46 protein-coding genes, 1 tRNA gene, 1 rRNA gene and 2 other annotated features (1 of these 50 running past the window's edge) are annotated in these 57,671 nt (G+C 48.5%); of the genes, 46 read left to right on the top strand and 2 right to left on the bottom strand.

What is annotated here, in order from left to right; translation table 11 throughout:
- A protein-coding gene (locus IEW26_RS30645; RefSeq protein ID WP_188593353.1) for a S8 family serine peptidase crosses the window boundary here: on the top strand, positions 1-3,677 show its 3' portion. 379 nt of this gene lie to the left of the window's left edge; only the last 3,677 of its 4,056 coding nucleotides appear in the window; its start codon lies off the left edge, out of view; it ends in the stop codon at positions 3,675-3,677.
- A 191-nt stretch (positions 3,678-3,868) separates the two neighbouring features.
- On the opposite strand, the gene IEW26_RS18005 is transcribed toward IEW26_RS30645, so the two are convergent.
- Positions 3,869-5,128: a CynX/NimT family MFS transporter gene (locus IEW26_RS18005; protein WP_188593352.1), complete on the bottom strand. Its 1,260-nt coding sequence runs from the start codon at positions 5,126-5,128 to the stop codon at positions 3,869-3,871.
- 1,227 nt (positions 5,129-6,355) lie between these two features.
- Positions 6,356-6,429 (bottom strand) — tRNA-Arg (locus tag IEW26_RS18000).
- Positions 6,430-6,659: 230 nt separating this feature from the next.
- Here IEW26_RS18000 and IEW26_RS17995 point away from each other — a divergent pair.
- The 45 genes from IEW26_RS17995 to IEW26_RS17770 all read left to right on the top strand — a co-directional run.
- Positions 6,660-7,610, top strand: a complete 951-nt coding sequence (locus IEW26_RS17995) for a hypothetical protein (protein WP_186323121.1) — start codon at positions 6,660-6,662, stop codon at positions 7,608-7,610.
- 135 nt (positions 7,611-7,745) lie between these two features.
- Entirely contained in the window at positions 7,746-9,086 is a 1,341-nt protein-coding gene (gene tig, locus IEW26_RS17990) for a trigger factor (protein WP_188593351.1), read from the top strand.
- A gap of 385 nt (positions 9,087-9,471) precedes the next feature.
- A complete protein-coding gene (gene clpP / locus IEW26_RS17985; RefSeq protein WP_090919143.1) occupies positions 9,472-10,062 on the top strand; it encodes an ATP-dependent Clp endopeptidase proteolytic subunit ClpP in 591 nt (196 codons plus the stop codon).
- Positions 10,063-10,074: 12 nt separating this feature from the next.
- Entirely contained in the window at positions 10,075-11,328 is a 1,254-nt protein-coding gene (clpX, locus tag IEW26_RS17980; protein ID WP_111268782.1) for an ATP-dependent protease ATP-binding subunit ClpX, read from the top strand.
- 120 nt (positions 11,329-11,448) lie between these two features.
- The gene (gene ispG / locus IEW26_RS17975) at positions 11,449-12,546 is read left to right on the top strand and encodes a flavodoxin-dependent (E)-4-hydroxy-3-methylbut-2-enyl-diphosphate synthase (RefSeq protein WP_111268781.1); all 1,098 of its coding nucleotides are present in this window, start codon (positions 11,449-11,451) and stop codon (positions 12,544-12,546) included.
- Positions 12,547-12,723: 177 nt separating this feature from the next.
- Entirely contained in the window at positions 12,724-14,481 is a 1,758-nt protein-coding gene (gene lonB, locus IEW26_RS17970; RefSeq protein WP_188593350.1) for an ATP-dependent protease LonB, read from the top strand.
- Between the two features lie 86 nt (positions 14,482-14,567).
- Positions 14,568-16,907, top strand: a complete 2,340-nt coding sequence (gene lon, locus IEW26_RS17965) for an endopeptidase La (RefSeq protein ID WP_188593349.1) — start codon at positions 14,568-14,570, stop codon at positions 16,905-16,907.
- Between the two features lie 272 nt (positions 16,908-17,179).
- The gene (gene yihA / locus IEW26_RS17960) at positions 17,180-17,845 is read left to right on the top strand and encodes a ribosome biogenesis GTP-binding protein YihA/YsxC (protein ID WP_145405279.1); all 666 of its coding nucleotides are present in this window, start codon (positions 17,180-17,182) and stop codon (positions 17,843-17,845) included.
- Between the two features lie 353 nt (positions 17,846-18,198).
- Entirely contained in the window at positions 18,199-19,584 is a 1,386-nt protein-coding gene (gene hemA, locus IEW26_RS17955) for a glutamyl-tRNA reductase (RefSeq protein WP_111268777.1), read from the top strand.
- A gap of 14 nt (positions 19,585-19,598) precedes the next feature.
- Positions 19,599-20,426 (top strand): cytochrome c biogenesis protein CcsA, encoded by an 828-nt coding sequence (gene ccsA, locus IEW26_RS17950; protein ID WP_373288504.1) that lies wholly within the window; start codon positions 19,599-19,601, stop codon positions 20,424-20,426.
- Positions 20,427-20,431: 5 nt separating this feature from the next.
- A complete protein-coding gene (locus IEW26_RS17945; RefSeq protein ID WP_188593348.1) occupies positions 20,432-21,082 on the top strand; it encodes a precorrin-2 dehydrogenase/sirohydrochlorin ferrochelatase family protein in 651 nt (216 codons plus the stop codon).
- A gap of 2 nt (positions 21,083-21,084) precedes the next feature.
- Positions 21,085-22,041: a hydroxymethylbilane synthase gene (gene hemC, locus IEW26_RS17940; RefSeq protein ID WP_184182489.1), complete on the top strand. Its 957-nt coding sequence runs from the start codon at positions 21,085-21,087 to the stop codon at positions 22,039-22,041.
- A 4-nt stretch (positions 22,042-22,045) separates the two neighbouring features.
- Positions 22,046-23,617, top strand: a complete 1,572-nt coding sequence (cobA, locus tag IEW26_RS17935) for a uroporphyrinogen-III C-methyltransferase (protein ID WP_188593347.1) — start codon at positions 22,046-22,048, stop codon at positions 23,615-23,617.
- A gap of 148 nt (positions 23,618-23,765) precedes the next feature.
- Entirely contained in the window at positions 23,766-24,767 is a 1,002-nt protein-coding gene (hemB, locus tag IEW26_RS17930) for a porphobilinogen synthase (RefSeq protein ID WP_111268773.1), read from the top strand.
- 181 nt (positions 24,768-24,948) lie between these two features.
- On the top strand, positions 24,949-26,253 hold the full coding sequence (gene hemL / locus IEW26_RS17925; RefSeq protein ID WP_188593346.1) for a glutamate-1-semialdehyde 2,1-aminomutase: 1,305 nt from the start codon (positions 24,949-24,951) through the stop codon (positions 26,251-26,253).
- The gene (locus IEW26_RS17920; protein ID WP_188593345.1) at positions 26,250-27,170 is read left to right on the top strand and encodes an RluA family pseudouridine synthase; all 921 of its coding nucleotides are present in this window, start codon (positions 26,250-26,252) and stop codon (positions 27,168-27,170) included. The genes hemL and IEW26_RS17920 overlap by 4 nt, the downstream gene beginning before the upstream one ends.
- 200 nt (positions 27,171-27,370) lie before the next feature.
- The gene (locus IEW26_RS17915) at positions 27,371-28,939 is read left to right on the top strand and encodes a LysM peptidoglycan-binding domain-containing protein (protein WP_188593344.1); all 1,569 of its coding nucleotides are present in this window, start codon (positions 27,371-27,373) and stop codon (positions 28,937-28,939) included.
- 163 nt (positions 28,940-29,102) lie between these two features.
- Positions 29,103-29,386, top strand: a binding site (T-box leader).
- A 105-nt stretch (positions 29,387-29,491) separates the two neighbouring features.
- Positions 29,492-32,155, top strand: a complete 2,664-nt coding sequence (locus tag IEW26_RS17910) for a valine--tRNA ligase (RefSeq protein ID WP_188593343.1) — start codon at positions 29,492-29,494, stop codon at positions 32,153-32,155.
- 88 nt (positions 32,156-32,243) lie between these two features.
- Positions 32,244-33,620 (top strand): bifunctional folylpolyglutamate synthase/dihydrofolate synthase, encoded by a 1,377-nt coding sequence (locus IEW26_RS17905; protein ID WP_188593342.1) that lies wholly within the window; start codon positions 32,244-32,246, stop codon positions 33,618-33,620.
- A 5-nt stretch (positions 33,621-33,625) separates the two neighbouring features.
- Complete coding sequence (gene murC, locus IEW26_RS17900) at positions 33,626-34,996, top strand: UDP-N-acetylmuramate--L-alanine ligase (RefSeq protein WP_111268766.1); 1,371 nt, start codon at positions 33,626-33,628, stop codon at positions 34,994-34,996.
- A 173-nt stretch (positions 34,997-35,169) separates the two neighbouring features.
- A complete protein-coding gene (locus tag IEW26_RS17895) occupies positions 35,170-36,369 on the top strand; it encodes an SPOR domain-containing protein (protein ID WP_188593341.1) in 1,200 nt (399 codons plus the stop codon).
- A gap of 147 nt (positions 36,370-36,516) precedes the next feature.
- Complete coding sequence (locus tag IEW26_RS17890) at positions 36,517-36,759, top strand: DUF4321 domain-containing protein (RefSeq protein ID WP_110898900.1); 243 nt, start codon at positions 36,517-36,519, stop codon at positions 36,757-36,759.
- A gap of 91 nt (positions 36,760-36,850) precedes the next feature.
- The gene (locus IEW26_RS17885) at positions 36,851-37,465 is read left to right on the top strand and encodes a Maf family protein (RefSeq protein WP_188593340.1); all 615 of its coding nucleotides are present in this window, start codon (positions 36,851-36,853) and stop codon (positions 37,463-37,465) included.
- A 32-nt stretch (positions 37,466-37,497) separates the two neighbouring features.
- Complete coding sequence (gene radC, locus IEW26_RS17880) at positions 37,498-38,187, top strand: RadC family protein (protein WP_111268762.1); 690 nt, start codon at positions 37,498-37,500, stop codon at positions 38,185-38,187.
- A gap of 190 nt (positions 38,188-38,377) precedes the next feature.
- On the top strand, positions 38,378-39,412 hold the full coding sequence (locus IEW26_RS17875; RefSeq protein ID WP_111268761.1) for a rod shape-determining protein: 1,035 nt from the start codon (positions 38,378-38,380) through the stop codon (positions 39,410-39,412).
- A gap of 181 nt (positions 39,413-39,593) precedes the next feature.
- Positions 39,594-40,466: a rod shape-determining protein MreC gene (gene mreC / locus IEW26_RS17865; protein ID WP_188593339.1), complete on the top strand. Its 873-nt coding sequence runs from the start codon at positions 39,594-39,596 to the stop codon at positions 40,464-40,466.
- The gene (locus IEW26_RS17860; RefSeq protein WP_188593338.1) at positions 40,466-40,999 is read left to right on the top strand and encodes a rod shape-determining protein MreD; all 534 of its coding nucleotides are present in this window, start codon (positions 40,466-40,468) and stop codon (positions 40,997-40,999) included. The genes mreC and IEW26_RS17860 overlap by 1 nt, the downstream gene beginning before the upstream one ends.
- A 74-nt stretch (positions 41,000-41,073) precedes the next feature.
- A complete protein-coding gene (gene minC / locus IEW26_RS17855) occupies positions 41,074-41,736 on the top strand; it encodes a septum site-determining protein MinC (RefSeq protein ID WP_111268758.1) in 663 nt (220 codons plus the stop codon).
- A gap of 3 nt (positions 41,737-41,739) precedes the next feature.
- Positions 41,740-42,534 carry a septum site-determining protein MinD gene (gene minD, locus IEW26_RS17850; protein WP_024633965.1) on the top strand — a complete coding sequence of 265 codons (795 nt, stop codon included), beginning with the start codon at positions 41,740-41,742 and terminating at the stop codon, positions 42,532-42,534.
- 237 nt (positions 42,535-42,771) lie between these two features.
- Positions 42,772-43,623 carry a M23 family metallopeptidase gene (locus tag IEW26_RS17845; protein WP_188593337.1) on the top strand — a complete coding sequence of 284 codons (852 nt, stop codon included), beginning with the start codon at positions 42,772-42,774 and terminating at the stop codon, positions 43,621-43,623.
- On the top strand, positions 43,616-44,476 hold the full coding sequence (locus IEW26_RS17840) for a M50 family metallopeptidase (protein ID WP_188593336.1): 861 nt from the start codon (positions 43,616-43,618) through the stop codon (positions 44,474-44,476). Before IEW26_RS17845 ends, IEW26_RS17840 begins: the two co-directional genes overlap by 8 nt.
- 108 nt (positions 44,477-44,584) lie before the next feature.
- Positions 44,585-45,835, top strand: coding sequence for an Rne/Rng family ribonuclease (locus IEW26_RS17835; RefSeq protein ID WP_188593335.1), 1,251 nt, complete (start codon positions 44,585-44,587; stop codon positions 45,833-45,835).
- A gap of 56 nt (positions 45,836-45,891) precedes the next feature.
- Positions 45,892-45,975 (top strand) — a sequence feature (ribosomal protein L21 leader region).
- Positions 45,976-45,989: 14 nt separating this feature from the next.
- Positions 45,990-46,301, top strand: coding sequence for a 50S ribosomal protein L21 (rplU, locus tag IEW26_RS17830; protein WP_090919085.1), 312 nt, complete (start codon positions 45,990-45,992; stop codon positions 46,299-46,301).
- Between the two features lie 13 nt (positions 46,302-46,314).
- Positions 46,315-46,644 carry a ribosomal-processing cysteine protease Prp gene (locus tag IEW26_RS17825; protein ID WP_145405252.1) on the top strand — a complete coding sequence of 110 codons (330 nt, stop codon included), beginning with the start codon at positions 46,315-46,317 and terminating at the stop codon, positions 46,642-46,644.
- Positions 46,645-46,667: 23 nt separating this feature from the next.
- Entirely contained in the window at positions 46,668-46,979 is a 312-nt protein-coding gene (gene rpmA, locus IEW26_RS17820) for a 50S ribosomal protein L27 (RefSeq protein ID WP_110898889.1), read from the top strand.
- Positions 46,980-47,129: 150 nt separating this feature from the next.
- The gene (locus IEW26_RS17815; RefSeq protein WP_229729918.1) at positions 47,130-47,867 is read left to right on the top strand and encodes a Spo0B domain-containing protein; all 738 of its coding nucleotides are present in this window, start codon (positions 47,130-47,132) and stop codon (positions 47,865-47,867) included.
- 16 nt (positions 47,868-47,883) lie between these two features.
- On the top strand, positions 47,884-49,194 hold the full coding sequence (gene obgE, locus IEW26_RS17810; protein WP_145405248.1) for a GTPase ObgE: 1,311 nt from the start codon (positions 47,884-47,886) through the stop codon (positions 49,192-49,194).
- A gap of 196 nt (positions 49,195-49,390) precedes the next feature.
- The gene (locus IEW26_RS17805; RefSeq protein WP_110898886.1) at positions 49,391-49,828 is read left to right on the top strand and encodes an ACT domain-containing protein; all 438 of its coding nucleotides are present in this window, start codon (positions 49,391-49,393) and stop codon (positions 49,826-49,828) included.
- Between the two features lie 98 nt (positions 49,829-49,926).
- Entirely contained in the window at positions 49,927-51,213 is a 1,287-nt protein-coding gene (locus IEW26_RS17800) for a homoserine dehydrogenase (protein ID WP_188593334.1), read from the top strand.
- 119 nt (positions 51,214-51,332) lie between these two features.
- The gene (thrC, locus tag IEW26_RS17795; protein ID WP_184182454.1) at positions 51,333-52,403 is read left to right on the top strand and encodes a threonine synthase; all 1,071 of its coding nucleotides are present in this window, start codon (positions 51,333-51,335) and stop codon (positions 52,401-52,403) included.
- A complete protein-coding gene (gene thrB, locus IEW26_RS17790; protein ID WP_188593333.1) occupies positions 52,400-53,368 on the top strand; it encodes a homoserine kinase in 969 nt (322 codons plus the stop codon). Before thrC ends, thrB begins: the two co-directional genes overlap by 4 nt.
- Complete coding sequence (gene pheA / locus IEW26_RS17785) at positions 53,365-54,240, top strand: prephenate dehydratase (RefSeq protein WP_188593332.1); 876 nt, start codon at positions 53,365-53,367, stop codon at positions 54,238-54,240. Before thrB ends, pheA begins: the two co-directional genes overlap by 4 nt.
- Before the next feature lie 149 nt (positions 54,241-54,389).
- Positions 54,390-55,271, top strand: coding sequence for a branched-chain-amino-acid transaminase (gene ilvE / locus IEW26_RS17780; RefSeq protein WP_188593331.1), 882 nt, complete (start codon positions 54,390-54,392; stop codon positions 55,269-55,271).
- A 199-nt stretch (positions 55,272-55,470) separates the two neighbouring features.
- Complete coding sequence (locus IEW26_RS17775; protein WP_188593330.1) at positions 55,471-57,090, top strand: LysM peptidoglycan-binding domain-containing protein; 1,620 nt, start codon at positions 55,471-55,473, stop codon at positions 57,088-57,090.
- A gap of 522 nt (positions 57,091-57,612) precedes the next feature.
- Positions 57,613-57,671: ribosomal RNA gene (locus IEW26_RS17770) — 16S ribosomal RNA — on the top strand; the annotation flags it as partial.

Genomic DNA, 57,671 nt, shown 5'->3' with positions numbered 1-57,671 from the left:
AAATCAAACACGAAGTGCTGGACAATTATGCATATGCCCTTAATGGTGTAGCCCTTGAAGTGAAGGGGAATCAATTGGGACAATTGCTTCAAATACCAGGAGTGGTCAGTGTATATCCTGACCTTGAAGTAACCCTGGCACCAGACACAGGTGAAGTCAATCCGCATATGAAAGATACCGCGCCTTTTATCGGAGCGCCTGAAGTATGGGACTTGGGATATAAAGGTAAAGGTGTGAAGGTGGGAGTCATTGATACCGGGATTGACTACGATCACCCGAATCTGCGTGACGCTTATAAAGGCGGATGGGATTTTGTAGATAATGATAATGATCCATATGAAGCGACTTATGAAGAGTGGAAAGCATCAGGCCAGCCGGAGTTTGATGATAGAAACAGCTCTTATTACACTTCTCACGGCACACATGTCTCCGGCACGGTAGCTGCCCGTGAAGCAGGAGATTATGGCATTGTTGGGATTGCTCCTGAAGCGGACATCTATGCTTATCGAGTTCTTGGGCCATACGGAAACGGACAGACATCCTGGGTGCTGGGAGGAATTGACCGCTCAGTATCAGATGGCATGGATGTTATCAATCTGTCGCTTGGTGCTGCGAACAATGATCCAAGCTATGTGACATCAGTTGCACTGAACAACGCCATGCTGTCTGGTGTAACTGCAGTGGTATCGAGCGGTAATAGCGGGCCTAACCGTTATACACTTGGTTCACCGGGTGCATCCGCGATGGCGATTACGGTAGGTAATTCGACAGGTCCTAGCCAGTTGATTACGGCTAATACACATTTCTGGATTGGCGAAGAGGGTCAGGAAGAAACACCTGAGCAGCAGCCGGTTCCAGAGAACGAGCAAACACCTGAACTGGGCAGTGCTCCCGAAACACAATTTCCTGAATCGTCACCGGTAAACGCACCGGAAGGTAAAACTGGAGTGACTGCGCCAGAAGGCGATACAGGAGAAATTGCTGCATCTGCACAAAATGGCGGAAATGCTTCTAATGCTGCAGTCTCCGATGAGGCACAGCAAGCTTCCCAGCCTGATCAGACTGAGCCTGCACAAGCTGCAGACACGGCAACGACTAATGATGAAACATCGGAAGTACCTGCTCCTGCGGCAGAAGGAACAGACGGAGTTTCATCATCTGAGACTCAAGATGGAATTGAGACAACACCTGCACCGGCACAGTCGGAGCAAGCGCCACTGAATGTTACCGAATCGGTCTATCGCTTGGATGTGATGGGCTGGAGTCTTGCGGCTGATCCTGAATCTGTTTTGACAGACAAGTATGCTGTTGAATTTGCAGCTTTGGGTAAACCGGCTGATTTTGAAGGCAAGGATTTTACAGGGAAAGTAGCTTTGATTCAGCGTGGCGAGCTTGCATTTGTAGAGAAAATTGCGAATGCCAAAGCCGCCGGAGCGGTAGGTGTTGTCGTATTTAACAATATTCCTGGGCCAATTGGCGTTAGTCTTGGTGACAGCTTCGATCTGATCCCGACACTGAGCATGTCCAAGGAAGATGGCGAAGTGATCAAGGCTGAGCTGGATGCAGGCCAACCCGTTCAAGTGAGCTTCAGTGATTTTGAGCGCAGTCAGACTCCTGGGGACGAGATGAGTTCATCCAGCTCCCGCGGGCCTGCCAAAGTAACGCTTGATATCAAACCGGATGTCGTTGCACCGGGCTCCAACATTCTTTCAACAGTTCCTGCCTATGGCAAAGATGAACCAGATGCTGATTATTCACAAGCGTATGATCGCAAAAGTGGAACCAGTATGGCTGCTCCTCACGTATCAGGTCTGGCTGCACTGCTGCTAGAAAAGCATCCGGACTGGACGCCTTTTGATGTCAAGGCTGCTCTGATGAATAATGCTAAAATTATTGATACAGCGAAATACGATGTATTTGATCAAGGTGCAGGCCGCATCCAGGCGGTAAAATCCATTGATCCTGCTGCCTTTGTCAAAGTCATGGATGTAACCCGGTATACCGAGAATGGCTCGGTTGTTGAAAAAGAAAACATCACGGGCAGCATCAACTATGGCAACTTTATGAGCACAGATGAAAAAACAGTGACCAAAACGATCAAGGTTCAGGCCTTGAACGGAAATGGTGGCGAGTATACGGTCAATGTGAATCCGACACGAACGGTGCCAGGGGTATCTGTTGCCGTAGATAAAACTTCATTCACTTTGAATGGGGAGGAAGAATTGGCAGTAACCGTTACCGTACCTCGCGGGGTTACAGCGGTAACCGAGGCACAGGGGTACATTGAAATTACGAATGGAACAAATACATTTACAGTGCCTTATGTGGCTCACTTTAATGTGACGTCCAGTGGAGTGAAATACATTGAGACGGTTAAAGGAACTGCGAAAAATCCATTCTACTATCCGTTGAAGGCAGACGGTTCTCTGGATACATTGAACGTTGCAATGGAGTTCCATAATCCGATGACGTTTGCGCTTATCGAAATCTATAACGGCCTTGATCCGGACGGTGGTTATTATCAAGACGGATACATTGGCTCGATTTTCGGCAATTATTATAATTTTAACGCGAATACAAGGTACAACCTGGCCTGGGATGGTCAGTATGCTGATTACACGACAGATGAAGTGGCTGAACTGCCGGATGGCTTGTATACAGTCGATATTACAACCATTGGCGCGGACGGCAAAACCTATAAGGAAGATACACCTCCGTTTCTGGTTAAAAAGACAGCACCAGCGGTAACAGCTCCGCAAAACCTGGAGTTCAAAGCTGATGATGCCGTTGTGATTAACGGTTCGGTAGATGATCTGTATTTCCGAGTGGCTCCTGCACTGGCCAAAGGCTGGAGTATCACGTTTGATCCAACCGCTGCGCTGAAAGCATCCTACGTGGTGAAAAAAGAAGATGGATCAACGCTGAAAGAAGGAACATTTACAGTACAGGCAGATGGCGGCTTCAATTATGCGTTGGAGGGCATTGAGGGCGGCACGTACACTGTAGTAACAACAGTGAAAGACGAGCAGGGTCTTGCAGGTACGACGAGCACCACCATCAAGGTGGAGTCTGCACAGACAGAGCCTGAAACACCAGCGACCAAAGCGCCCGGAACGCCATCTTTGTCCCATAATAACGGCTTTGTAAACGGTCTGTTAGGGGGCGACTATACTGTAACGATGAACATGTGGTGGGGTGAAAATGCGACCAGCTACAAGCTGTATGAGGATGGCGTGCTGGTGGATTCGCAAAAGCTGACTTATAATGCGCCTTGGGCACAGTTTGCTCATACGAAAATTACAGGCAAAACCAATGGCACTTACACTTATGTTGCCGAGCTTGCTAATGACAAAGGAGTTACACGCAGTCAGACACTGACTGTACGGGTAACCGATGCACTGCCTGGCAAAGCGACCCTCTCTCATGACAACTGGGATGTGGACGGCAACTATAAAGTGATGATGAACCTCTGGTGGGGAACCAATGCAACCGAGTATCGTCTTTACGAGAACGATGAGCTGATTGATACGCAGTCGCTCAAAGCTACAACCCCGCTGCCGCAATTCGCCGTGACTTCGGTGAAAGGCAAGGCATCCGGCACGTATACGTACCGGGCCGAGCTGATTAATGCTGCGGGAGCAACAAGCACCAATACCATTCAGGTGAAGGTGAAGTAAACGCGGTAAGAGCATGTTGTCTGGAAAAGTAAAGCGCTCGTCCATCCCGGCATAAAGCTGGTGACCAGGACGACAGCAAGATATGAGAAACGGCCTCCCCTGTTGAGTGTTGTACAGGGTGAGGCCGTTTCTTGTTGTTTGCTTCCAGGGAAGGAGCGAAATCCTGTCCCTGGGGGTATTTTTTTACCAAACTAAGAAATGGTTTGATCTTTGCTTGCCTGAATCCCGGTCATAAGCAGCACAATCGCAACAAAGATCTGAATGAGCAGCGGCAGTGTCCAGCCATGGGTCCAGTCATGCAGCAGGCCAAAGAGCAAGGGTCCGCCCGCCGCAAGCAGATATCCGAAGGATTGAGCCATTCCCGACAAACGTGCAGCCTCCCGCGCATGAGTGGTGCGAAGCACAAAAAACATGGTGACCAGACCAAAGGAAGCTCCAGCACCAACACCGGCTAACGCAACTCCGATAGTAACAAGCACAGGTACACCAGTAAATAACAAGGCATACCCGAAGATAAGCGACATACATGTGATGGTGGTCAGCAGTCGTTGATCTTTTGTTCTTCCAGCAAGGATTGGCACAACGAAAGTTACGGGAACACTCACCAGCTGCATCAATGAAAGCATCCAGCCTGCCGAGGAGGCACTGAAGCCTTGGTCCGTTAGAATTTCGGGAAGCCAGGTGATGGTGGTATAGAAGATTAGCGACTGTAACCCCATAAACAGAGTCACAAACCAGGCCAGGGAAGACGTCCGCAGTCGAGTGGGTGTGCCTTCATTCAGGGAGGTCGCATATAACATCTGTTGTCGGCCCTTCCAAGCTTGGGGCAGCCATAACAAAACGGCGAGTATAGAGAAGATGACCCACATCCCCAATGAGGCTCTCCACCCAAGTGAAGAGGCTTCTGCCACGGGTACACTGATGCCTGACGAGATCGAGGCAAACATATTCATGGAAACCGAGTACAGCCCTGTGACCATACCGACACGTAACGGGAAATCACGTTTAATTAAACTTGGCAAGAGTACGTTGCTGAAGGCAATCCCGCATCCCAGAAGAGCTGTCCCTGCATACAAAGCGGCAACAGAGGGAAGAAGGCGTAAAGTTATACCTCCAGTAACAATAATTACAGCGAGCAGGAGAGCGGTCTCCAGCCCAAAACGTCTGGCAAGGCGCGGGGCAAAAGGTGAGACGGCTGCAAAAGCAATCAAAGGCAGTGATGTCAGCAATCCAGCCATCGTATGGCCGATGCCGGTGTCTGAACGAATCAATTCCACGACGGGACCTGTGGCAGTAATGGGTGAACGCATCGTAGCGGCAAGCACGATAATCCCGGCAAGCAGCAACGCATAATTTCTGGATGTGTGCTGTGTTTGTTCGGTCCCGTGTTGGGACGGTTCTTTTTCCGTCAAAGAAAGGGAGTGCTGATGCTGTTGGGTATGTGATGACATAAGTAATCTCCTGTTTATCATAGGTCTAATTAAACAAGCATAACATTTCATGTCAACATGGGGCAATGTAATGAAAAACTCTACAGCAGACGTGTGCGTGGTTATTACATACATCACTTGGTAGGCTGAGCCGGGTGTCGTGAAAAGGATGGTTAACAATTCTGGTGGTGTTTACGCTGTTTTTTATGGCACGTACCAAGAGCTTGTTTATTTTCAAAAAGTATAAGGGTAGGGAGTTGGAGTGTGAGAGTAAGAGTAAGAGCTGGGCTTCTTTAAAATAAAGCATTGTTTACATGATGACAGGTAGATTGGACAGGGGTACTTGGATACAAGTAAGGGCAAAGGGAAAGGGCTATAAGCGTATGATGATATAGAATATACGATGAGAAAGATTCATTTGTTAAACCCAACTCCATATAGTCAAACTTGATTCCACCTAAACTTTATCCGACAAACTAACCTAACCAACCATCTAACGAACCCAACCCAACCCAACCCAACCCAACCCAACCCAACCCAACCCAAAACCATCCAAACTCCGTCCAATTTCCTACCTATTTAACTCTCCAAGCGCTAACGAATCTGAGGAACCTTATTTAGCGTATATGGGGACTTTTCAAACTCTAACGATCCCCACAAACGCTATTTAGTCAAATTGGCACGAAAAAGTGTATAAATTAAGCGAATGTGAATAAATAAGGTCTGTAGGAATCGTTACGTTTGTGAGATGCCTAAAACAAGCCAAATAGCGTCTCCTGGATTCGTTAGAAATTTTGATGTACGGAGATGTACGGATAAGGGGGGGGCTCTGTGGTATTGCCTTTTCAATTGCCTCGAGCCCCCACTTTTTTAAACGTGGAGGCGAAGCCTAAGCTTCCGAAGCCGATGCTCCGACGAATCCATGGGGTTCTCATCCCGCGAACGCAAAAAAGCTTCCCGAAGGAAGCTTCTTTTTATGACGTCCCAGGAGGGATACTCACCTTGCAGTCGAGACTGTGGAGCGTAAGCTTCCGAAGCCGATGCTCCGACGAACCCGTGGGGTTCTCATCCCGCGAACGCAAAAAAGCTTCCCAAAGGAAGCTTCTTTTTATGACGTCCCAGGAGGGATACTCTCCTTGCAGTCGAGACTGCGAAGCCTAAGCTTCCGAAGCCGATGCTCCGACGAATCCATGGGGTTCTCATCCCGCGAACGCAAGAAAAGCTTCCAAAAGGAAGCTTTTCTTTGAACGTCCCAGGAGGGATTCGAACCCCCGACCGACGGCTTAGAAGGCCGTTGCTCTATCCTGCTGAGCTACTGAGACATGAAATTTTTCAAGCAAATATGATTTTATCATAAATAAAAAATAATATCAAATGTTTTATTTTCGATCCGATTTCGTATATGATATTTGGCGGCCGCAACGTTTTTTTCATTCTAATTAAGGTTATGTTAAAATATCAGAAGAATGCGGGAAATAGATCAATATTCGTTAATATATATCTATTCACGGTTGATTCCAAATGGAGATTCAGGAACAGAGGAGGTGCTCCCATCAAGGAATCTACACCCCCGGAAACCTCGCACAATAACAAGATCGTGCTGTTTCCAAAAACGCTGGACTACTATCAGATACAACTGACGGTAATGCTTGAAAATGAACGATATGGTGAAGCAATGGACTTGCTTCGCTTTTTGCTGCAATGCCAGGGGCAGGAAGAGCGTCATTACGATGAATGGCGTGCCCTGCTGGAGTGGCTCCAGGCAGCTTTCCCTCAATATGAAGCGATGGAAATGCCGTCAAGTCGCACAGTCGAGCCAGAGCAGGATGACGAGGAAGAGGTCAGCGAGGAAGAGATGGCTCGGCAGCATGCCAAGTTAAAGCTTGCACAGGATGACGGTTACGCCGACAAGCTTCTTCGTACAGTTATGGAAGGGCCGTTGTCTGAACAGACGATGCTGGCGCTGGAGCAGCTGGCCTTTCTGGACGTTTCCAAGGTAGATGAGGAGCTTATCCACTGGCTGCAAACGAAGCCGCTTCATCCCCTGTTGCAGTTCAGAGTGCTGCAAACCTTGCGTCGCAGAGGGCTGCAGGAGATCATTCCATTTACCAGGGGCGAAGAACAGGTAGAAATTGATGTGGCAGCCGTACCGCTCAAGCCGGAAGAGTTTCCGCTGCAGATCGTGCAGATTCTGGAACGGGTGGCGGATCAGACGGAGGTTCATGAGCCTACGCTCTTTTATTTTGCCCAGGAACTGTGGATACAATATGTAATGGCGGTCTACGGAACGCGGGATTACCAGTCCATGCTTGAGGATAATGATGCGATGGCAGACATATGGGCCGCTGCACTACATATGACGGTGGCGGACAGTCTCGGCGGTTCGCATGATGAAGAGAATACGCGCTCAATGTACGCTGTGACTGGTGCAATGAGGTTCCGGCTGGAGCAGGCATATCGCTCTATGAAACAGTTTGTTTCTGCCGGTTTGGATAGCAAATAAAGGACGGAAACGTTTACCTTAAACCGTATCAAGGGATTCCCCTTGAAAAAGAATGCAAACTTGTTTATACTAAAATGGTTATTTTGTGCGTGATCGCCTACGTGAACATGTGAATTTTGGAGGGGAAAGTATACAATGAAAGCAACTTGGGAAAAGATAGAGAAGAACCTTGGGGTTCTTGAGGTTGAAGTCAGTGCAGATCGTGTAACTGCAGCACTTGACAAAGCTTTTAATAAAGTAGTTAAACAAGCAAACGTGCCTGGATTCCGTAAAGGTAAAGTGCCACGTTCCATCTTCGAAGCTCGTTTCGGGGTAGAGAGCCTTTATCAAGACGCAATCGACATTTTGCTTCCTGAAGCTTACACAGAAGCGATTGACCAAACGGATATCTTCCCGGTAGATCGTCCTGATGTTGACATCGAGCAATTTGCTAAAGGACAATCTTTCAAATTTAAAGCTAAAGTAACAGTGAAACCTGAAGTTACTCTGGGTGACTACAAAGGAATCGAAGTTGCTGTAGCTAAATCTGAAGTAACGGATGCAGAAGTAGCAGAAGAGCTGGAGCGTCTGCAACAGCGTCATGCTGAACTGGTTGTAGTTGACGAAGGCGCTGCAGCGAACGGCGATGTTGCTGTAATCGACTTCGACGGTTCTGTTGATGGCGTACCTTTCGAAGGTGGTAAAGCAGAGCGTTACTCCCTGGAACTGGGTTCCAACACATTCATTCCTGGCTTTGAAGAGCAAGTCGTGGGTCTGTCCACTGGCGACTTCAAAGACGTGGAAGTAACTTTCCCGGAGAGCTACCATGCAGCTGAACTGGCTGGCAAACAAGCGGTATTCAAAGTGAAAGTTCACGAAATCAAACGCAAACAGCTTCCAGAGCTGGATGATGAGTTTGCTAAAGACGTTAGTGAATTTGATACTCTTGAAGAGTACAAAGCTGACCTCAAAACACAACTGGAATCCCGTAAAGCTGACGAATTCAAAGCTGCACAGGAAAATGCAGTTGTAGAAAAAGTAGCTGAGAATGCTGAAGTGGATATCCCTTCTGCGATGGTTGAGAGCGAAGTACAGAACATGATGCGTGATTTCGACAACCGTCTTCGCAACCAAGGTATGAACCTTGAAATGTTCCTGAGCTTCTCCGGTCAGACTCAAGCTGATCTGAGAGCACAAATGCAAGATGATGCTGCGAAGCGTGTACGCAATAACCTGGTGCTTGAAGCAGTAGGCAAAGCGGAAAACATCGAAGTATCTGACGAAGAAGTGAACCAAGAGCTCGAGAAAATGGCTGAATCCTACAAGCGTCCTGCTGAAGAGATTCGTGGCATCCTCGAAGGCAACGGTTCCCTGGAGAGCCTTCGTGATGAAGTTAAACTGCGCAAAACAATCGACGTTCTTGTAGAGAACAGCAAAGTTGTTGAGCCGGTTGAAGCTCCAGCCGAAGAAGCGGCTGCAGAAGCTGGCGAAAAATAAGACAAGCTGTCTGAGTATGACGGCTTTATAAATGATAAGGCACGTGAGTTCATTACGTGCCTTATTTTTAAATTAGAACATCCATTTTATAGCAATATGAGTGATGATTTGGATGTTATTAACTTTTGTTGCACTGTGCCCGTTCCCCATAAATTTCATTCTTTTGCACTTCAGGTGAAATAAAAAAAGGCAAGGCGGCATAGGATGGTTGTAATTTGCACATACATAGAAAACATGGTTAAATATGATCAGGCTAAATCGTAAACAACCGGAAGATGACATGATTCCTGAAAAATGACATTGTCACAGGAACATGTTAAAATGATTTTGGGTTTGCTTTACAGTCAGCCTATGTCTAATTACATGTAGAAAAGAGGTTGGTCTCATGAGTCTGGTGCCAATGGTTGTTGAACAAACCAATCGAGGCGAGCGTTCTTACGATATATATTCACGTTTGCTGAAGGATCGCATTATTTTTCTAACCAGTGCGATTGATGACGATGTAGCCAATCTTGTCATAGCTCAGCTTTTGTTTTTGGCAGCCGATGATCCGGAGAAGGATATCAGCTTGTACATTAATTCACCTGGTGGTTCTGTTACTGCAGGGATGGGTATATACGATACGATGCAATTTATCAAGCCTGATGTATCGACCATTTGCGTAGGTATGGCAGCAAGCATGGGTTCTTTATTGCTGACCGCAGGTGCTCCTGGCAAAAGATACGCGCTTACGAACAGTGAAGTCATGATTCACCAGCCACTTGGCGGCGTACAGGGACAGGCTGCGGATATTAAAATTCACGCAGAATGGATCATTAAAACTCGTCAGAAACTGAATCAAATATATGTTGATCGTACAGGTCAGCCCCTTGATAAAATTGAGCGGGACACAGACCGTGACTTTTTCATGAGCGCTGAAGAAGCGAAAACGTACGGCATTATTGACCAGGTGCTCAGCAGACCGATCAATTCCTAAAGGGGTGGTTTCATGTTTAAATTTAACGACGAGAAAGGGCAGCTGAAATGCTCTTTTTGCGGTAAATCTCAAGAACAGGTACGTAAGCTGGTTGCAGGACCAGGCGTGTACATCTGTGATGAATGTATTGAACTTTGCACCGAGATTGTAGAGGAAGAGCTTGGTCATGATGAAGAACTGGACCTGAAAGATATTCCGAAACCAAAAGAAATTCGTGATATTCTGGATCAATATGTTATTGGTCAGGAACAAGCGAAAAAATCATTGTCTGTTGCAGTGTACAACCACTACAAGCGGATTAATACACAAAGTAAAATTGAGGATGTCGAGCTGTCCAAAAGTAACATTTTGCTGTTAGGGCCTACGGGTTCTGGTAAAACGTTGCTTGCACAAACGATGGCAAAAATTCTGAACGTTCCTTTTGCTATTGCGGACGCAACTTCATTGACAGAAGCGGGATACGTGGGTGAGGATGTTGAGAACATTCTGCTCAAGTTGATCCAGGCGGCTGACTATGATGTGGAAAAAGCAGAGCGTGGCATTATCTATATTGATGAGATTGATAAAGTGGCACGTAAATCGGAGAATCCGTCCATTACGCGTGACGTATCCGGTGAAGGTGTACAGCAAGCATTGCTGAAAATTCTTGAAGGCACTGTTGCTTCTGTACCGCCACAGGGCGGCCGTAAGCACCCGCATCAGGAATTCATTCAGATTGATACAACAAACATTCTGTTTATCTGCGGCGGTGCTTTTGACGGCCTCGAGCAGATGATCAAACGCCGGATCGGTAAAAAAGTCATTGGCTTTAATGCCGCTACGGAGCAAAAAGATTTGAAACCGGGCGAATACCTGGGCTTGGTATTGCCGGAAGACTTGCTGAAATTCGGTCTGATCCCTGAATTTGTAGGTCGTCTGCCAGTCATCTCTACTTTGGAGCCACTGGATGAGGATACGTTGGTGCGGATTTTGTCCGAACCGAAAAATGCCTTGACGAAGCAATATCAAAAACTGCTTGAGCTGGACAATGTAAACCTGGTGTTTGAACCGGGTGCGTTGCTGGCAATCGCCAAAGAAGCGATCAAGCGTAACACGGGTGCACGTGGTTTGCGTGCAATCATCGAAGGCATCATGCTGGATATCATGTATGAAGTGCCTTCACGTGAAGATGTGACCAGTTGTGTCATCACTGAAGAAGTTGTTGAGAAGAAAGTTGTGCCTGAACTTGGCCAATCGAAGGACGATAAGCAGGAGGAAAGTGCCTAAGCTGCACTTCTTCGGCTTAGCTCTGAAATATAGACTTGTCAGTTCTCCACTTGGGCAGAAGGCGTTTATTCAGTCTTTTGTCAGAGTGGAGCTTTGACGTTGTGGGGAGAGAAATCACTCATGTATTTAAGACAGGATACCCGTCCCGTGAAAGTAGGGAACTTGACGATTGGCGGCAGCAACGAGGTTATTATCCAGAGTATGTGTACGACCAAAACAGCAGATGTGGAAGCCACAGTCGCAGAGATTTTGCGCTTGGAGGAAGCGGGATGCCAGGTGGTGCGTGTAACCGTTAATAACGAAGAAGCTGCGGCGGCGATTAAAGAAATCAAAAAGCGGATTCACATTCCGCTGGTTGCTGATATTCATTTTAACTATAAGCTCGCTCTGTTAGCCATCGAGAACGGCATTGATAAAGTACGGATTAATCCGGGCAACATCGGTAAACGTGCCAAGGTTGAAGAGGTTGTGAAGGCTTGCAAAGATAAAGGAATACCGATTCGAATCGGGGTAAATGCAGGTTCACTGGAGAACCATTTACTCGAAAAATACGGTTATCCTACAGCGGATGCCATGGTTGAAAGTGCTTTGTATCACATCGGTATTCTCGAAGAGCTTGATTTCCATGATATTATCGTATCTCTCAAGGCATCAGATGTGCCGATGGCAATAGAAGCATATTCGAAGGCGGCACAGATCATTCCGTATCCACTGCACCTCGGAATTACCGAGGCAGGCACATTATTCTCGGGTACGATCAAAAGTTCTGCGGGTATGGGGGCTTTGCTCTCTATGGGTATCGGTTCAACGATGCGTATCTCGCTAAGTGCCGATCCAGTTGAAGAGATTAAAGTTGCGCGCGATCTGCTCAAAACGTTTGGGTTGATTTCCAATGCGGCTACACTGATTTCTTGTCCGACCTGCGGGCGTTTGGATATTGATCTGTTCTCCATTGCTAATGAGGTGGAAGAGTATATTTCCAAGCTGAAGGTGCCGATCAAAGTGTCCGTGCTAGGCTGTGCAGTAAATGGTCCGGGTGAGGCCAAAGAAGCGGATATCGGTATTGCAGGAGCCCGCGGAGAAGGTCTCTTGTTCCGCCATGGTAAAATGATTCGTAAAGTGCCGGAAGAGATTATGGTAGAGGAACTGAAAAAAGAAATCGACAAAATCGTTGAAGCGTATGAAGAGACAGGGGTTATCCCTGGACGCTCGCACTAATTTTCGTTAACATTTATTGAAGGCTCGCCATTCCTGGCGGGCTTTTTACATATCCTTCGAATAAATTCTCAGTACAAATTCAGCTTCTCCCGTTTACGTCTCGGTGAAAAGGCTATACTACCAAGTATTAGCATGATCACAGATGAGAAGAAGTACAGAACAGGAGGATGTTGAAATATGGGTGAGCTTGGCATGGTATTCATGTTGATACAGTTATTTTTTGGAGTGGTAATCGGGCTATACTTCTGGAATTTGCTTCGCGGCCAGAAAACAAACCGTACGGCCGTTGAGCGTGAATCCCGCAAGGAGCTTGAGAAGCTGCGCAAGCTGCGTTCCATCTCGCTCACCAAGCCGCTCTCGGAGAAGACACGCCCGGCAACCATTAACGATATCGTTGGGCAAAAAGACGGCTTGCGTGCGCTCAAGGCAGCTCTATGCAGTGCCAATCCGCAGCACGTTATTATTTATGGACCGCCGGGAGTCGGCAAAACTGCCGCAGCCAGAGTTGTGCTGGAGGAAGCAAAGAAAAATCCGTCATCTCCCTTCAAGGCAGATGCAAAATTCACGGAACTGGATGCAACAACAGCACGTTTCGATGAGCGCGGAATCGCTGATCCCTTGATTGGTTCCGTTCATGATCCGATCTATCAGGGCGCAGGAGCGATGGGGGTTGCCGGTATTCCTCAACCGAAGCCGGGGGCAGTGACCAAAGCACATGGCGGCATGCTTTTTATTGATGAAATTGGAGAATTACATTCCATTCAGATGAATAAGCTACTCAAAGTGCTGGAGGATCGCAAGGTCTTTTTGGAAAGTGCGTACTATAACTCGGAGGATACGCATACTCCTGCTTATATCCACGATATTTTTCAAAATGGTCTGCCTGCGGATTTTCGCCTTGTCGGTGCAACGACCCGTTCCCCGCACGAGCTCCCGCCTGCCCTGCGTTCGCGGTGCATGGAGGTCTATTTCCGCCCACTGCTGCCGGAGGAGATTGGCAGAATTGCAGAGGACGCTGTCCAGAAAATCGGATTCAGTCCTTGTCCGGAAGCAGTTGATGTGGTCAAACGTTATGCGACCAACGGTCGCGAGGCGGTCAACATCATACAGCTGGCCGCGGGCCTTGCACTTACGGAGAAGCGCGAGACACTTCAGGCTTCTGATGTAGAGTGGGTTGCAGGCAGCAGTCAGATTCAGCCAAGGCCGGATCGCAAAGTTCCGTCACAGCCGCAGGTCGGTTTTGTTAACGGTCTTGCAGTGTATGGGCCCAATATGGGCACGATTCTGGAGATTGAGGTATCCGCTGTTCCTGCACCCAACGAGCAAGGACGTATCAATATTACGGGAGTTGTGGATGAGGAAGAGATCGGAGGCGGTTCTCGTACACTCCGGCGGAAAAGTATGGCCAAAGGCTCGGTTGAGAATGTGTTAACCGTTCTGAAAGCGATGGGAATTCGCACAAGCGATTACGATTTGCATGTGAATTTCCCGGGTGGTACGCCGATTGATGGCCCGTCAGCAGGCATTGCGATGGCGACAGCGATCACTTCAGCCATTCAAGGTCGCCCTGTAGATCATGAGATTGCAATGACGGGTGAGATCAGTATCCATGGGCGTGTGAAGCCGATAGGCGGCGTGCTGGCGAAGGTGGAGGCGGCTTTTCAGGCTGGGGCGAAGACGGTCATTATACCGGCGGAGAACTGGCAGTCCATTTTTGAAAATCTGGATGGCTTGCGGGTAATCCCGGTAGATACGGTTCAGGATGTATTTCGTGAAGTGTTTGGCGCGGAGCCGGGAGCGCAGCAAGTGGAGCAGCAGGTGGTGGCAGAGGAGACGGCGGCACCGAAAACGGACATTTTCCCTCCGGCATCCGCTTCTTATTTACGGGCAGAGTTACCTCGGCCTGGGCGTGTTACAGATTCGGGAAGCTGCTAAGCGCTTCCCTTCATTGGTTTTTTATGTGAACATTTGATAGAATAATGGATGACTACAACCTGAGAGCCATTGGAGGTGCGAAAGCGATGGGACCGAGCAAAGTGAAAGGTCGTCGTTTTCCTTTACTGCCTTTAAGAGGACTTCTCGTCTACCCGAGTATGGTGCTGCATCTCGATGTGGGCCGGGAGAAATCGGTCAAGGCTTTAGAAAAAGCGATGGTAGAAGAACATTTGATTCTCCTATGTTCCCAAGCCGAGGTAAATATTGAGGAACCCACACGAGAGGATATTTTCCGCATTGGAACCGTAGCCAAGGTAAGACAGATGCTGAAGCTGCCCAATGGAACCATTCGAGTACTTGTGGAAGGCTTGGAACGGGCTGAAATTATTGAATATACGGACAACGAGGACTATTACGAGGTGCTGGCGCAAGAGCTGCCTGAGGAAGAGAATAGTCATCCGGAGACGGACGCTCTGATGCGTACCGTTCTGAATCAGTTCGAGAATTATATTAATCTGTCCAAAAAAGTAACTCCCGAGACGCTGGCCGCCGTATCCGACATCGAAGAGCCAGGACGACTCGCTGATGTCATTACCAGCCATTTGTCCTTGAAGATCAAGGACAAACAGGAAATTCTGGAGACCATCGACGTGCGGGAGCGTCTGGAGAAACTGCTCGACATCCTGAACAACGAGCGCGAAGTGCTGGAGCTTGAACGCAAGATCAGCCAACGTGTGAAGAAGCAGATGGAGAAAACGCAGAAGGAATATTATTTGCGTGAGCAGATGAAGGCAATCCAGAAGGAGCTCGGTGAAAAAGAAGGTCGAGCGGGCGAAGTTGAGGAACTTCGCAACCAGATGGAAAGTCTTGGCCTGCCGGACAAGGTGAAAGAAAAGGTCGAGAAAGAAATTGATCGACTGGAGAAAATGCCGGCAAGCTCTGCGGAGGGGGGCGTCATCCGCAATTATGTGGATTGGCTGCTTGCTTTGCCTTGGAGTCAGATGACCGAGGACGATCTGGATATCCAGAAGGCCGAGGACGTGCTTAATGCCGATCACTACGGGCTGGAGAAACCGAAAGAGCGTGTGCTGGAATATCTGGCTGTGCAGAAGCTTGTCAAAAAGCTCAAAGGTCCGATCCTTTGTCTGGTAGGACCGCCAGGGGTAGGTAAAACCTCCCTTGCCCGTTCCATTGCGAGATCGCTGGGCCGGGAGTTTGTACGTATCTCTCTGGGCGGCGTTCGGGACGAAGCAGAGATTCGTGGTCACCGCCGTACGTATGTAGGAGCGATGCCAGGCCGCATCATTCAGGGCATGAAAACGGCAGGCTCACTCAATCCTGTATTTTTGCTGGATGAGATCGACAAGATGGCTTCTGATTTCCGTGGAGACCCTTCGGCTGCATTGCTGGAGGTGCTCGACCCGGAGCAGAACAATACGTTTAGTGACCACTTCGTAGAGCTACCTTTTGACTTATCCAACGTTATGTTCATAACTACAGCGAACACCGTGCATAACATTCCGCGTCCACTGCTGGACCGGATGGAAATGCTGAATATTCCGGGGTATACCGAGCTGGAAAAGCTGCAAATTTCCAAAAACTATCTGCTTCCAAAACAGAAAAAGGATCACGGTCTGGAAGAAGATCAGCTGCAAGTGCCGGATGACAGCCTGCTGAAGGTGATTCGTGAGTACACGCGTGAATCTGGTGTGCGGAATCTGGAACAGCAAATGGCATCATTATGTCGGAAAGCGGCTAAGAATGTTGTGTCGGGCACCGAAGGACAGATTGTCATCTTGCCGGATGATGTTAAAGACTATCTTGGTCCGGGTAAATTTCGTTATGGCATGGCAGAGCTGGAGGATCAGATTGGCACAGTAACAGGACTGGCGTGGACGGAAGTGGGCGGAGACACGCTTGTTATTGAAGTCACCGTTGTACCTGGAACGGGCAAGCTGACACTCACAGGTAAGCTGGGAGATGTCATGAAGGAATCAGCTCAGGCTGCATTCAGCTATACACGTTCCAAAGCAGCGCAGCTTGGAATTGCATCTGATTTCCATGAGAAAAACGACATTCACATTCACGTGCCGGAAGGTGCGATTCCGAAAGATGGTCCATCTGCAGGCATAACGATGGCAACAGCGCTGATCTCGGCTCTGACCAACAAGCATGTGTCGAAGGATATCGCCATGACAGGAGAAATTACGCTGCGCGGCCGGGTACTGCCGATAGGCGGCCTGAAAGAGAAGTCACTGGCGGCCCACCGTGCGGGATACAAAAAAATATTACTGCCTAAGGATAATGAACGCGATCTGCGTGATATTCCGGACAGCATCAAGGAAGATGTGGAATTTGTACCTGTAGCTCATATGGATCAGGTGCTGCAGCATGCGCTTGTTGAACAGGCAGGCATTCATCTGTAATGGGTGTATCGGCAGTGGCAGCATAATATTAATAATGACCGTTCTTTGGAGGCTTCGGTGTTCAATGGAACGGTCTTTTTTCGCGACAATCTGATGTTTTTCGGGTAAAAGAGTTATTTTTTTGCGTTCAAATAATGTTTTTTTGGTATATAAATGCGTTTTTTTTGGTACACGATACGTTTTTTTGATATGATAGAAAGAATGATGGCATAATACGAGCAGGAAATGTAGGCATGTTATGCTGCTGGAGTTCAAGAGAGGAAAGATGCAATTTGAAAGTCAATCAGTCTGAGTTTATTATCAGTGCCGTTCGGCCTGAACAATACCCAGATGATGGTCTGCCGGAGATTGCCCTGGCGGGGCGCTCGAATGTGGGCAAATCATCGCTGATCAATCGCATGATCAATCGTAAAAATCTGGCGCGTACAAGCGCCACGCCGGGTAAAACCCAGCAACTGAACTATTACAAGATTAATCAGGACCTGTATTTCGTCGATTTCCCGGGGTACGGGTACGCGAAGGTATCCAAGGAGCAGCGTTTTGCCTGGGGTAAAATGATGGAGAAGTATTTGCTGCAGCGGGACGAACTGAAGCTGGTCATGCAGATGGTTGACATGAGACATGAGCCGTCCAAGGATGACAAAATGATGAATGAATGGCTTCGTCATCACGGACTGCCGCTCGTCGTTGTGGCAACCAAGATGGACAAGATTCCAAAGACTCGCAGAGCCAAGCATATCAAAGTCATCAAGGAAGCGCTCGGTCTGCGCTCGGGTGATTTGTTTGTACCTTTTTCATCCGAGGAAGGTCTGGGCAAGGAAGAGCTGTGGGATATCATTACTCGTCATGCCCAAATAGACAAATATGCACCGGTTGAATCGGACGCCGACCATGAGACTGAAGCAGACGAATCACCTGAAGATGAAAATCTCCAATAGCTAAAAAAATAATGTTCCCTCATCCTAACAAACACATCATGTTCCCGCATCTTAGAATAGTCATGGAATCATTCCATGACTATTTGCTATAAACAGTCTTGTATTGGCTTTCAAATACCTCGCGTAATCAAATAGCAGCATTTGTTTGTTTGACGTATAACAGTGAACATTGGTGAGACACTACAATAAATGACAATGCATATGATAATCATCATGGTGATTTCATAAACATTTCATAAAAATGGGCGGGTTGTGGACTTGATGTGTGATATAATTAACTATGTCAATCTTAACTGGATAGACATATACAGTAAGCACTTTGATTGGAAATTTATTAGGCAGGTGAACTTGCAATGCACATCGTTGTTGTTGGTTTGAATTATCGCACGGCGCCTGTAGAGGTCAGAGAACGATTCACATTTGCAGAAAAGGACTTGTCTGAAGCGCTGCAGAAGCTCAAGCTGACCAAGAGTGTATTGGAAGGTGTAATCGTAGCCACTTGTAACCGTACTGAATTGTACGTTGTGGTCGACCGTCTTCACATGTGCGGTTATTTTATTCGAACATTTATGGAGCAATGGTTTAACGTTCCACGCGAAGAATTTACGCAACACTTATATATATATGAAGATGATCAAGCCATGCGCCATCTGTTCCGTGTGATTTGCGGACTGGATTCAATGGTCATTGGAGAGACTCAGATTCTGGGCCAGGTGAAACAGGCTTTTTTCAAAGCGCAGGAGGAAAAGGCAACGGGTACTTGGTTTAACAAGCTGTTTAAACAGGCCGTTACACTGGGCAAGCGGGCTCACTCGGAGACTTCCATCGGGGAAAGTGCCGTTTCAGTCAGCTATGCTGCGGTGGAACTGGGCAAGCGTATTTTTGGTATGTTCACAGACAAGAAGGTACTGATTTTGGGTGCCGGGAAGATGAGTGAACTTACCGTAAAACATCTGTACGCCAACGGGGCATCCGAGGTTATTGTAGCCAATCGTACTCTGGCAAGAGCCGAGGAGCTTGCAGGCAAATTCCGAGGAACACCTTGCACAATGGAGCAGGCGCTTGAGAGACTGAGTGAGGTTGACATCGTCATCAGCTCTACTGGAGCAGAACGTTACATTCTCGATGCCGGTATTGTTCGGGAAAGCATGAAGCGCCGCCAATCACGTCCGTTGTTCCTGATTGACATTGCTGTACCGCGTGACATTGATCCGTCTATTGGCGAAATCTCGAACGTGTTCCTCTACGATATTGACGATCTGGAAGGCATTGTAGAGAGTAATCTGGAGATGCGCAAGGTAGAAGCGGCGAAGATTGAGAGAATGATTGAGCTGGAGATGGAGGACTATTATCAATGGCTCAGAACGCTTGGCGTTCGTCCGGTCATTCGGGCTTTACAGGAGAAGGGCGTGTCCATTCATGAAGAGACGATGGATAGCCTGTTCAACAAGCTGCCGGAGCTGGATGAGCATCAGCGTAAAGTGATTCGTCGTTTGACGAAAAGCATTGTGAATCAAATGACTACCGATCCGATTAACCGGATCAAGGAAATGGCAGGTACAAAGCAAGGCGACGAGGCACTGCGCATGTTTACGCAGATTTTCGCGCTGGAGGATGCAGTTGAGATGGCTGCTGAAAAAGTAAATCAGAGTGACGCAACAGCTCTGCGCAAGCCAGCGGTTCAGTTTAACGAAAACCGGCAAGACCCCGTGCCGGCATATGTCCCGGCAGGCGTATAAGGCAGGTGGGCAGCTTGACCCTTGCTGAGCAAGTCTATGAAGCTTTAATTTATATGTATGCCCTGAGCCTACTGTTCTATTTCTCGGACTGCATTCGACGCAATGCGGGGGCGAAGCGGACAGGCACAGGGTTTCTTGTTGTTGTTCTGGGGCTGCAGGTGACTCATGTTATGATGCGGATGTGGATTGAAGGCCACTTCCCTATATATACAACGTTTGACTTTTTGTTTATCTTTTCGTTCAGCATTGTGCTGATGTCACTGATTATGACCCGCATTCAGCGTTCAGAGTTTGTTATTCTACTGCTTAACATTGTAGGATTTTCAGTGACCGTGCTCAATCGCTTATGGTTTACAGCGGGTGAAATATCGCTGCACAATTGGCAGACCGTTCATGGTTTGCTAATTATGCATATTACGCTGGCCAATCTGGGGTTTGCTGCTTTGACGGTGGCATCCGTTTTTGCACTGTTATATCTGTTCCTGCATCACAGATTGAAAAACAAAAAGTGGAATGAAACGGTACGACGTTTGCCCAGCCTTGAAGTCATTGGCAAATACATGGATGGTGCAACCTTGATTGGCACGCCGCTTTTGGGTGTATCCATAGTGCTGGCGGTTTTGTCCATCGTGGCAGAACGACGCTGGCATCTGCTGCTCGACCTGAAAGTCATTGCGACCGGTCTGGCTATCGCTATTTATGTTGGTTATTTTGTAGTGAAGCGGAGAAAGCAGTTTTCCATGATGGTCATGTCCAGATGGACATTAATCGGATATGCATTTGTCATTATCAGCTTTATATCCAACGCGTATTCAGCGTTTCATCGCTGGACGGGAGAGTGAGAGGTATGAAACACTACACGCCGATTTATGTAAATACTTCAGGCAAGCCCGTCCTGGTGATTGGTGGCGGTCGTGTCGCCGAGCGTAAAGTGAAGGGGTTGTTGCAGGGGGAGGCCCGAATTACGGTAGTCAGCCCGCAGCTTACGCCTGCTCTCGAACAACTGCATCAGGAATCCCGATTCGAGTGGATAGCCCGGTCCTACCGCAATGGAGATTTGCGGGGGGCCTTTCTCGTATATGCAGCAACCGATGATTCCCAAGTGAACACGGCTGTAGTAGAAGAGGCTGAAGCTGCCTCCATCCTGGTGAATGACGCCATCTCTTCCGGCAACAGCAGTTTTATTACACCGAGTGTGGTCAGACGAGGACGGTTAAGCATTGCGATCTCGACTGCTGGCGCAGGACCTGCGGCGGCGGCCGAGATTCGTGCCTTGCTGGAACAGCAGTTTGGAGATGAATACGAGACGTATCTTGATTTTTTGCACCAGATGAGAATGGAGATTAAATCACGGGCATTGCCCCCGGTAATAAGAAGCAAGCTGCTGCGGCGTCTGACGGAGATGGATATACTCGATCAGATACGCACAGGTCAGTTTCAATGGTGGACTGCAGAAGAAATCGGGGACTGGATATCCCGTAATCAGGAGGAAATGTAGATATGCGTACAATTAAAGTGGGCAGCAGACAGAGCGCTCTGGCGTTAACCCAGACCGGATACGTTATTCAGGATTTACGTGACATCTGTGAGCGAGAAGGCTTAGCTTTTGATTTTGAGGTACATAAAATTGTGACCAAAGGTGACCTCATACTGGATGTCACATTGTCAAAAGTGGGCGGCAAAGGGCTGTTTGTTAAGGAAATTGAACAGGCGATGCTGGATCGTACGATTGATATGGCTGTGCACAGTATGAAGGATATGCCTTCGGAATTGCCGGAAGGTTTAATCAATGGTGCAGTTCCCCGGCGAGCAGACCCGCGGGATGCGCTGGTATCACGCGAAGGACTCACGCTCGACCAGCTGCCTGAGGGAGCACGGGTTGGTACAAGCAGTCTGCGCAGGTCAAGCCAATTGAAGGCTTACCGTCCCGACCTCCAGTTAGAATCCATTCGTGGCAACATTGACTCTCGTTTGCGTAAGCTGGAAACGGAAGGACTGGATGCGATTATTTTGGCGGCGGCCGGCTTGTATCGAATGGGCTGGCAGGATCGGATTACAGAGTATTTGTCCGAGGAGGCCTGTCTTCCGGCTGTAGGCCAAGGCGCACTGGGCATTGAGTGCAGGGAAGATGATGAGGAACTGCTGCATCTGCTGTCCCTGTATAATGACCCGGCAACCGCTTCGCCAGTTATGGCAGAACGCCGTTTTCTCAGTGTGTTGAACGGAGGCTGTCAGGTGCCTATCGGCGCACATGCGGTATGGGTGCCAGGTCAAGATGCAGATTCCCTGAACGGTGAAAACAAGTTACAATTAACAGGTATGGTCGGTTCACCGGATGGTGGATTGATTCTCAAGGAAACATTGAGCGGCAAAGATCCGGCCCGTTTGGGAGAAGAAGTGGCCTGGAGATTAATTGATCGCGGAGCGGAACAGATACTGGCTGAAGTTAGGGGATGAAGGCATGGCGGGCAAGGTCTTTTTGGTAGGTGCAGGTCCTGGGGATGCAAGACTGATTACGGTCAAAGGATGGGAAACCATCGGCAAGGCAGATGCGGTTGTATATGACCGTTTGGCAAGTCCACGATTGTTAAAATTGATGAAACCCGGTGCAGTCAAGATTTATGTGGGGAAACGGCCGGATCGACATACGATGAAGCAGGAAGAGATTAACCAGCTGCTTGTGGATCTGGCTCTTGAAGGAAAAGTCGTTGTACGCCTTAAAGGCGGAGACCCGACCATATTTGGAAGAGTAGGTGAGGAAGCGGAGCTGCTGCACAAAAACGGCATTCCGTTTGAGATCGTACCTGGTGTTACGGCAGCGATCAGCGTACCAGCCTACGCAGGTATTCCGGTGACGCACCGTGATTATGCTTCCTCCATCTCGATTATTACGGGGCATGAAAGCCCGGACAAGCTGGATCGCAGCATCCACTGGGATAAAGTGACGAATGCTACGGGCACACTGGTATTTATGATGGGTGTTGCCAAAATCGGCTACATCAGTGAACAGCTTATTCGTCACGGTCGTCCAGCCAGTACCCCTGTTGCGCTTGTTCGTTGGGGAACACGGGCGGAGCAGGATACAATTACGGGAACGCTGGAGGATATCGAAGCTAAAGTGATTGCAGCAAATTTTCAGCCACCAGCCGTGATTGTGGTTGGAGATGTGGTCAATCAGCGGGAGCATTTGAAATGGGCTGAGGCCATGCCGCTGTTTGGCAAACGAATTCTTGTTACTCGTGCTCGCAGTCAGGCAAGTGAACTGGTCAATCGCATTGAGGAACTTGGCGGTGAACCGTATGAGTTCCCAGTGATTGAGACGGTCATGCCAACCAGCGAATCTGCCAGACAAAGTGTCAAAGATGCACTGCAAGTGTTAAATACGTTTGATTGGGTCTTTTTCACAAGTGTAAATGGCGTGGAGTTTTTCTTCCGCCATCTAGAAAATGAAGGCAAGGACATTCGCTCGCTTCATCAGGCGAGAATTGCGGCAGTAGGCCCTTCTACAGCAGAAGCACTACGCAAGCACGGAATTGCGCCTGAGGTTGTGAAAGGTCCTTTTCAGGCAGAGGGCATGTTGGAGGCATTTGAGAGTGAACTGAAGGCAGACCAAAACGTACTCATTCCACATGGAGATCTTGCCCGCTCCTGGTTGCCAGAGCAGTTGAAGGAACGTGGATTAAACGTTACCGAAGCTATCATCTACGATACGATTCTTGCAGGTGAGGATGACGATGAGTTACTAAAGTTGCTTGAAGAGGGCGGTATCCATGCAGTGACCTTTACCAGCTCATCCACTGTGAAGAACTTTTTGAAGATGCTTGAGCGTATGGGTGTGCAGGACCCTCTGCCGCTGTTGAAGGGAATAGAGGTAGCATGCATTGGTCCGGTTACGGCGCAAACCGCTGAGGCTGCCGGGTTAAAAGTCACGTTGATGGCTGAGGAAGCAACGATGACCAGTCTGATTGATGCGTTGTGTGAGTGGAAACGTAAGGATTCGCGGGAGCATGCGAGTGAATCCGTGAGTCAGTAGATCAGATACACCGATAAGAGGTTATGACAGGCTTCGGCTGAACATATGAAGCGTGCTGAATTCGTGAAGAAGCGGCGCGCTTCCCTTTTTGCCGGTATTCGTCCTCATCGCTCGACTATAAAAAGAAATTTCAGGAGGTAGAGTGTACATGGGTTTTCCAATCGTACGTCATCGCCGGTTACGTCAATCGACAGGCATTCGTAATATGGTGAGAGAGACACATCTGACGGTGGATGATTTCATTCAACCGATCTACGTGACATATGGTAAAGACGTGAAGTCCGAGATCAAGTCCATGCCAGGCGTATTCCGTTTCTCGCTGGATCGTTTGCAGGAAGAAGTGAAAGAAATTGCTGAATTGGGTATTCCGGCTGTGTTGTTGTTTGGTATTCCGGAAACGAAGGACAGTGTAGGTTCATCAGGTTTTGCAGAGGATGGCATTGTACAGGAAGCTACGAGATTGATCAAATCCTGGTATCCTGAGCTGCTGGTTATTGCCGATACATGCCTTTGCGAATTTACGGATCATGGGCACTGCGGAATGGTGCACACAACCGAGGTTGACGGACACATCTGTGGTGATGTGCTGAATGACGAGTCGCTGGAGTTACTTGTGAAAACGGCGGTATCGCAAGCCAAGGCCGGTGCAGATATTATTGCCCCTTCCAACATGATGGATGGTTTTGTACAGGCCATTCGTGCGGGTCTCGATGAGAATGGATTTAACCATATTCCAATTATGTCCTATTCCGTCAAATATGCTTCGGCATTTTACGGGCCATTCCGTGAAGCGGCGGATTCCACTCCGCAATTCGGAGATCGGAAGTCATATCAGATGGACCCGGCCAATGCTCGGGAAGCGTTGCGAGAGGCTGAGACGGATGTGCTTGAGGGAGCGGACATGCTGATGGTGAAGCCTTCCCTGTCCTATCTGGATATTATGCGTACGATCAAGGATCAGTTTGATCTTCCTCTTGTGGCTTATAACGTGAGCGGTGAGTATGCCATGGTGAAGGCTGCCGCAATCCAGGGATGGATTGATGAGAAAAAGGTAGCTATGGAAATTTTGCTGAGTATGAAACGCGCAGGGGCAGATATGATTATTACCTATTACGCCAAAGATGCATCCCGCTGGCTGGCTGAAAAATAAATCGATGTCTGCCCTGTGGTAACTATCGACCGTGTTTATGTATTCAAATAAAACCCATAGGTTTTGCTCTTGTTAGAGAAAGATGCAGCAGAATGTATAAGTTGAACAATTCATTTGATCCAGCAATTAGGATGCATCTTTCTTTCTGCAAGGCGAGACCGTTACATTAAGGAGGATGTTCATGACTGCACAACAAAGCAATCGTCGCAATGATGAGCGCTCACGCAGCGCATTTGAAGAAGCCAAGCAGTACATACCCGGAGGAGTCAACAGCCCGGTTCGTGCATTCAAATCCGTGGGACTCACGCCGATCTACGCTGAGCGCGGAGAAGGTTCCAAAATCTATGATATTGATGGCAATGTGTTCATTGACTATGTAGGTTCATGGGGACCGCTGATTATGGGACATGCCCATCCCGAGGTTGTTGAGGCACTGCGCGAGACTGCTCTGAAAGGCACAAGCTTTGGTGCACCAACGCTGCTTGAGACGGAAATGGCCAAGCTTGTGTGTGAGCGTGTACCATCCATTGATATTGTACGTATGGTGAATTCAGGTACAGAAGCAACGATGAGTGCCATTCGACTGGCACGTGGTGTAACCGGACGAAGCAAAATTTTGAAATTTGAAGGCTCCTATCATGGTCATGCTGACAGCTTGTTGATCAAGGCTGGATCGGGTGTGGCAACGCTCGGATTGCCAGACAGCCCTGGGGTACCAGAAGGGGTAGCCCTGAATACAATTACGGTGCCTTATAATGATCTGCAATCCGTGCGCCTTGCTTTTGAACGATTCGGAGAAGAGATCGCTGCTGTAATCGTGGAGCCAGTTGCCGGTAATATGGGTGTGGTACCTCCAGCTGAAGGCTTTTTGGAAGGCTTGCGCAGCGTGACCACCGAGTATGGCAGCTTGCTGATCTTTGATGAGGTCATGACCGGATTCCGTGTAGGTTTGAACTGCGCTCAAGGAAGATTCGGCGTTACACCGGATCTGACGTGTCTGGGTAAAGTTATTGGCGGCGGGCTTCCAGTAGGTGCTTATGGCGGACGCAGGGATCTGATGGAGCAGATTGCACCGACCGGGCCGATCTATCAGGCCGGAACGTTAAGCGGTAATCCGCTGGCGATGGCAGCGGGTTATACTACGCTGAAACTTTTGACACCGGAAGTATACGATCGTCTGGAGATGTTGTCTGCACGTTTGCAGGCCGGATTCGAGAAAAATGCAGCAGAAGCGGGCGTTGCGGTAACGATTAACCGTGTCGGTTCAATGGTATGTCCATTTTTCAGTGCTGTACCGGTAACGAACTATGATATTGCGAAGGAAAGCAACCTGGATCAGTTCCGCCGTTATTTTGCAGCCATGATCGATCATGGCGTCAGTGTTGCTCCTTCCCAGTATGAGGGGATGTTTGTATCTGGTGTGCATACAGAGCAGGATATCGAAGATACCATTGAGGCGAACCGAAAGGCTTTGCAATCATTATGAGCATCAAAAGCTGGAAACGCCGCGGACAATGGCTTGAGCTGATGCCGGGCAAGGCGGTCACTGGAAAAGAAGACAGACAGGCTGCCGCCGACCAATGGCTTCTGTCCGAGCTTCAATTCCCGGAGAAGCTGCTTCGCCAGATCAAGGCAGCGCAGGGGATACAGCTAGCAGGGGACCGGCTTCGGCTGGCCCTTTTTGCTGTTCAGCCGCTGGGTGTGGAGCCGCGATGGGCTGATCTGAATGTACTGTACGAGGATGATTTCTGTCTTGTTGTGCATAAACCGGCTGGCATGAAGCTTCACCCGGATGGAACCCGTGAGGATCAGGCCATTACACTGGATCATGCTGTAGCCTCATATTACGAGATGAACGGCATTGAAACGAGCGTACGTCATGTTCATCGTTTGGATGAAGATACGACAGGACCTGTTCTATATGCCAAAAATGCATTTGCACTCGCCATACTGGACGAAGCGATGCGTCGAAAAACCATTGATCGCCAGTATGTTGCCATCGCTGACGGCCAAGTTTCGCCTGAACTTCGCACCATTGATGCGCCCATCGGCAAGGACAGGCATCATAAGCAGCGCAGACGTGTTTCCGATGGAGGCCAGGTTGCTGTTACTCATGTGAGCATTGTGCATGTATGGGAGAGAGCAACACTCGTACGCTTGAAGCTGGAGACGGGACGTACACATCAAATCCGTGTGCATCTTAGTTATGTCGGACATCCTCTTGTAGGGGACAAGCTGTACGGAGGGCGTTCGGATGTTATTGGCAGGCAGGCACTGCATGGTGAAAAGCTGAGCTTTAATCATCCTTTAACGGGAGCATTAATTGAAGTACAAGACCCGTGGCCAGCGGATTTTGAACAATTGGCTGCGAGGGAAAATAACACGCGCGGAGAGCGGACCTGATTAACGGGTCCGTTTTTTTGTTTTCAACGTTCGCTTAAACTCTCATCATGAAATGAGGATTGAAATCTGAGCAGGCTTTTCACAAAAGGTGGCATGCCCATCCCATTTAAGGCATATAGATGGGTAACGAAGGATTGGACCATGGATCAGTCCCATGAGAAGGATCATGGTGAATATATGCCGAAAGGAGGACGCCACCTTTGTTGAATCAACCTTATGGTTTGCGGTTCGATATTTATGAGCGCGTTCATTTGTCTGAGGGAGTGCCTGCCATTGAGGAACTGGAGGAAATTGAGCTGTATCCACGCATTCAGGTCATTGGACAGGACGACCATGCCACCTTGCGGGGGCATCTGCTGCTTACAGGAGCGTACCGGGGGGAAAGCGAAGAATCGGAGGAATTAAAGCATTTTATTCCTGTTGAAATTACGGTGCCGCTTAACAGGGTTAGATCCATTGATGATATTTCCATCGAGATTGAAAATTTTGATGTGGATCTGTTGTCCAGCCGAAGCTTGAACATTACGGGAGTATTGTCTCTGCGAGGCATTGAAGGTTTTCCGGTAGAGGAGCCGCAGGTGTGGACAGCAGATGAATTCACAGTGGTGCATTCACCTGAAGCTCAGCCGGACAGCCGGGCAGACGAGCTCGGACAGACCGAGGCATCAGCACAATCGGAGCAGTACGAGCAACCGGGGCAATATGATTCGTTAGAGCAGTACCAGCAGCTTGGCAGAACGGATCAAGCTTATGAGCAGCAGGTGCAGGTCCAGCGGGGGGAGGAGGAAGAGCTGGCAAATGCGGCAGAGCTTGCTGCGTACGGTTCCCCTGAATCCGCTGATTTGTCCTTGAGGGTTCAGACAGAACCGAATCAGGAAGAACGGTTACAGTCTGATTGGAGTCCGGCAGCTGATCCAAACGACGAAGCCCCTACGCCAATTTCGTCATTCCTGGCGGAGACAGCAGACAGACTTGCTTCGTATCCTGAATCTGAACCGCTGCTTTCAATTGAAGGCGAAGCCACGGCAGCCTGGTCTGAACCTCCGATTGGAAGCAGTTTAGAGAATGCCATCGGAAGTAGTTTAGAGAATGCAGCGTCATCCAGTACGGAATCTGCTGCTCTGCTCCGTTCAGAAGAGGAACGGAAACCGTTGGAGCAGCATGCGCCTGAGGTATGGCACTTTGAGGAAGCAAGGTCAGGCGGTCAGCAAGGAGAGCAGGATGCCGGCAGTGCTCCAGCTCAGGTGCAGACAGAGAACTGGCAGGATGTTTTTGCCTCCTCTGAAGCAGTTAACGTAGAAGTCGGGCGGATTGTAACGGAAACCGCGGAAGAAGAGGCTTTGCTGCAGAATGAAGAATCTATTCCTGAACCAATCGCCGAGGCGGAAGACAAGCCGGAGCTGAAGGTTGCTTTTGGCAGCAAAAAAGAAACGTCCCCAAGATCCGAAGAAGGAGTGGGTATCTCCTCACTGTTAGCCTCGTCTGGCCGCAGTGCTCGCGAAGCGGATGGAGAGCGTACGGAAGAGGCTTCTGCTGGAGCGGTTCCTGAAGATGAGAGCCAGACCGAAGAGGTTGAGTGGAAAAATCTGTTCCTCGGCACCATTGTAGATCAGAATCCGTTCCGCAAAGTGAAGCTCTGCATTGTGCAGCGTGAGGATACACTTGACGCTATTGCTGATCGTTATCAACTCAGTACCCGAGAGCTGCAGCTGTATAATCGCTTGACCGAACAGGTTGTGGAAGAAGGACAAATTCTGTATATCCCTTGAATCCACTTGCCGCCGATATTGTCAGCCAGAACGCCCGTAATCCTTTGCAGGGATTGCGGGTTTTGTTTGTTTTCCAGTGAATTCTTTTCTCTACATTCAGGTTCCGCTGCTGCCAGGTTGACTATCGTGCACGAGCAAGGTATGATGTGTTTAGGTTTTTTGTATAATGACGTGGATCGGGAGTAGTAGACAGTATGACCTTTCAGAGAGTGGGATCGATGCGCTGTGAGATTCCGCAGGAGCCAACTGATCGAAGTCGCCCGGGAGTTGCCTGTTTGAGCACTTGAGGTGTAAGCTATTTATGATTTTTAACCTCGGAGGTAGGATGGGCCGGTCGCAGCCGTTATCTGCTTGAAGTGTCACGCCTGAATCAGAGGATGAGTTGTTTGTCCTGCTGTCTGCGTGAAACAAAGGTGGTACCGCGAAAGCTAACCTTTCGTCCTTTGATGGATGAAAGGTTTTTTTGTTTTTTTTTTTGGCCCTAATGATGATTTCGGGTGCCTTAATGATGATTTTAGGAGCCATGATGATGAAGTAACGGAGGAATGACACATGTCTGAACAAAAAAAAGCAACAACAGAAATGCCAACCACATATGATCCGAAGGCGGCAGAAGACAAATGGTACTTCACATGGACGGAGCGTGGTTATTTTCAAGCGGGCAAGCGCAAGGATGCTGAGCCGTACACGATCGTAATCCCACCCCCGAACGTAACGGGTATGCTTCATATCGGGCATGCACTCGACTTCACACTGCAGGATATCCTGATTCGTACGAAGCGCATGCAGGGTTACGATGCTCTGTGGCTGCCGGGCTCTGACCATGCGGGGATTGCTACTCAAACGAAGGTGGAGCAGAAGCTTCGTGAAGAGGGCTTGACACGTTATGACCTGGGACGCGAGAAGTTTCTGGAGAAAGTATGGGACTGGAAAGACCAGTATGCCACAACCATTCGTCAGCAGTGGGGTAAGATGGGGCTATCGCTGGACTATTCACGTGAACGCTTCACGCTGGATGAAGGTTTGTCCAAAGCTGTTCGCAAAGTCTTCGTACAGTTATACGAGAAAGGTCTCATTTATCGCGGTAAACGCATTATTAACTGGGACCCGGTAAATCGTACGGCACTTTCGGACATTGAAGTTGAATATAAAGAAGTTCAAGGACATCTCTACCACCTGCGTTATCCGCTCAGTGACGGAAGTGGTCACATTACTGTGGTAACGACTCGTCCGGAGACGATGCTTGGTGATACCGCTATTGCTGTTCACCCTAAGGATGAGCGCTATGCAGACATGATTGGCAAAACGCTTGTGCTGCCGATCCTCGGACGTGAGATTCCGCTGATTGCGGATGACTATGTAGACAAAGAGTTCGGTAGCGGTGCGGTTAAGATTACACCGGCACATGATCCGAACGACTTTGAAGTAGGTTTGCGTCATAACCTGCCTCAGATTACAGTCATGGACGAAAGCGGCACGATGAACGCCGAAGCAGGCAAATATCAGGGACTGGATCGCAGTGAATGCCGCAAGCAGATCGTTGCAGATCTCAAAGAACAGGGTGTACTGATCAACATCGAAGATCATATGCATCAGGTAGGGCACAGTGAGCGTACCGGAGCTGTAGTTGAGCCGTACCTTTCCACACAATGGTTCGTGGAGATGAAACCACTTGCCGAGAGAGCAATCAAGAAACAGCAAAGCGGCGAAGGGGTTAACTTTGTACCGGATCGTTTTGAGAAAACATACCTGAACTGGATCGAGAACGTTCGGGACTGGTGTATTTCCCGTCAACTGTGGTGGGGACACCGCATTCCGGCCTGGTATGATGAAGAGACTGGCGAAGTGATTGTATCGGCCGAAGATCCAACTACGCTGCCTGAGTACGCAGGACGCAAGCTGAAGCAGGATGAAGATGTTCTGGATACATGGTTCAGCTCTGCGCTGTGGCCGTTTTCCACATTGGGCTGGCCAGAAAATACGGAAGACCTCAAGCGTTATTATCCAACCAACGTACTTGTTACCGGATATGACATCATCTATTTCTGGGTAGCTCGTATGATTTTCACCGCCTTGGAATTCACGGATGAGATTCCGTTCAAGGATGTGTTGATGCACGGTCTTGTGCGTGATGCCGATGGACGAAAAATGTCCAAATCTCTGGGGAACGGTGTAGACCCGCTGGATGTTATCGAGAAGTATGGTGCAGATGCGATGCGTTACATGATCTCGACCAGCAGCACACCTGGACAGGACTTGCGTTTCCGCTGGGAGCGGGTTGAACAGGCGCGCAACTTTGCCAACAAAATCTGGAACGCTTCTCGCTTCGCGCTGATGAATCTGGAAGGATTTACGTTCGAAGATCGTGATATCAGCGGCGAGCTTGGTACGGCCGATTATTGGATTTTGCATCGCCTGAACGAAACTTCCCGCGATATTACGCGTCTAATCGATGCGTACGAGTTTGGGGAAACAGGTCGCGTCCTGTACAACTTCATCTGGGATGATCTGTGTGACTGGTACATCGAATTCGCCAAGCTGTCCTTCTACGGAGAAGATCCGGTGGCGAAGAAGAAAACACAATCGGTGCTGGCTTATGTGCTGGATCAGACGATGCGCCTGATTCATCCGTTCATGCCGTATATCTCGGAAGAAATCTGGCAGCATCTGCCTCATGAAGGGGAAACAATTACACTTGCATCATGGCCGGTATATGACCCTGCACTGGAGAATCCGGGAGCTGTTGCCGAGATGAACCTGCTGATGGATACGATTCGCGCTGTCCGGAATATTCGTGCAGAAGTGAACGTACCTATGAGCAAAAAAATTGAATTGATGGTTAAAGCGAATAATGATGAAACATCAAGCATCATTGAGCGCAACAGCCATTATATCAAGCGATTCTGTAACACATCCGAATTTGAGAGCGGACTGGATCTGAGTTCTCCGGATAAAGCGATGACCGCAATCATTACAGGAGCAGAACTGTACTTGCCGCTGGCGGGTCTGATTGATATTGAGCAGGAAGTAGCCAGACTGGAGAAGGAACTGCAGAACCTCGAAAGTGAAGTGCTCCGTGTAGAGAAAAAACTGGCAAATGAAGGCTTCGTAGCCAAGGCTCCGGCTAAAGTGATCGAGGAGGAACGCGCCAAACAAGCAGATTATTCCGATAAACGGGATAAAGTCATTGCACGGATTAAAGAGCTGAAAGGGTAATATCCAAAGGGTCGGATGGAGTGCACGCTTGCGCCATCCGGCTGCTTTTTTCAATCATTAATCAAACAGGGAACCGAAGGTGAATCAGATGACGGAATTAAATGCGAGAGATACAGCAACTCCTTTACGAACGTATGACGAGGCCGTGGACTGGATCAATGGCCTTATTCCTTTTGGCATCCGGCCTGGGCTCGAACGAATTGAGACCCTGATGGTACAGCTTGGCAATCCGCATCAACGACTCAAATTCATTCATGTCGCGGGAACGAACGGCAAAGGTTCGACTTGCGCTTTTTTGACGTCAGTGCTGATGCAGGCGGGATATGATGTTGGTACATTTACGTCGCCTTACATCACCAAGTTCACCAATCGCTTTCAATACAACAGTGAGGACATCCCTGAAGAGGTTCTGCTGAAACTGTCGAACCGCTTGCGTCCGCTTGTAGCGGAGATGGCTTCCACACCGCTGGGTTCACCCACGATGTTTGAAGTATCCACAGCTCTGGCACTGCTGTACTATGCGGAAGAGTGTTACCCTGATATTGTGGTATGGGAGACTGGGCTGGGGGGAAGGATGGACGTAACGAACATTGTTACGCCCGTTGTGTCCGTAATTACCAACATCGGTATGGATCATACGGATGTGCTTGGAGACACCATCGAGCAGATTGCGTATGAAAAGGCGGGCATCATCAAGCCGGGTGTTCCCGTCGTGACCTGTGTCTCACAGCCTGAGGCTGTCAAGGTAATTCAAGAGAGAGCGCAGCAGCTGCGATCTACGGTGTATTTGGCAGGGGATCAGTTCTCTTACCGCAGGCTGGAGAGCAGCAAGGAAGGACAAGGCTTCCAGTTTACGGGACCGTTCCGTGATATGCAGATTCACATTCGAATGCAAGGTGTATATCAGTGTGACAATGCTGCGGCTGCATTTATGGCTCTTGAGGTACTTCGGCAATATATGGCCTTCATGCTGGATGAAGACGATATTAAACTTGGCTTCGATAATGCCTTCTGGGCAGGAAGATTTGAGCAAATCAGCGGTAATCCCTTGATTGTGCTGGATGGAGCTCATAATCCTGAAGGAGCCGAATCATTAGCCAAGAGCATTATCGACGTATATCCCCAAAAAAAGTTAATTTTGATGATGGGTATGCTGGCGAATAAGCATCACGAAGCGTATTTGCAGCATATACTGCCACTAGTGGATACGCTGATCCTGACCGAGCCAGATTTCCGACGCAAAATGGCTGCAGCTGAACTGCTGCAGATTGTAGAGCGGGTACGTCCCGCCACTGCGAAAAAGGAACTGGAAATCATCGTCGAGCCCGATTGGGCTAAGGCACTTGATCTATTGAAGTCACGGACGGAAGCGGAGGATCTGGGGGTGGTTTCCGGCACGCTTTATCTGATTGCAGACGTGCGGGCAGCCCTTTTGCATCAAACCGATTCTGAAAAAGGTTGGTGAAAGTTTTGTTAAACACATCGGAACACGTTCATTTTATAGGGATTGGCGGTTATGGCATGAGTGCCATCGCCCGGGTTATGCTGGAGATGGGATACACCGTTACCGGATCGGATGTCGCTTCACAGGAATTAACGGAGAAGCTGGCAGCCAAAGGGGCGAAAATATATATTGGACATACCGCAGAGCATGTGAACGGAGCGGATCTGGTGGTCTACTCGACAGCGGCTCCTGCGGATAATGTGGAACGTGTAGCTGCTCAGCAGCTTAACATTCCTATTCTTCATCGCGCACAGATGCTGGCACGTTTGTTGAACGAGCGCAAGGGTGTAGCCGTTGCGGGAGCGCATGGTAAAACAACAACGTCGTCCATGATTGCACTTGTCATGGAGCAATGTGATACCGATCCGACCTATATTATTGGCGGAGAGATTATGAATCTCGGTACGAATGCCAAGGCAGGCCAAGGCGAGTGGGTTGTAGCCGAAGCGGATGAGAGCGACGGCTCCTTTTTGCAGTACCATCCGTGGCTTGGCATCGTTACGAACATTGAAGCGGATCATCTGGAGAATTACAACAGTGATTTTGAGGAACTCAAGAAAGCATATGTGCAATTCCTCAGTCAGATTCGTCCAGAGGGTACCGCCATCGTATGTGCGGATGATGAGAATGTGCAGGCGATTCTGCCGCATCTTCAATCCCGTGTAACAACCTATGGTATTGATCAGGCCGCAGACTACACAGCGACAGATATCATGCTTGGGGATCGCCGGATATCCTTCACGATGAACCATCAGGGTACTGCTATGGGAACGGTGGAGTTATCCGTACCAGGCAAGCATAACGTCTATAATGCGATGGCTACTGTAATTACTTGCCTTGAAGCAGGCATACCTTTTGAACAGATTACAGCAGCGATTGTACAATTTCATGGGGCTAAACGCAGGTTCCAGGTGCTGGGTGAGGCACGTGATATGCTAATTATTGACGATTATGCTCACCACCCTACGGAGATCGAAGCAACGATCAGTGCAGCCAAGGCAACGGGCAAACGCATCATCGCTGTATTCCAGCCGCAGCGTTACACACGTACATTTTTCCTGCTGGATGCCTTCAGCCGGGCATTTGCCGAAGCAGATGAGGTACTGATTACCGACATCTACTCTCCTGCGGGCGAAAAGCAGATTGAAGGTGTGCATTCCGCCAGATTGGTAGAACTGATTGTACAGAACAGCAACGCATCGGCAAGATATCTTCCAACAAAAGAAGAGGTTGTCGCTGATCTGCAACCACGGCTGCAGCCGGGAGATCTTGTGCTTACGATGGGTGCAGGGGATATCTGGAAGGTGGGCGATGCCCTCGCCAAAGGCTTGAAATAAACATCGAATTTGAGCAGGTTCGTAATGTCAAACGTCTGTCTTCTTTATGAAGCCAGGCGTTTTTGCTTTGGGAGTTCATCTTCAAGCAAATAAGGGTTGCCGTAAATTTTATAGAATATTACGTGCAATGCTCGCATATAGCTGGTACAAAGGGGACAAAGGAGAGGGTACGGGTGAGCAATGCCAGAATGACGTTTCGCTTCGGGGATCAAGAGTCGGACAAGCTTCAGAGTAAAGAGATACAGGCTTCCAGTTCACTGTTTACAAATCACGAAGACGTGCCATTTGAATTAGAAGCACCACCGAAACCTGAATCAGAAATGAGCAGCTTGAAAAGTAACAGCACAGGACCGACATGGCCAGCAGAGGACATGCCTGTTGACTGGGGAGGAACGATTCTGGCGGATGCCTCCCGTTCTGAATTGCATCATCTTGAATCCGGGCGAACCAATGATGAGAGCCGTTTGCTGGACCACCGCAATGATGATTATGAATTTGATCTGGATCAGGGTCATAACTGGATAGCTGAGTCCGATAATTATTCCTATAAACGTAATCGTCCGCCCAGAGGCTGGAAGATGATTGGCTCTATTTCAGGTGCATTGGTGACCGGAGCGCTGTTTGGCATGGTTATTCTGTCTTTTTTTAACAAGGAGGGCACGACAAAACCGGATGAGATGCTGCCCGTGAATCAAACGGCATCTGCTGTAACAGGTCAGGAGGAGACTGCTGCGAACACAGGGCAGCTTGTAACGTCCTCTGCAGGCGGCACCTACTATGCTCTTCAATACGGGGTGTTCAGCTCCCCGGAACGAGCGGAGCAGGCCAAGCTTGAGCTTACCCAAGCGGGAATAGCTGCGGGTACGGACCCTGATGACGGTAATCGTGTTTACGCAGGCATCTCGGCTGATCGCGAAGAGGCCAAGCTGCTCAGTACGAGATTGAAGTCACAGGGGGTCGAATTGTATGTCAAGGAAATCGTTAACCCTGAAGTGAATCCGGCCATATTTGGAAGCAAGCAGGAGGATGCCTCTCTTTTTTTCCAAAACAGCTCGGCTCTCGTGGATCAGTTATCCACATTATCGATCCAGCAGCTGGGTCAATCTGTTCAGGCGGCTATAGCACCAGAAACGATGCAAGTATTGTCGAATCGGCACCAAACGTGGTTGAACGGTCTGAAGAGCCTTTCCCCTGGAATGACGTCAGAGGTACAGCCGGTTGTTTCGAGTATGGAAAAATCAATGAACAGTGCGATAACGGCCATTGCCGAATACAATAAAAATCCGGATGCTGTTCATATGTGGGCAGTACAGTCCGATTTGATGCAGTATGTACTGCAGCAGAAAAAGTGGCTTGAGGCAATCAAACAGTAAGCGGAACTGTTCTCATAACAAGGTCCTAAAATCCCTCTCCGGCAAGGAACTGGAAATAGTTCCCCCTGCCGGATTTGTGTTTGTATTGACGTACAAAACCCCGTATAATAATGTGGGTGTCAAAAAATGGCGAGGGAAGATTAACCGATGAAAAAAAACTTCGGCGTATTATTATTGTTTCTGCTGCTTGGCTGGATGGCTGGAGCGTGGATCGCCAAGGCACTGCAGCCTGTAAAGGCGGTAGCCTTTTTAACCAAGGTCACAACGATTCGATGGTCACCTCAGGCTGATCTGGATATTTTCAGTTATGACCTTTCATTTCAATTTCAAATGAGCCTTCTGAGTCTGATCGGCATTATCGCGGCCATATGGCTGTATCGCAGACTGTAGGAGAATGACGAATGTTGACAAAAAAAATAAACCAGTGACATCTATTATCCAGTGATTAAGACAGGTGTTGCCGTAGTATAAGGAGCCGTTAATGTTGAATAACACAGAGCAGCGCCCGATTATTCTGGCCTCCACATCGCCGCGGCGTAAAGAACTGATCGCATCACTCCATCTAGCGTTTGAAGTTATACCAAGTCATGCAGACGAGCATACAACTTCGGACTGGACACCGGAGCAGACGGTACAGGAACTTGCAATGCGCAAGGCGCTTGCTGTGTATCGCGGACTCGAGGGGAACCGGCAGGAAGCGATTATCGTTGGCAGTGATACGGTTGTTGTGCTGGACAATGAAATTTTGGGCAAACCGGTTGATGCTGCTGATGCCGAACGTATGCTGTCTCGGCTGCAAGGGCGGGAGCACCGTGTGTTCACGGGCGTTGCATGCATTGATGCAGGCACTGGACATTCGGTCGTGCACTATCGTCAGACCAATGTAACGATGAAGGAGCTTTCGGAAGCGAAGATCCGTGCGTATGTACAAACGGGGGAGCCTTCCGACAAAGCAGGATCATACGCCATTCAAGGTATCGGTGCTTCACTGATCGACCACATAGAAGGATGTTATTTCAATGTGGTAGGCTTGCCGTTATCTTTACTTAGCGATATGCTTGAAGGCTTCGGAGTATACGTGCTGCCAGGGCAGTAAACCCAATTGAATACTGTGAAAAGAGGGAACATATGGAGTCGGCTCAATATATGATGCGCGACATCCCCCAGGAAGAACGCCCGAGAGAACGCATGATGGAATATGGGGCGGGCGCCTTGAGCCATGCCGAACTGCTGGCTATTTTACTTCGAACGGGAACAAGACAGGAATCTGCGGTGCATATGGCCCAGCGGATATTGAATGATGCGGGCGGAGTACGCTCGCTGATGGATCTGAGTCTTGAAGAATTGACAGCCATGAGGGGTATAGGACAAGCCAAGGCTGTTCAGCTCAAAGCAGGTATTGAACTGGGACATCGCATTGCCAAGAGCCGGCTGGCACCTTCAACGTGCATTCGAACTCCACGTGATGCTGCGGATATTTTGATGGAACAGCTGCGTTATTTGCAAAAAGAACATTTTGTATGTCTTTTTCTCAATAGTAAAAATCATATTATTGCTCAGGAAACACTCTCCATGGGCAGCCTTAATGCTTCGATTGTACATCCGCGTGAAGTATTTCGGGCCGCCATCAAATGTAGCAGTGCCTCAATTGTATGTGCACATAACCATCCAAGCGGTGATCCGACGCCCAGCCCGGAAGATATTCAGATAACGAAGAGACTGATTGAAGCTGGTGCTATCGTGGGTATTGATGTGCTGGACCACCTTGTTATCGGTGATGGAACCTATGTAAGTTTGAAGGAGAAGGGCTTGGTATAATATAATGGTTGGCGTTGATGTTTTTTCCTATGAATGATCACGGACATGTCCGTCATAGATAGGTTCACTTTATTTAAGATTCAACAATGAAACAAATGCGAATATTAGCTCCACGGTTCCGTGGAAATAACAATTACGCTCTGCGAATGAAGCAGCTGCGGCAATATGAGGCAGAAAAGGAGAATACGTTATGTTTGGTGGTTTTACGAAAGACTTGGGTATTGACTTGGGGACAGCGAATACGCTGGTTTATGTACGGGGTAAAGGAATTGTGGTGCGTGAACCTTCGGTGGTTGCTCTCCGGACGGATACCAAAAGCATTGAGGCAGTGGGGGAGTCAGCCAAAAAAATGATCGGACGTACACCTGGCAACATTCGTGCCATCCGCCCAATGAAAGATGGCGTTATCGCTGACTTCGATACAACTGCAACGATGATCAAATATTTTATTCGTCAGGCACAGAAGCAGCGCTCCATGTTCCAGCGCCATCCAAACGTGATGGTCTGTGTACCTTCCGGAATTACGGCGGTAGAACAGCGTGCGGTTGAAGATGCTACCAAGCAAGCCGGCGCACGTGAGGCTTATACGATTGAAGAGCCGTTTGCGGCTGCAATTGGTGCAGACCTGCCAGTATGGGAGCCAACGGGCAGCATGGTTGTTGATATTGGCGGCGGTACGACGGAAGTGGCCGTTATCTCTCTTGGCGGGATTGTAACCAGCCGTTCTGTACGTGTTGCAGGTGATGAAATGGATGAATCTGTCATTCAGTATATCAAGCGTCAATATAATTTGATGATCGGTGAGCGTACTTCCGAGCAGCTCAAAATGGACATTGGATCAGCTATGCCATTGGAGCAGGTAGAAACGATGGAGATTCGTGGACGTGACCTCGTGACGGGTCTGCCTAAGACCATTACAATTACTTCGGATGAGATCAGCGAGGCACTGGCGGATACCGTGAATGCAATTATTGAAGCGGTAAAAGTAACGCTGGAGAAATGCCCTCCTGAGCTTGCTGCCGATATTATGGACCGCGGAATCGTGCTGACTGGCGGAGGAGCATTGCTGCGTAATTTGGACAAGCTGCTTGCTGGAGAGACAGGCATGCCTGTCATTGTTGCAGAGAATCCGCTTGATTGCGTAGCGATTGGAACCGGTAAAGCACTGGAAAATATTCATATGTTCAAAAGCAGAAGCAGTTCAGCAGTTCGTTCCAAGCGTTAATTGGCAGCTTGTCTGCCTGACTTCGGATCAGGCAGCGGCGTATTAATGCAGAGTGCCCGGTTATCCCGGGAGAGCTATAACCCGCTTAACAGGGGAGGGTCAGTTGATATTCTCGCAGGGACTGCAGATCTGATGTCTCCCCGCCGGGCCAAGCTCGGAAGAGAATAATGGATGTTAGAGGGTGTTGGAACTGTTTAAACTGCTAGGCAACAAAAGACTTTTTGTTTTGCTGGTGGGCCTTGTTACATTTATCGCGTTGATGGGCTTTACGCTCAGTCCGCGTGCCACTTTATCCTGGCCGGAGAAATTCCTGAAGGATTCCGTTGGATTTGTACAATACGTATTTTACAAGCCCGCTTCCTATGTAGCGGGCTTTTTCAAAGATGTAGCGAACATGCGTGCGGTATATCAGGAGAATGAAGAGCTCCGCATTGCAATGGGACACTATACGCGTGACCGATTGAAGTACAATGATTTGGAGCAGCAAAATGATCAACTTCGGAATGCGCTCAAATTTACGGATGAACAGAAGAATCGGTATAATTATGGCTCTCGAATTGCACAGGTTATTAGCGCCAACTCGGACCCGAACAGTAGAACGATCAACATTGATATCGGGGAAAATGCAGGTATCAAGTCAGGCATGGCCGTTACTTCACAGGAAGGTCTGGTCGGAGTAATTAGCCATGTTAGCGCTTATACGTCAACAGTAAATCTCTTAACTTCAATGGATGCAAATGATCCAACGTCGAATGCAATCGCGGCTACTGCAGTTGGCAAAGAGAAAGTGTTCGGTATGATTGAGAGTTATGATCCCAAGAGCGGCATGCTGAAGATGACCAAAATTGCCGAAGACTCCAACATAGCAAAGGATGATGAGATAATTTCATCCGGCATTATCAACAACTTTCCGAAGTATATGCGAATCGGTAAAGTGAAAAGTGTGGAGAAAAGCGAATATGGCTTAACGAAGACGGCTATGATTGAGCCTTATGCCAGCTTCCTGGACTGGAAAGAGCTGATTGTTATTATTCCGCCTGAGGTTAAAGAGTAATGGTGACACGCAAACAGGTTCTGTTTCTGTTACTGTTCGTTCTGTTTATTGCTGAAGGCACGATCCTGCCGCAGATTATTCCTTCGGCCTGGCAGATGCGTATTTCAGCTAATCTCGTCTATGTCGTTATTTTGTTTTTTGCTGTGTACCATCATCGGCATACAGCCCTTGTGCTCGGCATATCATTTGGACTCCTGCATGACGTCGTCTTCTACGGGGAGATGATCGGTCCTTACGGCTTCTCCATGGGGTTATCGGCTTATGTGATGGGACTCATTTTTCAAGCACCTCGTGCACCGATGCCCATTATGGTTTCGGTTGTACTTCTGGGGAGCCTGCTGAATGATACGATGTTATTTTTCCTGTATAAACTGTTTCAGCTCAATCACGTGACGTTTGACTGGGCACTGATTGAATACATGATCCCTAATCTGTTTGTTCACTTTGTGTTTGCCCTGATCATCTATGTACCGCTGCGCAAACAGCTGGAGAAGATCGGCAAGCCGAGAAGCAAGACTGACGAACCTGTCTGATGACATTTATGAAGCAGGAAGCAGGAACTTGGGAACCGGGGCACGAAATGTAATGAGATGGGAGGGACAGGCTTATGACGGTAAAATCGAATCACGTAACGATTAAAGGCATCCGAGACGGCTTGGTTTTCCTGTTGGACGATCAATGTGAATTCGAGGAATTGCTCTATGAGCTCCGCTATAAGCTGGAACACAGCCATCAAAATATTTTGACCGGACCGATTGTTCATGTGGATATCAAGCTGGGAGCGCGAGAAGTTACGGAAGAGCAGAAGGAAGAAATTCTCGATATTTTGAAGCAAAAAGGCAATCTGCTGATTCGCTCCATCGACTCGCCTGCTCTAATCCAGGAGGTCAAAGGTCCCCCGCCGATTATGACGATGTGCGGCATGGTACGATCGGGCCAGGTGCTTCATCATGAGGGTAATCTCCTGTTTCTTGGAGATATCAATCCAGGGGGCACGGTGACGTGTACCGGGGATATATATGTTTTGGGTTCACTCAGAGGTATGGCTCATGCCGGAATCACCGGGGACGAGGAAGCCATCATTGCAGCATCGGTCTTTGCACCGACACAGCTGCGTATTGCAGATGTCATCAGTCGTCCTCCGGATGAATGGGAGAGTCGTGAAACCGGGATGGAATTTGCTTATTTGCAGGACAATCAGATGCAGATCGACAAGATGAGCAATATCGTTCGGTTGCGCCGAGATTTTAATGTGTTTAAAGGAGTGTAGCTCATGGGAGAGGCGATCGTGATCACTTCGGGTAAAGGCGGCGTGGGTAAAACAACCACCTCGGCAAACATCGGGACAGCGCTGGCGCTGCTCGGCAAAAAGGTATGTCTGGTCGATACGGATATCGGCCTGCGTAATCTGGATGTCGTGATGGGACTCGAGAACCGTATTATTTACGATCTGTGCGATGTTGCGGACGGCCGCTGCCGTCTGAACCAGGCTTTGGTGAAAGACAAGCGTTTCGAGGAACTATACATGCTGCCTGCAGCGCAGACGAGAGACAAAAACTCTGTATCGCCAGAACAGGTGAAGGATATCATCCTTGAACTGAAAAAAGATTTTGAATACGTCATTATTGATTGCCCGGCTGGCATAGAGCAGGGATTCAAAAATGCAGTAGCAGGAGCAGATCAGGCCATCGTTGTCACTACACCGGAAAATGCAGCAGTGCGTGATGCGGACCGTGTGATCGGATTGCTTGAAAGTTCACACATCCAGTCACCAAAGCTGGTAGTGAACCGGATTCGCAATAACATGGTGAAATCAGGCGATATGCTGGATATCGATGGAATTTTACAAGTACTTAATATTGACTTGATTGGCATTGTGCCGGATGATGAACTTGTTATCAAGGCTGCCAATTCAGGTGAACCAACCGTAATGAACCCCGATTCACTTGCGGCGATTGCATATCGCAACATCGCAAGACGTATTCTCGGTGATACGGTCCCGTTAATGCAGCTGGAGCAGAAGAAGGGTGCATTTTCCCGGTTCAAGAAGTTTTTTGGAATGGGCTAACATAACCATGTATTGAAACACAGAAGATACGTTATTATCAGGGATTAAACAGCTTTAAATTGCTTTGCGTAACCGAATCTAGATGTAACGTGTTGTAGCCGGGGCCGTGTGCCCGGCTTTTTTTGTTTTTAACTCTTTCCACCCGCGATTTATTTAAGGGCCGGATACAGGCTTGTTCATATTCTCTGCTCCTGTCTCATAGGATGTAGTAAACAAGCCTCAGTGGGAGGATATTTCATGAATACGAAACGCAGAATCAAGCAGAGAAGAGAAGAGCGAATTCGGCGGCTGATGGATGGGGCAGTGCATGAAATCATGCAGGAACAGAAGTCTGCTCCTCGCAGCGAGCGAACTGAAAGCTTTCCGCAGAAGCCGTTTGTTGTTGTAGATGAATCTCAGGAAAGAGATCCGGAGTGGCTGTGGAAAAAAGAAAATTCACGTTATGGCTCGCCAGGGCGCTCCGGCTTTCATATTCTTCGATCGCTGCTTCGGCGAACGATGGTGAGTGCAGTCATTTTTGCTGGTGTCTGGGGACTGTTCCAGTTAGATGCGTCATGGACGATAATGCCAAAAACGGTTATTGCCGATGCACTTCACAATGATATGGATTTTGCTACTGCCGCGGCGTGGTATGAACGGAACTTTGGTGGGCCCCCGTCCTTCCTGCCTGTTCTGGGACATACAACGGATGCGGTGAATGGCTCGGGAATCAGGCAACTGCTGGGAAAACCGGTTTCGGGAACAGTCGTTCAGCCGTTTGCTCTAAGTATGAAGGGAATCGAGATTGTTCCTGATGCTGCGGCTGCGGGAGGACTTGTGCAGGTAGTCAGCTCAGGTGCCGGTCGAGTGCTGGAGGTGCTCGGAGATGGAGAGAGCGGCTACACCGTGGTAATACAACATACGGGCAAGGTGACGGCAATTTATGGGCGCTTAAACGAAAGTGAGCTGCAAAAGAACGACTGGGTCGAAGCGGGAAACACCGTAGGCACTCTCAAGGCTGGAAGCAGTGAACAGCCGGCTACGCTTTATTTTGCGATAAAAGAAGGAGAAGAGTACGTGGATCCTGCGGAAGTCGTCGCCCTTGATTAGGGTATGGGGGGTGCGCATCTCGCTTCACCCTTTTTTTGTAATCATCATGATGACCTCTCTGTTAACTGGACATTTTATGGAGCTGATTACGCTGTTTGCGATTGTATTTATTCATGAATGCGGACATGCGGCTGCGGCAGCCCTTCTGGGCTATCGTGTGCAATCCATACAGATGCTTCCTTTCGGGGGAGTGGCAGTCATTGAAGATGGGGGGAAGCTGACAGCATATCGCGAGATTGTAATCGCCTTGGCGGGCCCGCTGCAAAATCTGCTGATGGTTGGCATGGTTTTACTGCTGCGTTATCTTCAGCTGGGTGATCCGGTATTTCTGGACTATGTTATACAGGCCAACATGCTCATTGCTATGTTTAACCTGCTGCCAGTGCTGCCTCTGGATGGTGGGAAAATTGTACAAGCCCTTGTCAGCCTGTGGGCTCCATATTATACAACACTCATGTGGACGTATCGCATCAGCATCCTGTGCAGCGCAGGGGTTATTTTGGTTGCAATCAGCAGGTGGTTTGCCGGGGAATACGGGCTCCCGTTAAACATTTTGTTAATCGGTCTTTTTTTATTTTATTCCAATGTGACGGATTATCGGAACGTGCCCTATCGTTTTATCCGTTTTCTTATGAATCGTGAGGCTGTTTTTGTGCGGCATGCTGCCGCGGGCAGTCTGGCTCAGCCAATAATCTCGTTTCCAGCGAAACCTTTGGACACTATTTTGCGTCTATTAAAAAGAGAGAGGTACCATATGGTATACGTTATGAACAAACAGGGACGTGTGATGGCCGTTTTGCCGGAGCAGCGTGTGATCGGTTCCTATTTCAAACAAAATATGGATAAACGCTAACGTCTGCTGATGAGACTATTCGGAAACGGGGTAATACCTATATGACAGGTAGGGCCTATAATAGGAAATGGATGTGGATGAATTGAAGTGTCTTCTAGAGGTGAAGCCATGAAACAAATGATCGTACATAATGAACATAACCTCATGCAAATGGCGCTTCTGGAAGAAGGCAAGGCTGTGGAATTCACGGCAGAGCGTACACGAGAGCGGGGGCTGCTGGGTTCCTTTTTCAAGGGACGGGTAGTCAATGTGCTGCCAGGTATGCAGGCTGCCTTTGTAGATATCGGTCAGAAAAAAAATGCATTTCTGTATGTGGACGATGTGCTTCATCCTCACTTGGAGAAACAGCCCAAGATAAAACCCTCGATCTCGGAGCTGCTGCGGCCGGGTCAGGAAATCATCGTGCAGGTTCTCAAGGAGCCGGTAGGAAGCAAAGGAGCCCGGGTGACTACACACTATTCACTTCCGGGCCGCTGGCTTGTTTACATGCCGGTAGCAGGTTATGTTGCAGTCTCGAAGAAAATCGCCCGAGAGAGTGATCGTTCACGTCTGAAAGCGCTCGGCGAGCAGTTGTGCCGGGATGAAGAAGGGCTGATTATTCGTACCGTCTCTGCAGAGGAGCAGCACGAAGCGATTCAGACTGATTTGGATACCTTGCGCTCACAGTGGCTGTTGATTCGGGAAAAAGCCGATAGTCTGCCTTCTCCAAGCCTTTTGCATCGTGATCAAAGCATGATTCAGCGGGTCATCCGTGATGTGTATGCACCTGGAAGTGACGAGGTGATTACGGATAGTGAAGCACAAGCTCAGGTGATTCGCACGCTGCTGGAGGAAATCTGTCCGGGAGATGAACCGAGGGTTCGGGTGCATTCGGGAACGGAATCCATCTTCGACGCGTATGGCGTGCAGGAACAGCTGAACAAGGACTTTGCCCGCAAGGTCTGGCTGCCGGGAGGCGGTTATATCGTCATTGATCATACTGAAGCGTTGACAGTCATCGACGTGAATACGGGGAAATATACAGGGTCAGGCGGAGACAGTCTGGAAGAGACGGTCACGGAAACCAACATGCAGGCCGCAGTTGAGATTGCCCGGTTAATGCGACTGCGGGATATCGGCGGTATGATTATTGTTGATTTCATTGATATGGAAGAAGCAGCGAATCGGCATGAAGTGGCAGCCGCACTGGAGCAGGAGCTGCGTAAGGACCGAACGAAGGCATTTGTTCTGGGATGGACCAAGCTCGGACTGCTTGAATTAACACGCAAAAAAGTAAGAGAAGAGAGCACACTGCCTTATGTTGAGGCTTGTTCCTCCTGTCATGGGACGGGGAAAAGATATATTTCACCTTTGCATTGATTTTTGATATGCTGCGTGATATAATCATCAAGTATGTGTTTAGCCAATAGGTCTTGCACATGCTGTAACCGCACTGGCCGGGTACAAGAACAGCTCCGCAAGGCGCTGTCACCTGAGACCGGGCGAGTCTGAGACATGAGGAGGTGCAAGGCAAATGTACGCAATTATTGAAACAGGCGGCAAACAGTACAAAGTCCAAGAGGGCGATGTTCTGTTCATCGAGAAATTGAATGCGAACGACGGCGAAAGCGTAACGTTCGACCGTGTCCTGGCTGTATCTAACGATCAAGGTTTGACAGCAGGTACACCATTGGTTTCCGGAGCTACTGTAACGGCTAAAGTGGAGAAACATGGCAAAGGTCAAAAGGTTGTTGTATACAAATACAAACCGAAAAAGAACTACCATGTGAAGCAAGGTCACCGTCAACCGTACACTAAAGTAACTATCGAAAAAATCAAAGCGTAAGAAGGTGCGATAAGTGATTATCGTTCAAATCTTTCGTGATGAGGACGGGAACATCGAACGCTTTTCCATCGAAGGGCATGCCAATTTTGCCAAGCGGGGAGAAGATATCGTATGTGCCGGGGTATCTGCTGTTACAGTAGGTACAGTGAACTCGATTGAGGCATTGACTGGTGTCGAGATGCATGCCAAGATGAAGAATGGCTTTCTGAGCGGTTCTTTACCAATGCTGGCAAAAGGGGAAACGTATTCCCAGGTACAGCTGTTGCTCGAATCCATGGTAGTTATGCTCTCTAATATTGAAGAGTCATACGGGAAGTATATTCAAATACAGCAGCACCAATAAATAAAGAAGGAGGAAAACCAATCATGTTGAAATTAAATCTTCAGTTGTTCGCATCGAAAAAAGGTGTAGGTTCCACGAAGAACGGACGTGACAGTAATGCACAACGTCTGGGTGTTAAACGTGCAGATGGCCAAACTGTAACTGGTGGCAGCATTCTCGTTCGCCAACGCGGAACGAAAATTCACCCAGGAACAAACGTGGGTATCGGTAAAGATGACACTTTGTTCGCGAAAATCGACGGCGTTGTTAAATTCGAACGTTGGGGTCGCGATCGCAAAAAAGTAAGCATCTACCCTGTAGACGTTGCTCCTGTAGCAGCTGCAGTAGAAGCGTAATATCGGCATTCCGCCTAAGGAGCCTTCGGCATTTTTGCCGGAGGTTTTTTGCATTCGGCGACTATTCGTTAATGAACTGGCAGAAAAGACATGTTATACTGGGTTACGGTGGGTTTAGACCAACCGAGTTTTGTAGAACGGGGAGAAGCCATGAAATCCTGGAAAAGAGTGCCGTGGATTGCGGCATGTTCGCTTGTGATTCCTTTGGTTTTTGTTATGCTGTATCCGGCACCCTTCGCGAGTGTCGTGTGTGCGTTGTGGTCGGTTGTGGCAATGTTCATTTCTGCATATGCGCTGAAGAAACAGGCGGAGGCGGTACGCAAAAGCATTATACAATCCATGGAAAAAACTGCAATAGCCTCATTAAATCATCATCGGCATGACTGGATGAACGATCTTCAGGTGTTATATGGATATCTCAGACTGGGCAAGCTTGATAAATCCCTGCAATGTGTGGAAAGAATAAAGGAGAGGGTGAATGAGGAAAGCCGGATATCCAAACTCGGTATTCCTTCTCTCGTATTTTATTTGCAGTCTTTCCGGGCCAGTGGAGTTGCGCTGGAATTGCATGTGGAAGTGGAGGAAGAGCTGCAGCTCAGCGCTCTGGTCTCTCCCGAGGATGGCGAGTCGCTTACGGGGGCGATTGCGGATGCAATTCGGGCCTATCAATATGGCGGCGGCCGGTCGTCTTGGGGAGAGGTTCGCAAACTGACCTTGAACTTCGGGCAGGATCATGGAGATGTAGTCGTTCGGCTGGAAGGGGATCAAACTCCTGATCCAGAAACGCTGCGGCAGCTTGCTGCCGTACTCAAAGGGAAAAAAGTCAGAACGGAGCACATTTCGTCTGGGGATACGTTTATACAATTCAGAATGCCTTGTGGAATATAGGAAGAAGGGGTAACCAATGTTTGTTGATAAAGCGAAGATTTATGTAAAAGCCGGAGATGGAGGAGACGGAATCGTCTCGTTCCGTCGTGAGAAGTATGTACCGGAAGGTGGTCCGGCAGGCGGCGATGGCGGCCGTGGAGCTGATATTATTTTCCGGGTAGATGAAGGTCTGCGCACGTTGATGGACTTCCGATACCAGCGTCACTTCAAAGCCCCGCGCGGGGAAAAGGGACGGAACAAAAGCCAACATGGTGCAAATGCGGAAAATATGATTGTACGCATCCCGCCAGGTACCGTTATCATTGATGAGGACAGCGGAGAAGTGCTGGCTGATCTCACACGTCATGGTCAGCAGGTTGTTGTTGCCAAAGGCGGCCGGGGCGGCCGGGGGAACATCCGGTTTGCAACCCCGAGAAACCCTGCACCCGAGCTTGCAGAGAATGGTGAAGAAGGCGAAGAGCGTTATATCGTACTTGAGCTTAAAGTTATGGCGGATGTGGGTCTCGTCGGTTTCCCGAGTGTAGGGAAATCTACGCTGCTGTCCGTGGTGTCGGCAGCCAAGCCGAAGATCGGAGCGTACCATTTTACGACGATTACACCGAACCTGGGTGTCGTTGACGTGGGTGAAGGTCGCAGCTTTGTGATGGCCGATTTGCCGGGTCTGATTGAAGGTGCCCATGAAGGTGTAGGGCTGGGACATGAATTTCTGCGGCACGTTGAACGGACACGGGTCATCATCCACGTTGTGGATATGTCCGGTTCAGAAGGACGTGACCCTTTTGAGGATTGGCAGAAAATCAATGATGAGCTGAGATTGTACAACCCTGTGCTCGCCGAGAGACCGCAGGTCGTTGCCGCGAACAAGATGGATATGCCGGAATCCGAAGCCAATCTGGAGCAATTTTTGCAGCAGGTTCGTGAAGTGAAGCCGGATATTGAAGTGATGCCTATATCATCGTTGACACGTCAGGGAATTCAGGAGCTGCTCTACCGTGCGGCTGATCTGCTGGATCAGCTTCCGGATGAGCCTGAGGTGGAGGAAGTTGCTGAGCTGTCAGAGCGCAAAGTGTACAGCCTGGAGAAAAAAGAAGACGAAGGCTTCCGTATTGTGCGTGAAAACGATACCTTCATCGTGGAAAGTGCCAAGATTGATCGCATGATGAAACGTATGCAGCTGAACTCGCATGAAGCTATTCTGAAGCTGGCGCGCACACTCCGGTATATGGGTGTGGATGATGAGCTTCGTAAACGTGGCGCTGTTGAAGGCACCATTGTGCGTATTGGCGATTTCGAGTTTGAGTTTGTCGAAGGCAGCAGTTACTACTAGGAGGAACGCAGTGAATCGGGGAATTACCCGTGACGCTGCGTTTTTTTTGCTTTTTTCACACATGAAAGAGACAGAAGCCTGTATACTGTGTGAAACAGTTTTCGAAAAATAGTCATGTCACGTATTGCCCTTTTGTGATTCATCCTATATAATGTCCACTATATGAAAACATGAGTCTTTGAGGAGAGGACGTTCTGTGAATGAACGCTATTACTTAGTACGGGAAGATATTTTGCCGGAGGCTGTAGTTAAAACGATGCAGGTGAAAGAATTGCTTGCTTCCGGTGATGTCAAAACAGTACATGAGGCCGTGGAGCAGGTTGGATTGAGCCGGAGTGCCTTCTATAAGTACAAGGATGGAATCCATCTGATCAATCAGCTGGAGCGTGAACGAATCGTAACCATCTCGATTGACCTGGAGCATCAGTCCGGTATTCTGTCCAGGGTGCTTGGACATTTTGCAGGGTATGGAGCTAACGTACTTACGATTAATCAAAGTATTCCGCTTCAAGGAAGAGCCAATGTTGTCATCTCGGTGGAAACGACACATCTGCACGGAGAGATTGGAGAAATGCTTGATCGAATGCAGGATATGCCTGGAGTGAAGCGCACACGTATCGTAGGCCAAGGTTAATCAGGCTTTCAGATCGTTGGAGATCATATGCAGTGGAACCAGGAGTGAAGTGTTGCAAGATGGACAGACGTGATTAGAGACTAGGGGGTAGGTCGTTAGTGAAACCGGTAAAAATCGGATTGTTAGGCCTTGGAACGGTTGGAACAGGTGTTGTTCGTATCGTTGAAGGGAATCAGGAGGATCTGAGCAGTCAGGTTGGATCACCGATTATCATTGAGAAAATCGCAGTGAAAAATACGGAGAAAGATCGTGTTATTCCGATTGAACGCGCAAAGCTGACTGAGGACCCTTGGGAAGTTATTCGTCATCCCGACATCGATATTATCGTTGAGGTAATGGGTGGCATTGACCAGACAAAGGAATATATCCTAGAGGCGCTGGAGCGGGGAAAACATATTGTGACCGCAAACAAGGACCTTATGGCCTTGCATGGCTCGGAGATTCTCGCTAAAGCGCAGGAAAAGCAATGTGACGTATTTTATGAGGCCAGTGTGGCAGGCGGTATTCCGATTATCCGCACATTGATTGAAGGTTTCTCCTCGGACCGGATCACCCGGATTATGGGGATTGTGAACGGCACAACGAACTATATTTTGACGAAAATGAGTCAGGAAGGTGCCTCTTATGAAGAGGTGCTGGCAGAAGCACAGTCTCTGGGGTATGCAGAAGCAGACCCGACGTCTGATGTAGAAGGGCTCGATGCCGCCCGGAAAATGGCAATCTTGAGCACGCTTGGTTTCCGTACCAACGTTGAACTGAAGGATGTTACGGTGAAAGGCATATCCGCTGTCACACGTGAGGATATCACTTATGCCAAAAGGCTGGGATATGAACTGAAGCTGCTCGGCATCGCTGATCGCAGTGATGATGAGATTACGATTAGTGTACAGCCAACGATGGTAAGACAGAACCATCCCATAGCCTCTGTCAACGGTGTGTTCAACGCTGTATATGTGCATGGTGAGGCTGTAGGCGAAACGATGTTCTACGGTGCAGGTGCAGGAGAACTGCCAACAGCAACTTCTGTAGTCGCTGATATCGTCGCGGTGACCAAAAACCTCAAACTTGGTGTCAACGGGGTAAAGGCAATCGTGCCTTATAAACAGAAGAGACTGCAGAGCGATGAGCAGATTTTTTCGAAAAATTTCATCCTGCTGCACGTGGATGACAAAGCTGGGGTGCTGGCGCAGATTACACAGATTTTCGCGGAATACGAAGTCAGTCTGGCTTCGGTTGTTCAACAGCCGAATGAGCATAACCCGGATGCCGAGATCATTATCGTTACGCATAATGCAAGCAAGGCCAGCATGGACAAGGTGCTTAAGCATTTTGAATCACTGAATGTCATTCGACGGATCAAAAGTGTTTACCGCGTAGAAGGATAGTTCCTTTTTGAGCGGTATTGTAAAATAAATGGATTATCAAATTTGTGTTTTGCAATATATTGCAAGCCACGCATCATTCGATATTATAGAATAATTAATCATAAAGGAGTTTACCCACAATGAGATATCAAGGATTACTGCAAACGTACAAAGAGCACCTTCCAGTCAATGAAAATACTCCGCAACTTACACTTCAGGAAGGGAATACACCGCTCATTCACGCAGAAAATCTGTCGAAGGAGCTCGGTTTGAATCTGTATTTCAAATATGAAGGTTTGAACCCGACTGGTTCCTTCAAGGACCGTGGAATGGTGATGGCCGTTGCCAAAGCGATGGAGGAAGGCAGCCGTACAATTATGTGTGCATCTACAGGAAATACTTCCGCAGCAGCAGCAGCTTATGCCGCACGTGGCGGGCTTAACTGTATCGTGCTGATTCCGAATAACAATATCGCACTGGGTAAACTTGCTCAAGCGATGATTTACGGTGCCAAGGTCATTGCCATTAACGGTAACTTTGATCGTGCTCTTGAGATCGTTCGTGAAATTACTGCCAAACACCCGATTACACTTGTAAACTCTGTAAATCCATATCGGATTGAAGGACAGAAAACAGCCGCTTTTGAAGTGGTTGAGCAATTGGGAGATGCACCGGATGTTCTGGCTATTCCGGTTGGTAATGCGGGTAACATCTCTGCATACTGGAAAGGCTTTAAAGAGTATAAAGAGGCAGGCAAATCAAGCACGCTGCCGCGCATGGTTGGATTCGAGGCTGAAGGAGCTATGGCTATCGTAAAAGGAGAGCCGATTCTAGAGCCGGAAACAATTGCTACAGCGATCCGAATCGGTAACCCGGCGAGCTGGAAAACAGCGGTTGCTGCAGCAGAAGAGTCTGGCGGGCAGATCAACTATGTTACCGATGAAGAGATTTTGGCGGCTTACCGTACAATTGCTGCACGTGAAGGAGTATTTGCAGAGCCTGCATCTGCGGCTTCCGTAGCTGGTGTGTATAAGCTGAAAAGCGAAGGTTACTTCAAAGGTGGAGAAACGGTTGTATGTGTGCTGACTGGTAACGGTCTGAAAGACCCGAATGTAGCAATCCAAACGGCTGCTGTGGAGCCGCTGGTCGTTGAAGATACTGAAGAGGCAGTTATGGCTGCTATTGCGCAGCTGGAGCAGCAGTCAGTATGAGCTTGCGTGAAAAGGTAACCGTAAAAATCCCGGCAAGCACAGCCAATCTCGGTCCAGGGTTTGATACCCTGGGCATGGCCTTGTCTTTGTATGCCTGGCTTGAGATTAAACCGGCAGCACAGACATCTTTTCATCTGTATGGAGAACATCTGACGGGGCTTCCCTTGGATAAATCCAATCTCATTTATGAAGTGGCACAGATGGTATTTGATGAAGCGGGTGTTTCCGTACCTGAGCTTGAAATTTCAATGTATTCAGATATCCCACTTACCCGGGGACTTGGCAGCAGTGCATCAGCAATTGTTGGCGCGCTTGCTGGGGCAAATGCATTGATCGGGAGTCCGTTATCGAACGATAAACTGCTGGATATGGCGACATCACTGGAGAAACACCCGGATAATGTCGGCGCTTCCTTATGCGGCGGCATCATTACAGCAGCCTGGGATGGTCAACGTGTCGATTATATTCGAATCGAGCCTCATCAGGATCTGCAGGCCTTGGTTATCGTTCCGGACTTTCAGCTGTCCACTTCCAAAGCGCGGGATGTTGTTCCCAAGCAGTTCGAGAAGGCCGATGTAGTTCACAATGTGAGCCGATCTTCATTGCTCGTTGCTGCCTTAGCGAGTGGTAGACTGGATATGATTCAAAAGGCGATGTCGGATCGGATTCATCAGCCGTATCGTGCATCGCTGGTACCGGGTATGGCGGAAATTCTGGAGCATGCATCGGAGCATGGTGCTTTGGGAGCAGCTTTAAGCGGGGCCGGACCAACCTTGCTGACACTGGTGGATCGTCACGACACTCGCAAAGCTGAATTAGAGCAATATTTGACGGGCACCATGAAGCAGGAGGGGATTCATGCCACTGCGATGTGGCTGGACCCGGATCTGGATGGTGTAGTTGTTCTTCCGGATCAAGATGAACGTCCTTTTCTGGAGCGAATCAAAGGGGAAATTAACAAATGAAACGAATTGCAGTTTTACCTGAGGGATCGGTCTCTCACGAAGCGATCGAGTTTCTTTTTGACGGCGAACCGCTCGAGCTCAATCATTTCAAGCTCATTTCAGACGTATTTCGTGCGGTCGATAGTGGGAGTGTGCAGTATAGCGTGATTCCGTTTGAAAATACAATTGAGGGCTCCGTCAGCCTTCATATGGACTGGCTTGTGAATGAGGTGGATATTCCGATACAAGCGGAGTGGGTCTACCCGTCCATTCAAAATATCATCGGACATGGGAACGAATTTCGAATGCACGATGGTTCGTATGACTTTAGTAAAATCACGAAAATTATGTCTCACCCTGTGGCGATCCCGCAGTGCCAGAATTTTATCCGTCAGCATTCGCCAGATGCAAATCTCGAAGGTGTAAACAGCACGGCTGAAGCGGTAGAAATTGTGAAAAAAAACCCGGGAAAAGGCTGGGTGGGAATCGGTACAAAGCTTGCTGCCCGAAAGCATGGCTTGGACATTATGGCTGAACGGGTGACCGATCATGACAACAATTACACCCGCTTTGTGCTGATTGGTCATGAACCTGTCAGCATTCCGCGTAAAGCGGACCATATGAAAACAAGTTTGATTGTAACGCTGCCTGAGGATGCTCCGGGTGCGCTGCATCAAGTGCTGTCGGCTTTTGCCTGGAGGAAATTGAACCTGACCCGTCTTGAATCAAGGCCAACCAAGAAACGTCTGGGCAGTTACTACTTTTACATCGATGTGGTTGAAACGGTTGATTCGGTATTGCTCACAGCAGCTATGGCCGAGATTGAGGCGCTGAAATGTCAGGTGCGTGTGCTTGGCAGCTATCCATGTTATACATACCCCTCACCGAGTTAACAGGAGTGTGGTTGGAGCAAGCTGAAGAATCATGCATCATCTGTGTGAAATAAGCGAGTTATTTCTTTATTTTTGATGTACAATGGACAGGTTCATTATGTTTCGGCAAGTTTTTTGGACATGTATATTTAACGGAGGTGCAGTTCGTCGTGGCAGAACAGTGGATTTACTTGGATGGTCAGTATGTGACCAAGGAAAATGCAAAAGTTTCGGTCTATGATCATGGATTTTTGTATGGAGACGGTATTTTCGAAGGGATTCGGATATACAATGGCAATATTTTCAGATGCAAGGCCCACTTGGATCGTCTGTATGATTCGGCAAAATCGATCAGTCTGAACATTCCGTTGTCCTACGACGAGATGCTCGAAGTGATGGCTGAAACAGTACGCCGCAATGATATGCGCAACGGTTATATTCGACTGATTGTATCACGTGGCCCGGGGAACCTGGGGCTTGACCCGCTGCGTTGCCCTAAAGCTTCGGTGATCATTATTGTGGAGCAGCTGGCAATCTACCCAGAAGAAGCATACCTTACAGGGTTGAAAGCTGTATCCGTATCTCAACGTCGCAACATCCCGGATGCGCTTAATCCAAAAATCAAATCACTCAACTATCTGAATAACATCCTTGTCAAACTGCAATCGAACTATTCAGGTGCTGGTGAGGCCATTATGCTTAACTCGCAAGGTTACGTAACTGAGGGTTCAAGCGATAACATTTTCATCATCAAAAACGGTGTCGTCTACACTCCTCCTTGTTATCTCGGAGCACTTGAGGGCATTACACGTCAAGCAATTATTGATCTGTGCGGCGAGCTTGGCATTGAATTAAAAGAAGTGCCTTTCACGCTTCATGATGTGTATATTGCAGATGAGGTGTTCTTCACAGGAACAGCTGCTGAAGTTATTGCGGCTTGTGAAGTGGATGGCAGAACGATTGGCTCTGGCGTAGCGGGTCCGGTTACCTTGCAATTGCTTGAAGCTTTCCGTCAGATTGTTGACAAAGACGGCTATAAGGTGTGGGAATAAGTCACTAACATCTAACAGAATGAATACAAGAGTCCTCCTTGTCCGATAAAATGCGGCATGCGTAATGTATGCGGGATTTTCGGATTAAGGAGGATTTTTTTTGTTCAGGTGATGTCATTAGCCCAGTTGCTGCATAGGATGTAGTAACGGTATGGGCGAATGTACAGCCCAAGTATGACGTTTAGGAGGTTAGTTCCCTGTGAAAATACACATGGTGAAAAAAGGCGATACACTATATCTGCTGTCTCAAAAATATAACGTAGCGCTGGACACATTAATTGCTGCTAATCCGCAGATTGCAGATCCCGACAAACTGGATATCGGCATGAAGGTTAAAATTCCTGCACAGCCAGTAACGCCGAAGCCTGAGGGTGTGCTGCACAGTCACAAGGTTGTACAAGGGGATTCGTTATGGAAGCTGTCACAAGCCTGGGGAGTGCCTTTGAAAGACATGATTAATGCCAATCCGCAGTTGAAAAATCCCAATGCTCTGTTAGTAGGAGAAACAGTCTACATTCCTTCCATGCACACACAAGGAAATTCTAGTGCCAATACGGAAATTGGAAATATGGGTATGCAGGAAAAACTGTCGCCTGAAGGCAAAGCATATACAGGAGTAAAAGAAGAAACGGCGCCTGTCGTGCCAATGCCTGCACCTCCTGTAGCTGAAAATCCGGTTCCTGCTCCGGTTGTCCCGGCTGAGCCTAACGTTATGCCTGAGTTGGAGGCATTACCACAATTACCCGAATTGCCAGAGGTGAAGCCGGAGAAGAAGATGGAAAAAAAAGAGGAGAAACAACCAGAAGTTCAAGTTGAACCTGTAGTTGAAGCCGAGAAACCTCAACCGCCTAATCCTTCTCCGAATATGATGGCTTTGCCCGTTATGCCAGAAACCCAGTCTCCTGTGAATGTAGCGCCGATTGCCAAGGCTCCTTGCGGATGCGGCTCGAAAATGCTTCATGCTCCAATGGAGCATCCGTATGCCCAGGTTCCCGTACCTGCACAAGAGGTATACAGTGTTCAGCAAAACAACATGTATACGGCAGGCGTGAGCAATAACTCTCCTTTCCCTGGTATTCAGGATGTGGGCTCTTATAGCATTGGAAACATGCCAAACAGTCCATGGACCGGAGATGAGCAGACCTATAATCACAATAATGTAATGCCTAATTTGTCGGCAGGGGCGTCAAATGCAAACGACGCATTCCCGGTTTCGCCAGCAAGTCAGGTAAATAGTCCATTCACTAATTATGTTGCTGCAAACCATCAGATGAATCATCAACCGCCATTTATATCTCCATACTCCATGCTTCCATACCCTCCATGCGGATGCGGCTCACACACACATGCTCCTCAATATACTTATCCTGCATATGGTTATCAGGAGCCGGCCTGGGGCATGCACGGTCATGTCAATGGAATGCCGCCTGAAATGACATCCGTAATGCCGAATCAGCCGATGGAGTATGCTTATCAAAACCCGTATCCTGCACAAAATATGGTGCCGCCTTCTCCGCTTGGTGCTTTTGGAGAGATGTATCCTTCACAAGTACATGGTGCCAAGACTGGGAAGAAGGGTGGACGTGACGAAGCGAACTTGAGCCAGGCTGCATTTGAAGGGGCAGATTCAGAAACAGACTCCAAGCCGAAATCTTCCTCAGGTAAGTCCGGGGCAGTGAAGCGAAAACCGACAAAGGCTGTGTCCAAAAATAAATCCAAGGTATCTGTATCGGGTAACTCGTCCAGAGAAAAATCAGGAGCATCGTCAAATCAGCGAAAAGTAGCTAAAAAACGTCGTAATCCATGGATTCAAAACTGATTGTTATTAGTCATCGGTTATTGAAGAGAGCAGTTCATCGTAGAAAGGTCAGTTCTGCAGATGCAGAACTGACCTTTTTGTTTATGAGCTTGATTGTATATAAAGAGCGGAAGTAAGGGTTAAAACGATTGATTTGTAGAATAAATAAAAAGATTGTAGATTAATGTTTGAAAGCCCATTCATAGATATGTTACAATAAATACAGGCTTTATTTTGCAGGTTGATACGCAATCTGTAGTTGAAGTTTTACGATGTGATTTATTAATAGACAAAACTATTAATAAAAAACTCTTGCATTAGTTTTGAGTGTATGGTACATTATTTAAGTCGCCGCTGAAACACAGCGTTGATGCGAAACAAGTTTGATCTTTGAAAACTGAACAACGAGTGAGTAATCATTCTGCTTGCAGAATGAATGTGAAGGTTTTTAGTGCGAGCTATCTGGCTGTATGAAAACTGGAACAACAATGAGATTTTTAATCTCGTCAGATTCAAAATGAGCTTATCGCTCTTTTCAATACTTTATTGGAGAGTTTGATCCTGGCTCAGGACGAACGCTGGCGGCATGCCTAATACATGCA

The sequence above is a fragment of the Paenibacillus silvae genome (genome assembly GCF_014639235.1).
GTDB classification, from domain to species: domain Bacteria; phylum Bacillota; class Bacilli; order Paenibacillales; family Paenibacillaceae; genus Paenibacillus; species Paenibacillus silvae.
This window is presented reverse-complemented; position numbering and strand designations above follow the sequence as displayed.

What these genes read in the sequence shown, in the direction of transcription:
- IEW26_RS18005 (WP_188593352.1), bottom strand. Translation starts at nt 5,128, where the DNA reads ATGTCATCACATACCCAACAGCATCAGCACTCCCTTTCTTTGACGGAA.
- tig (WP_188593351.1), top strand. Translation starts at nt 7,746, where the DNA reads ATGAAAGCAACTTGGGAAAAGATAGAGAAGAACCTTGGGGTTCTTGAG.
- clpP (WP_090919143.1), top strand. Translation starts at nt 9,472, where the DNA reads ATGAGTCTGGTGCCAATGGTTGTTGAACAAACCAATCGAGGCGAGCGT.
- clpX (WP_111268782.1), top strand. Translation starts at nt 10,075, where the DNA reads ATGTTTAAATTTAACGACGAGAAAGGGCAGCTGAAATGCTCTTTTTGC.
- ispG (WP_111268781.1), top strand. Translation starts at nt 11,449, where the DNA reads ATGTATTTAAGACAGGATACCCGTCCCGTGAAAGTAGGGAACTTGACG.
- lonB (WP_188593350.1), top strand. Translation starts at nt 12,724, where the DNA reads ATGGGTGAGCTTGGCATGGTATTCATGTTGATACAGTTATTTTTTGGA.
- lon (WP_188593349.1), top strand. Translation starts at nt 14,568, where the DNA reads ATGGGACCGAGCAAAGTGAAAGGTCGTCGTTTTCCTTTACTGCCTTTA.
- hemA (WP_111268777.1), top strand. Translation starts at nt 18,199, where the DNA reads ATGCACATCGTTGTTGTTGGTTTGAATTATCGCACGGCGCCTGTAGAG.
- IEW26_RS17945 (WP_188593348.1), top strand. Translation starts at nt 20,432, where the DNA reads ATGAAACACTACACGCCGATTTATGTAAATACTTCAGGCAAGCCCGTC.
- hemC (WP_184182489.1), top strand. Translation starts at nt 21,085, where the DNA reads ATGCGTACAATTAAAGTGGGCAGCAGACAGAGCGCTCTGGCGTTAACC.
- cobA (WP_188593347.1), top strand. Translation starts at nt 22,046, where the DNA reads ATGGCGGGCAAGGTCTTTTTGGTAGGTGCAGGTCCTGGGGATGCAAGA.
- hemB (WP_111268773.1), top strand. Translation starts at nt 23,766, where the DNA reads ATGGGTTTTCCAATCGTACGTCATCGCCGGTTACGTCAATCGACAGGC.
- hemL (WP_188593346.1), top strand. Translation starts at nt 24,949, where the DNA reads ATGACTGCACAACAAAGCAATCGTCGCAATGATGAGCGCTCACGCAGC.
- IEW26_RS17920 (WP_188593345.1), top strand. Translation starts at nt 26,250, where the DNA reads ATGAGCATCAAAAGCTGGAAACGCCGCGGACAATGGCTTGAGCTGATG.
- IEW26_RS17910 (WP_188593343.1), top strand. Translation starts at nt 29,492, where the DNA reads ATGTCTGAACAAAAAAAAGCAACAACAGAAATGCCAACCACATATGAT.
- IEW26_RS17905 (WP_188593342.1), top strand. Translation starts at nt 32,244, where the DNA reads ATGACGGAATTAAATGCGAGAGATACAGCAACTCCTTTACGAACGTAT.
- IEW26_RS17890 (WP_110898900.1), top strand. Translation starts at nt 36,517, where the DNA reads ATGAAAAAAAACTTCGGCGTATTATTATTGTTTCTGCTGCTTGGCTGG.
- IEW26_RS17885 (WP_188593340.1), top strand. Translation starts at nt 36,851, where the DNA reads ATGTTGAATAACACAGAGCAGCGCCCGATTATTCTGGCCTCCACATCG.
- radC (WP_111268762.1), top strand. Translation starts at nt 37,498, where the DNA reads ATGGAGTCGGCTCAATATATGATGCGCGACATCCCCCAGGAAGAACGC.
- IEW26_RS17875 (WP_111268761.1), top strand. Translation starts at nt 38,378, where the DNA reads ATGTTTGGTGGTTTTACGAAAGACTTGGGTATTGACTTGGGGACAGCG.
- IEW26_RS17860 (WP_188593338.1), top strand. Translation starts at nt 40,466, where the DNA reads ATGGTGACACGCAAACAGGTTCTGTTTCTGTTACTGTTCGTTCTGTTT.
- minC (WP_111268758.1), top strand. Translation starts at nt 41,074, where the DNA reads ATGACGGTAAAATCGAATCACGTAACGATTAAAGGCATCCGAGACGGC.
- minD (WP_024633965.1), top strand. Translation starts at nt 41,740, where the DNA reads ATGGGAGAGGCGATCGTGATCACTTCGGGTAAAGGCGGCGTGGGTAAA.
- IEW26_RS17845 (WP_188593337.1), top strand. Translation starts at nt 42,772, where the DNA reads ATGAATACGAAACGCAGAATCAAGCAGAGAAGAGAAGAGCGAATTCGG.
- IEW26_RS17835 (WP_188593335.1), top strand. Translation starts at nt 44,585, where the DNA reads ATGAAACAAATGATCGTACATAATGAACATAACCTCATGCAAATGGCG.
- rplU (WP_090919085.1), top strand. Translation starts at nt 45,990, where the DNA reads ATGTACGCAATTATTGAAACAGGCGGCAAACAGTACAAAGTCCAAGAG.
- rpmA (WP_110898889.1), top strand. Translation starts at nt 46,668, where the DNA reads ATGTTGAAATTAAATCTTCAGTTGTTCGCATCGAAAAAAGGTGTAGGT.
- IEW26_RS17815 (WP_229729918.1), top strand. Translation starts at nt 47,130, where the DNA reads ATGAAATCCTGGAAAAGAGTGCCGTGGATTGCGGCATGTTCGCTTGTG.
- obgE (WP_145405248.1), top strand. Translation starts at nt 47,884, where the DNA reads ATGTTTGTTGATAAAGCGAAGATTTATGTAAAAGCCGGAGATGGAGGA.
- thrC (WP_184182454.1), top strand. Translation starts at nt 51,333, where the DNA reads ATGAGATATCAAGGATTACTGCAAACGTACAAAGAGCACCTTCCAGTC.
- thrB (WP_188593333.1), top strand. Translation starts at nt 52,400, where the DNA reads ATGAGCTTGCGTGAAAAGGTAACCGTAAAAATCCCGGCAAGCACAGCC.
- pheA (WP_188593332.1), top strand. Translation starts at nt 53,365, where the DNA reads ATGAAACGAATTGCAGTTTTACCTGAGGGATCGGTCTCTCACGAAGCG.